Here is a 44748-nt window from a genome sequence, read left to right on the forward strand (position 1 = left end):
CCGGCCGTGGACGCCTTCCTGGCGGCGCACGACGCCGACGTACCGCTGGCCCGGCCCGTCACCGCCCTACCGGCCGCGCCGTATCCGGCGGGCCCCCGGGGCGGGTGGTGACGGTGCGGTCCACAACGGGGCCGATGGCGGAGCAGCCGCCCACGGGACCGGCGGCAGCGGAACGACCGGTACCGGAGCAGCCGCCCCCCGGACGGCCGCCCGAGGCGCAGCCGGGGCCGGCCCGGGGCGGGGAACCCGTCCGCTTCGTCGCGCTCGGGGACTCGCTGACCGAGGGGCTGGGCGATCCCGGTCCGGGCGGGGGCTGGCGCGGCTGGGCGGTGCTGCTCGCCGCGGCGCTGGGGGAGCGGCCGGAGAGCGTGCAGCTGGTGAACCTGGCGGTCAGCGGGGCGCTGGCGGCGGACGTGGCCGAGCGGCAGCTGCCCGCCGCGCGGGCGCACCGGCCGCACTTCGCGTCGCTGGTCGTCGGCGCGAACGACACCCTGCGCGCCGCGTTCGCCATCGAGCGGGTCGCGGCCGCACTGGACCGGGCGTACGGCGCGCTGAGCGGCGACGGGACCGTGGTCCTGACGGCCTGCCTGCCCGATCCGGGCCGGATGCTGGGGCTGCCCGCGCCGCTGGCCCGGCCGCTGGCCCGCCGGATGCGCGCGGTCAACACCGTCGTCCACGCGCTCGCCGCCCGCCACGGGGGCGTCCATCTGCACCTGGCCGAGCACCCCTGGGTCACCGAACGCGCCTCCTGGAGCGTGGACCGGCTGCACCCCGGCGAACGCGGGCACCGGCTGCTGGCCCGCGGATTCCACACGCAGCTGGCCGCCGCCGGCCTGCCCGTGGGCCCGCCGCCCGCGCTCACCCTCGACGGGCCGCCGCCGACCCGTACCGGCTCCGCCCTGTGGATGGCCACCAGGGGCACCCGCTGGGTCGTCGCCCGCTGTACGGATCTGCTGCCCGGGCTGCTCGCCCTCGCGGTCCGGGAGTGCCGGCACGGACTCGCGGGCACCGGGCGCGTCCTGGACGCCGCGGCCGACCGGACCACGCGCGCCGCCCTGGCCGCCCTCCCCGGGCCGAAAGCCGTCGCCTGCGCCCAGGGCGCTGCGACAATGACGGGATGACGACCGGACGCTGGGAGTTCTGGATCGACCGCGGCGGCACGTTCACGGACGTCGTCGGCAGACGCCCGGACGGGCGGCTGGTCACCGGCAAGCTGCTCTCGCACCGCCCCGAGCGGTACCGGGACGCCGCGGTGGCCGGCATCCGGACGATGCTCGGTCTCGGCCTGGAGGAACCGGTGCCCGCCGAGCGGGTCTCGGTCGTCAAGATGGGCACCACCGTCGCCACCAACGCCCTCCTGGAACGCAAGGGCGAACCGACCGTGCTGCTCATCACCGAGGGCTTCCGCGACGCGCTGCGGATCGCCTACCAGAACCGCCCGCGGATCTTCGACCGCCGGATCGTGCTGCCCGAGGCGCTCTACGACCGGGTGATCGAGGTGCCGGAGCGGATCGGCGCCCACGGCGAGGTGGTCCGGCCGCTGGACACCGACCGGGTCCGCGAGGCGCTGCGCCGGGCCCACGCCGACGGGCTGCGCAGCGCCGCCGTCGTCCTGCTGCACGGCTACCGCCACCCCGGCCACGAGCAGGCCGTCGCCGAGCTGGCCAGGGAGGCCGGCTTCACCCAGGTCAGCTGCTCGCACGAGGTCAGCCCGCTGATGAAGCTGGTGCCGCGTGGCGACACCACCGTCGTCGACGCCTACCTCTCGCCGATCCTGGCCCGTTACGTCGACGAGGTCGCCGCCCAGCTCCCGGGCATCCGGCTGATGTTCATGCAGTCCAACGGCGGGCTGCGCCAGGCCGAACACTTCCGAGGGAAGGACGCGGTGCTCTCCGGCCCCGCGGGCGGCGTGGTCGGTATGGTCCGTACGGCCGCCGAGGCCGGTGACGGCCACGACCGGGTGATCGGCTTCGACATGGGCGGCACCTCCACCGACGTCTCGCACTACGCCGGTGAGTTCGAGCGGGTCTTCGGCAACGAGGTCGCCGGCGTCCGGATGCGCGCCCCGATGATGAACATCCACACCGTCGCGGCCGGCGGCGGCTCCGTCCTGCACTTCGACGGCCGCCGCTACCGGGTCGGCCCCGACTCCGCCGGCGCCGACCCGGGACCGGCCTGCTACCGCCGCGGCGGCCCGCTGACCGTCACCGACGCCAATGTGATGCTCGGCCGCATCCAGCCGGCCCACTTCCCCGCGGTGTTCGGACCCGAAGGCGACCAGCCGCTGGACGACGAGGCGGTCCGGGAGCGCTTCGCGGAGCTGGCGGCCCGGGCCGCCGCCGAGACCGGCGACGGCCGCGGCCCCGAGGAGGTCGCCGCCGGGTTCCTGGACATCGCGGTGCTCAACATGGCCAACGCGGTCAAGAAGATCTCCGTCCAGCGCGGCCGCGACATCACCCGCTACGCCCTCACCAGCTTCGGCGGCGCCGGCGGCCAGCACGCCTGCGCGGTCGCCGACGCCCTGGGCGTCAACACCGTCCTCGTGCCGCCGCTGGCCGGGGTGCTCTCGGCGTACGGCATCGGCGTCGCGGACGCCACCGCGATGCGCGAACAGGCCGTCGAGGCGGAGTTCTCCGACCCCGCGGCGCTCGACCACGTCCACGAGGAGTGCGCCGCGCTCGCCGACCAGACCCGCCGCGAACTCCTCGACGACGGCGTCCCGGACGCGTCGATCTCCACCCGCGCCCGGGTGCTGGTCCGCTACGCCGGGACCGACTCCACCCTCGGTGTACCGCTCGGCGACGCCACGGCGATGGCCGAGGAGTTCGTCCGGATGCACCGCGAGCGGTACGGCTTCACCATGGACAAGCCGCTGGTCGCCGAGGCGGTGTCGGTCGAGGCCCGCGGGGAGTCCGGCGGCGCCCGCGGCTACGAGGCGCAAACCGGCGGCCGGGAAGGGGAGTTGGCCCCCGCCGCGACGGTGCGGATGTACGCGGGCGGGCGCTGGCGGGACACCGGGCTGTACCGGCGGACCGACCTGCGGCCCGGTGACGTCCTCACCGGCCCGGCGATCATCGCGGAGGCCGACGCGACCACCGTCGTCGACCCCGACTGGCAGGCGGAGACGGGCGACCGCGGGCACCTGGTGCTGACCCGCACCCGCCCGCGCGGCGACCGGGCCGCGGTCGGCACCGAGGCCGACCCGGTGATGCTGGAGGTCTTCAACAGCCTCTTCATGGCGATCGCCGAGCAGATGGGCGTCCGGCTGGAGAACACCGCGCACTCCGTCAACATCAAGGAGCGGCTGGACTTCTCCTGCGCGCTGTTCGACGCCGCGGGCAATCTGATCGCCAACGCCCCGCACATCCCCGTGCACCTGGGATCGATGGGGGAATCCATCAAGGAGGTGCTGCGCCGGCGCCGCGGCGACCTGCGGCCGGGCGACGTCTACGCGATCAACGACCCGTACCACGGCGGCACCCACCTCCCGGACGTCACGGTCGTCACGCCCGTGTTCGACCCGGACGGCGACGAGCTGCTGTTCCTGGTCGCGTCCCGCGGCCACCACGCCGAGATCGGCGGCATCACCCCCGGCTCGATGCCCGCGTTCAGCACCACCATCCAGGAGGAGGGCATCCTCTTCGACAACTGGCTGCTGGTGCGGGACGGCGCGCTGCGCGAGCGCGAGACCCGTGAACTGCTCACCTCCGGGCCGTACCCGTCCCGTTCGCCGGACGCCAACCTCGCCGATCTGCGCGCCCAGATCGCCGCCAACGAGAAGGGCATCCAGGAACTCCGCAGGATGACCGACCAGTTCGGGCTGGACGTCGTACGGGCCTATATGGGCCACGTCCAGGACAACGCCGAGGAGTCGGTCCGCCGGATCATCGCGGGGCTGTCGGACGGCAGCTACCGCTACGAGACCGACGGCGGCGCGGAGATCCGGGTCGCGCTGACCGTCGACCGCGATGCCCGCAGCGCCGTCCTGGACTTCGCCGGCACCTCGCCCCAGCAGCCCGGCAACGCCAACGCGCCCACCTCGGTGGTGATGGCCGCCGTGCTGTACGTCTTCCGCACCCTGGTCGCCGAGGACATCCCGCTCAACAGCGGCTGCCTCAAGCCCGTCGAGGTCCGCATCCCCGAGGGCTCGATGCTGGCCCCGGTCTTCCCGGCGGCCACCGTCGCGGGCAACGTGGAGACCTCCCAGGCGGTCACCGGCGCGCTCTACGCCGCGCTCGGCGTCCAGGCCGAGGGCTCCGGCACGATGAACAACCTCACCTTCGGCAACGACCGGGTCCAGTACTACGAGACCGTGGCCAGCGGTTCCGGCGCCGGAGACGGCTTCCACGGTGCGGACGCCGTGCAGACCCACATGACCAACTCCCGGCTGACCGACCCCGAGGTCCTGGAATGGCGCTACCCGGTCCGTGTCGACGCCTTCGCGATCCGCGGCGGCAGCGGCGGCCGCGGACGCTGGCACGGCGGCTGCGGCGTCGAGCGCCGGCTGCGCTTCCTGGAACCGGTGACCCTCGCCCTGCTCACCAACCACCGCCGCGTCCCGCCGTACGGCATGGCGGGCGGCGCCCCGGGCGCGCTGGGCGCCAACCTCATCGAACGCGCCGACGGCTCCTGCGAGGAGCTCCGGGGCTGTGACGCGGCGGACGCCGGGGTGGACGACGTGCTGGTGCTGCGGACGCCCGGCGGCGGGGGCTACGGGGAGCCGGACGGCGGCTGACCGGCCCGTTGCCGGGGCAGCCGGACGAACCGGACCGGAGTGCCCGGCACCGCCTGCGCCGCGGGCGCCAGGAAACGCTCGGGCACCACACCGACGACCGGGTAGCCGCCGGTCGTGGGGTGGTCGTGCAGGAAGAGCACCGGCAGGCCGTTCGGCGGGACCTGCAGGGCGCCCAACGGCATGCCCTCGCTGGGGAGTTCACCGGTGCGGGCGCGTTCCAGCGGCGGGCCCTCGGTGCGCAGCCCGATGCGGTTGCTGGCCGCGGAGACCGCGAAGCGGCCGGTGGTCAGGGTGCGCAGCCCGGCCGCGGTGAACCAGTCGTCCCGCGGCCCGGGCAGGAACGGCAGGCGCAGCTCGGTCACCGGTCCCGGGTGAGGTACCGCGTCCGCGGCGGCGGGCGGGCCGTATGGGTCGCCCAGCGGCAGCACCGCGCCGTCGGTGAGCGGATCGGGGCCGAGCCCGGAGAGCAGATCGGCGGCGCGGCTGCCGAGCACCTCCTCGGTGCCGATCCCGCCCGCGAAGGCGAGGTGGGAGCGCAGCCCGTGCACGGGCGTTCCGGCGTCCAGGACGGCGCCCGCCGGGACGTGCACCGGGGCGCCCCAGGGGGCGGGGCGCCCGTCGACGGTCACCGGGCAGGGCGCGCCGGTGACCGCGACCGTGGTGGCCGTCCGCACCCGTACGGCACAGCCGGTCAGTGTCGTCTCCAGGGTGGCGGCCGTTTCGGGGTTGCCCACCAGGCGGTTGGCGAGGCGGTGCGCGGGTTCGTCCAGGGCGCCGGCCCGCGGCACCCCGAGATGGGCGTGCCCGGGACGGCCGAGGTCCTGCACGGTGGTGAGCGCACCGGCCCGGACCACCGCGAGGGCGCGGTCGGTCATCGGGCGGTCTCCAGGGGGACGAAGCGGACGCGGGTGCCGGGCGTGAGCAGCGCGGCCGGTTCCCGGCGCGGGTCCCACAGCACGGCGTCGGTGGTGCCGATCAGCTGCCAGCCGCCGGGGGAGGAGCGCGGATAGACCCCGGTGTACGGGCCGGCCAGCGCGACCGAGCCGACCGGGACCTTGGTCCGGGGGGTGTCCCGGCGCGGCACGTGCAGCGGCTCGGGCAGCCCGGTCAGATAGCCGAAGCCGGGCGCGAAGCCGCAGAAGGCGACGTGGAAGGTGGTGCCGGAGTGCCGGCGGACGACCTCCTCGGGGGTGGTGTCCCACAGGGCGGCGACGTCGGCGAGGTCGGGGCCGTCGTAGCGGACCGGGATCTCCACGGCCGGCCGGTCGTCGGCGGGGCGCGGGGGAACGTCCCAGGTGGCGAGTTCGGCGATCAGCCCGCGGGGGTCGGCCAGGCCGTCCAGGAAGACCGTGCGGGCGGCCGGCACGATCTCCCCGACCGGCGGCAGGGTGCCGTCGGCGGACCGGCGCAGCAGCTCGGCGTGGAGCGCCCCGACCTCCTCGGCGCTGTCCAGCTCGATCAGCAGCCCGTGTTCGCCGACCGGCAGCGGCCTCATACGAAGCTCCGGATGCGCACCCCGGCCGCGGTCAGCTCGGACCGTACGCGCCGGGCCAGGCCGGCCGCGCCCGGGGTGTCGCCGTGCAGGCACAGCGAACGGGCGGTGATCTCCACCCGGCGGCCGTCGCGTGAGGTGACCGCGCGGTCCCGGGCCATGCCCAGGGCGCGCTTGACGACCTCGTCGGGGTCGTGCACGACCGCGCCCGGCTCGCGGCGCGGTACGAGGGTGCCCGCGGCGGTGTAGGCGCGGTCGGCGAACGCCTCGCCGACCACCGGCAGTCCGGCCTGCCGGGCCGCCTCGTGCAGCTGGGAGCCGGGCAGCCCGAGGACCGGCAGCCCGCCGCCCGCGGTCCGGATGCCGGCGACGACCGCGCCGGCCTGCTCCGCGTCGTGGACGCAGCGGTTGTAGAGCGCGCCGTGCGGTTTGACGTAGCCGACCCGGGCGCCGGCGGCCCGGGCGAAGACGTCCAGGGCGCCGATCTGGTAGGCGATCTCGTCGGCGAGTTCGTCCGGCGGTACGTCCATCGCGCGGCGGCCGAAGCCGGCCAGGTCGCGGTAGGAGACCTGGGCGCCGACGACCACCCCGCGCTCGGCGGCCAGTGCGCAGACCCGGCGCATCGTGGCCGGGTCGCCGGCGTGGAAGCCGCAGGCGACGTTGGCGCTGGTCACCACGGAGAGCAGGGCCTCGTCGTCGGTGAGCTGCCAGCGGCCGAAGCCCTCGCCGAGGTCGGCGTTGAGGTCGATGACGGGGGCGTCGCCCAGGGAGTCCACCGCGTCGCTCATGTCGCTCCGTTCCAGGGTGCTCGGTGCCGGCCGGGCGGGCCGGGCGGGCCGGGGCAGGGCGTCACGGCCCGGTTGCGGGCGGGGGAGGTGACGGCAGGCGCGAACCGGCCGGCCCGTATCCGTAGTGACTCTCCCCCGAGGGCACCCGAGCCGACCGGCGTTGGGGGATAACGTAGAGGATCGTTGAACGATCCGACAAGAGGTGTGCGGGCTCCGGGAAGGGTTCCGTTGTCTTGTCCCCGGATCTGGGATTGACTTCCGTCCACACGACGCCCGGACGGCCCGGACGGCCGCCGGGCACGGCACGAGAGCGGGGAGCCAGATGGCCGGCCAAGCGGCGAAGAACGACCAGCGGCGGCTCGCCGAGGTCGCGGGACTGGAACGGGACCGGGCCCTGCTGGGCCGCGCCAGCACGGCGGAGCGGGTCGCCGACATCCTGCGCGACCGGATCACCGAGGGCTACTTCCCGCCCGGCGCCCGGCTGTCGGAGGAGAGCATCGGCGGGGCGCTGGGCGTCTCCCGCAACACCCTGCGCGAGGCCTTCCGGCTGCTGACGCACGAGCGGCTGCTGGTGCACGAGCTCAACCGCGGGGTGTTCGTGCGGATCGTGACGGTCGAGGACCTGGACGACATCTACCGGGTCCGCACGCTCGTCGAGTGCGCGGCCGTACGCAGTCTGGGCCAGGGGCCCTACGACGACCCGACGACCGAGGCCATCGCGGCCGTCGAGGCGGCCGTGCAGGCCGGTGAGGCCGCCTCCCGCGACCGGGCCTGGCAGGACCTGTCGACCGCCAACATCCGCTTCCACCAGGGCATCGTGGCGCTGGCCGGCAGCCCGCGCACCGACGAGCTGATGCGCGGCGTGCTGGCCGAACTGCGGCTGGTCTTCCACGTCATGGCCGATCCCCGGCGGTTCCACGCGCCCTATCTGACCCGGAACCGGCAGATCGTGGAAGCCCTGCAGGCCGGCGACGCGGCCGAGGCCGAACGGCTGCTGCTGTCCTACCTGGAGGACTCGCGCACCCAGTTGTCGGGCGCCTACGCGCAGCACATCGCCCGGGACTGACACGCGGTCCGAGGTTCGCCCCTGCAGACCCCTTGTCGGATCGTTGAACAATCGCCTAGCCTCCGCTGCAATCTCTTCACCCCTCTCCCCGACCCCCTGCGGTCCCGTACGCGGAAGGCGGATCCATGATCGTGCTCCTCGGCGTGCTCGTGGTCGTGATCGGCTTCGCCACGAAACGCAATCCGCTCCTGGTCGTCGCGGTGGCCGGCATCGCCACCGGCCTCCTGGGCGGACTGTCCCCCGGCAAGGTCCTCGCCGCCTTCGGCGAGGGCTTCGCCGGCAGCCGGGCGGTGACCATCTTCGCCATCACCCTCCCGGTCATCGGCCTCCTGGAGCGCTACGGCCTCCAGGAACGCGCCCGCACCCTCATCGCCCGCTTCGGCAGGCTCACCACCGGCCGGTTCCTCGCGCTCTACCTGGGCCTGCGGCAGATCGGCGCCGCGGTCGGGCTGACCAACGTCTTCGGGCACGCCCAGACCGTCCGCCCGCTCGCCGTCCCGATGGCCGAGGGCGCCGCCGAGCGGAAATACGGCGGGCTGCCCGAACGGACCCGGGAGAAGATCCGGTCCTTCTCCGCCAGCGCGGACAACGTCGGCCTGTTCTTCGGCGAGGACGTCTTCCTCGCCGTCGGCTCGATCCTGCTGATCACCGGCTTCGTCAACACCACCTACGGCACCCACCTCGAACCGCTGCACCTCGCGCTGTGGGCCATCCCCACCGCCGTGTGCGCCTTCCTGGTCCACGGTTGGCGACTGCTGCGCCTGGACCGCCAGTTGGAGCGCGAACTCCGCGCCGCCCCCGTCCCGTCCGGCACCGCAGTGGAGGCAGCCCAGTGATCAAGGCGGAGTGGTTCTACTGGCTGGTCGGCCTCAGCTTCCTGGTGATGGCCGCCCAGATGCTCACCGACCGCAGCAACCCCAAGCGCTACGGCACCGGCGCCTTCTGGGGCCTGATCGGCGCCGGCTTCGTCTACAGCAGCTGGGTCGTCACCAAGCAGGCGCCCGCCGAGCCGCTCGGCGTCGCCGTCCTCGTCATGGCCTGCCTGGCCGGCTTCGGCTTCACCGGCCGCGGCACCCCGCGCACCACCACCCCCGAGGAGCGCACGGCCAGCGCGGCCCGGCTCGGCAACAAGCTGTTCGTCCCCGCGCTCACCATCCCGGCCGTCGCCATGGCCTGCGCCGTCGGCGTCAAACACCTCTCCATAGGCGGCGAACCGGTCCTCCAGGAGGGCAGCGAAACCATCCTGGGCCTGGGCATCGGCGCCGTCGCCGCCCTCGTCGTCGGCATGGTCATGCTCCGCGAGAAGCGGATCGCGGTGCCCGTCCAGGCCGGCCGCTCCATGCTGGAGGCGATGGGCTGGGCGATGCTGCTGCCGCAGATGCTGGCCACACTGGGCGCCATCTTCCAGGTCTCCGGCGTCGGCGACCAGGTCGGGAAACTGACCACCTCCGTCCTGCCCAAGGACTCCCTGTACCTCGCCATCGCCCTGTACTGCGTGGGCATGTTCGCCTTCACCATCATCATGGGCAACGCCTTCGCCGCCTTCCCCGTGATGACCGCCGCCGTCGGCTGGCCCGTCCTCATCGGGCACTTCCACGGCAACCCCGCCGCCGTCCTGGCCGTCGGCATGCTCGCCGGATTCTGCGGCACCCTCGTGACGCCGATGGCCGCCAACTTCAACATCGTCCCGGCCGCCCTGCTGGAACTGAAGGACCAGTACGGGCCCATCAAGGCCCAACTGCCCACCGCCGGCGTCCTGCTCGGCTGCAACATCGTGATCATGGCGCTGTTCGCCTTCTGAACCGGCCCGCCCCCGCCGCGGCACGGCGCCCCACCGCCGTGCCCGCGCCGTTCCCTCCCTTGACCCCGCGCACCGAGGACGACCGTATGACCCGGGTACTGTTCACCGGATTCGCCCCCTTCGAAGGAGAGGCCGTCAACCCCTCCTGGCAGGCGGTACGCGCCGCCGCGGCCGAACCGCCGCCCGGAATCGAAGCCTCCGCCGTCGAACTGCCCTGCGTCTACGGGGCGTCGGTGGCCGTACTGCGCGCCGCGATCGACGAGACCCGCCCCGAGATCGTCATCTGTGCCGGCCAGGCCGGCGGCCGCCCCGACATCACCGTCGAACGCGTCGCCCTCAACGTCGACGACGCCCGCATCCCCGACGCCACGGGCGCCGAACCCGTCGACGAACCGGTCGTGCCCGGCGGCCCCGCCGCCTACTTCTCCACCCTGCCCATCAAGGCCTGCGTGGCCGCGATACGCGCCGCCGGCCTGCCCGCCTCGGTCTCCAACACCGCCGGCACCTACGTCTGCAACCACGTCTTCTACGGCCTCGCCCACCTCATCGCCACCGAACTCACCGGCCTGCGCGGCGGATTCGTCCACGTCCCCTACGCCCCCGAGCAGGTCACCGACCGCGCCCAGCCGTCCCTCCCGGTCGACGCGGCCGCCCGGGCACTGCGGGAGATCGCCGCCACCACGGCCCGCACCCGCACCGACCTCCGCATCGCCGGCGGAGCCACCCATTGAGCACCGCCACCGGCGCCCACGCCACCGAACTCGCCGCCCACGCCGAGCGGTTCGCCACCCTGGCGCGCGCCAACGTGACCCGCGCCTACCCGTACGCCCCGATGCACCTGCTCGCCGGCCCCGAGGACCTGGTGCCGCCCCGCACCCACCACCCCGCCTTCCACGGCTCGTACGACTGGCACTCCGCGGTCCACATGCACTGGCTGCTGGTCCGGCTGCTGCGCCGCTGCCCCCGGCGCATCCCCCACGAGGCGGTGACCGCCGTCCTCGACGCCCACCTCACCCCCGACCACCTCGCCGCGGAGGCCGCCTACCTGCGCGCCCACCCGTCCTTCGAGCGGCCCTACGGCTGGGCCTGGCTGCTGGCGCTCACCGCCGAGTGCCGCGCTCTCGGCGGCGCCGCGGGGGAGCGCTGGGCCGCCGCCCTGGCGCCCGCCGCCGAGGCCGTCGACGCCCTGCTGCGCGCCTGGCTGCCGCGCGCCACCTACCCCGTCCGCCACGGCACCCACACCAACAGCGCCTTCGCCCTCGGCCTGGTCCTCGACAGCGCCGCCGCGGCCGGCCGCCCCACGCTGGCCGGACCGGTCGCCCGTACGCTGCGCCGCTGGTTCACCGACGACCACACCGCGCCCGCCCACTGGGAACCCTCCGGCCAGGACTTCCTCTCCCCGGCGCTGAGCGAGGCCGAGGCGATGGCACGCATACTGCCGCGCCCGGAGTTCGCCGCCTGGCTGGACCGCTTCCTGCCCGGCCTCGACCGGCGCGCCCCGGCCGCCCTGCTCGCCCCGCCCACCGTCTCCGACCCCGCCGACCCGCAGATCTGCCACCTCCTCGGGCTCTCGCTGAGCCGGGCGGCCGCACTGCGCCGGATCGCCGCCGCGCTGCCCCACGGTGACGCGCGCGCCCCGGTCCTCACCGCAGCCGCCCGCGACCACCTGGTCGCCGCCCTCCCGCACACCGTCTCCGGGGACTTCACCGCCGACCACTGGCTCGCCACCTTCGCCGTGCTCGCCCTGGACGGACCGCCGGCCGGCGACGGCCCCTCCGGGGCGTGACCGGAAGCGGACCTGGCGGCCGGCCGCGGCCGGCCACGCCGTAAACTGGCCGACCGGCCGAAGCGCCGCCCGCCAGCGGCCCGTCAAGGGATCCGGCGGCCGTTCCACCCGCGAGCGGATCCGCGCCGTTTCGTCCGTTGTCAGTGCGAGCGCCTACTCTGTGCGACGTGACTTTTCCCGCCCAGGGGCCCGCTGCGCCCCAGCTCAACGGGGTCAACCGCCCCGCGCCGGGCCCGGCCGCCGACGAAGGCCTGGCCCGCCGGCTGCGTGCCCTGGCCTGCACCGCGCCGCTGCACGACCTCGACGCGCGCAAGGCCAACCTCGCGGGCGAGTACGGCGTCTACGCCATGGCGGAGGTGGCGCTCGCCGTCATCGACCTGGTCACCCTCAACATGGACTTCGACACCGGCGCCGACCACGAGGAAATAGTGGCCAAGGTGCTCCCCCGGGTCGCCGCCCAGACCCCCGGCCGCCCCACCGCCGAACACGAGCGGGTGGCCCGCTGGGTGCTGGAGAACCTCATCAACGTCGGCAGCGTCGACCGCGGCTTCCGCGCCGTCTACGGCACCTTCACCACCGACGGCGAGTACGTCCGCCGCGACTACGACTTCAAGCTCATCGAAGAGGTCCCCGGCGCCGGCGGCAGCGTCTACCTCCGCGCCACCGACGAAGCGGTCAACGTCCTGGTCGGCGCGCTCGACACGGACGTCACCAGCGCCCAGATCGCCGCCGAGGTCAAGCTGGAGGTGCTGATCAGCCGCGGCCGGCTGGCCGACGCCCAGCTCGCCGCCGAACAGGCCCGCTACCGCACCGTCCAGTACGCCGAGACGCTCCGCCGGACCCTGGACGCCACCCGGCGCAACGTCCGCGCGGTCGACTGGCTGGAAACCGTCCCCGACATGATCAACGAGGCGCTCGACCACGTCGCGGACCGCTACCGCCACGAGAACGCCATCCTCACCAACATCCGCAAGGCCCGCGACGAGACCGAGGAGCCCGAGCACAAGCGCCGCGCCGCCGAGCTCGTCGACATCGTCAAGGACTGCATCCGCCGCCACACCCAGCTCCAGTCGCGGCTGCTGGAGGCCGGCCCGCTCTTCCGCGCCGAACAGGACCGGCAGGCCTTCGCCGCCCCCGCCGCCCGGGCCGGACTCGACCTCTACGGCCAGCTCGTCGCCCCCGTCCTGCCGCTCCCCGTCGAGCAGGCCACCCGGGTCACCGACGCCTTCTTCGCGCGCGGCACGGGCCTGCGCACCCCCGCGGCCGTCCGCGTCGGCGACCTCGTCGAGGTGCTGCTCACCCCGCCCGTCGAACGCGAGCACCTCGGCGCCGAGATGCCCGAGCCCGACCTGGTGGCCACCCCCGACGACAGCCGCTTCAGCGAGGCCCAGCTCGACGCCGCGATGGCCCTGCTCGACCTGCCGCCCGACGCGCCCCGCCGGCTCTCCGGCCTGCTCGCCGAGGCCCGCCGCAGCGACCCCGAGCTCCCCTACCTCGTCGCCCTGCTGGCGGTGCACGCCGCCAGCCCCCCGGTCGGCACCGCCTACCGCCAGGGCGAACAGCAGCTGCTGTTCGCCGTCGACGACGGCACCGAGCTGACCGACCCCGAGTTCGGCGGCGCCGACCTCATCGTCGGCACCGCCCTGCTGGACGCCGCGGGCATGGCCGCCGACCGCTCGGAGGTCGCCTGATGACGCCCGCGACCCCGCCCGCACCGCACCCGACCGTCCCCCGCAAGGAGCCAGCCCCGTGACCCCGTACGACGCCGACGAGACGCCGCAGCCGGACCTGGCGTCCCCGCCCGGCGCACCGGACCGGGGCGCGCCCGCCGCCGACGGCGCACCGGCCGCCGGACAGCCCTCCGGCCCCACCCCCGTCACCCCCGCCGACGCCGCGGACGCCGCGCGGCTGGTCTCCTTCGGACTCCAGCCCAAACTGCTGCCCGCCCGCGACGCCGACTACGGCGAACTCCTGCGCCGCTACCGCGACGACCCCGCCTTCGCCCGGCTCGCCGACGCCGTCGCCACCGGCCTGGGCCTGGTCGTCCTGGAGGTCTCCACCCGCGCCGGCATGGCCGTCACCGCCGCCGAGGACTCCGTCTTCGCGGTCCGCATGGGCGACTACGCCCGCCGCGCCTCCGCCGACTCCGCCGACCGCTTCCTGCACGGCCTGGCCCACCTCGCCGTCGCCGCGCTCGCCTTCCCGCGCCCCGAGGACCTCGCCGACGACGGCTACATCGGCCGGATCACCGTCAACGGCGTCGACGCCTTCGTCCGGCAGGCCTGCCGCCGCCTGGAGGAGCGCGCCGAGCAGCAGGGCGAGAACACCGACCCGGCCACCGACGCCCCCGGCCTGGAATCCGCCTGGCGGATCTACGCGCGGCGCAGCGCCACCGGCGCCACCAAGGACGCCCGGCGGCTGGCCGGTTCGACCACCGGCATCATCGCCAAGGCCGTCACCTTCCTCGTCGACTCCGGCTTCTTGCAGCGCACCGGCGACGACGCCGGCGGCGCCTACCGCACCACCGCCCGCTACCAGCTCCAGGTCCGCGACATGGCCGGCAGCGCCGCCATGGCCGAGCTCCTGGACCTCGGCATCGTCCCGGTCGCCGACGGCAGCGCCTCACTGCTGCCCGGCGACGACACCGACGCCCTCGACCTGGTCGCGGACGCCGGACTGCCCTTCCACTCCGGCTGACCGACCGCCCCGCCCGCCCGCCGCCTCCCGCCACGACAACGAAAGTCCGCCATGTACGAGCTGTCCCGGGTCCGTCTCTACTCCATCGGGCCCGCCGGTGCGCGCTACGCCGACACCGTGCTGGACCTGCGCGGAGTCGGCGCGCCCGTGCCCCGACCGGCCCCGGCCCAGGCGGACTTCTTCGAGGACGAACCGGTCGGCCCGCCGCGCCGGCCGGCCCCCGCGGGCGTGCTCTTCCTGGAGAACGGCGGCGGCAAGTCCGTCCTGCTCAAGCTGATCTTCTCGGTGATGCTGCCCGGTCACCGCAACACCCTCGGCGGCGCCAGCTCCGGCGTGCTGCGCAAGTTCCTGCTCGCCGACGACTGCGGCCATGTCGCCCTGGAGTGGCAGCACGTCCTCACCGGCGAGTCCGTCGTCGTCGGCAAGGTCAGCGAATGGCGCGGCCGGCAGGTCTCCAACGACCCCCGCAAGTTCGCCGAGGCGTGGTACAGCTTCCGGCCCGGCCCCGGGATGAGCCTGGACTCGCTGCCGGTCGCCGAGGCCACCGTCGTCCGGCCCCGCCAGGAGGGCGCCGAGGGCAGCTCCGGCGCCCACGGCCGCCGCCGCACGATGAAGGGCTTCCGCGACGTCCTCACCGAGGCCGGGAAGAACTACCCCAATCTGGACGTGATCTGGGAGGAGGTCCACGAACGCTGGAACGAACACCTCGGCGAGCTGGGCCTGGACCCGGAACTCTTCCGCTACCAGCGCGAGATGAACGCCGACGAGGGCGAGGCGGCCGGCCTCTTCGCGGTGAAGAACGACTCCGACTTCACCGACCTGCTGCTGCGCGCCGTCACCGACACCCGGGACACCGACGGCCTCGCCGACCTCGTGCACGGCTTCGCGCACAAGCTCGGCCGTCGCGCCGAGCTCACCGCCGAACGCGACTTCACCGCCGGCTCCCTCGACCTCCTCTCCCGCATCGCGGACGCCGCCGAACAGCGCGAGCGGGCTCGCGAGGTGCACGCCGGCGCCGAGCGCCGCACCCGCGCCCTGGCCCAGCGGCTGCACGCCCGCGGCACCGAGGAGCGCGGCCGCGCCGCCGAGCTGGCCGAACGCGTCGCCACCGCGGCCCACCGCGTCACCGACGCCGAGCGGGTCCGCGAGCGCCGCGCCCTGGTCTCCGCCGAACTCGCCTACCGGCACGCCTCGCTGGCGCTGGCCGCCGCCGAGAAGGGCGCCGCCGCCCAGCGCCGCGAGCTCAACGACGCCCGGACCCTGCACAGCGCCTGGCAGGCCGCCGAGATCGCGCTGCGGCACCGCGCGGCCGCCGACCGCTCCGCGCGGGTCGCCGCCGCCATCCGCGAGGCCGAGCGGGACGCCGCACCCGCACTCGCCGCCCGCGCCACCGCCGCCGCCGACCTCGTCCGCGCCCTGCACGCGGCGGCCGAGGCCGGGGAGCGGGTCGCCAACGAGGAGGAGGAGCGTTCCGCCGCCCTCCAGGAGGCCGGCGAGTCCGCGCACCGCGACGCCACCACCGCCGCCACCCACGCCCAGCGGGCCCGCAGCGAGGCCGACCACCTGCGGCAGCGGCTCGCCGAGGTCGCCCAGGAGACCGAGGAGGCCGTCCGGGCCGGCTGGCTGGACGACACGGCGCCGGACGCCGACCCGGCCCGCGCCGCGCTCGCCGCCTCGGACGCCGAGAAGGCCGCCGTCGAGTCCTGGGACGTGGCCCGTGAGGCGGCGCGACAGGCCACCGACCGGGCCCGCGAGGCGACCGCCCGGCACTCCGCAGCCGAACTCGCCGCGGCCCGCGCCGAGGACGCCGCCGAGGCCGCCGAGCGCGCCTTCGACGCCGAGCGCCGGGCCGCCGAGTCGATCGGCGCCGAACCGCGACTGGCCGACCTCCTCGGACTCCCCGCCGCCGAGGGCCGCACCCTCGGAGTGCCCGGGCCCCGTACGGCCGGTGGCGCCGAGCCGGGCACCCCGCGCCGCCCGGCCGGTGCTGGCCCGCTGACCGCCGAGGAACTGGACCGCAACGCCGACGCGCTCCAGGAACTGCTGGAGGACGGCGTGGCCGCCGCCGAGCGGCAGCTGTTCGAGCTGCGCACCGCCGCCGCCGACGACGCCCGGATCCTCGGCGCCCTCGGTGACGGCGGCCTGCTGCCGCCCGGACCGGACGTCCTGGCCACCGTCGAGTACCTCGGCGAACACGGCGTGCCCGCGCTGCCCGGCTGGCGCTACCTCGCCCAGGCCGTCGACCCGGCCGACCACGCCCGGGTGCTGGCCGCCCGCCCCGAGCTCGTCGACGGCGTGATCATCACCGACCCGGACTCGCACGCCCGGGCCCGCGAGGTGCTCGGCCAGGCCGCGCTGCTGCCCCGTTCCGCCGTCGCGGTCGGCACCGCCGCCGCGCTGCTCGCCCCCACCCCCGCCGACGACGAGCGGGACCCGGCCGTCTTCCTTGTCCCGCCGAACCCGGCGATGCACGACGAATCCGCCGCCGACGAGGAGCGGCAGGCGCTGCGGGCCCGCGCCATAGAGCGCGACGAGGAGATCCGTGCGCTGGCCGCCCGGCTCGCCGCCGACCGTGCGCTGGCCGCCCGGCTCGGCTCCTGGCGCACCGGCTGCCCGGCCGGCCGGCTCGCCGAACTCGCCGCCGCCGCGGAGCAGACCCGTACGGCCGCCGAGGAGGCCGCCGCCGAGCTGGCCGAGGCCCGGGGCGCCCGGGCCGAGGCCGACGAGACGGCCGCCGAGGCCACCCGGGTGCGCGACGAGCGGCAGGAGGCCGCGCAGCGCGCCCGCCGCGCCGCCGATCTGCTGGCCGGGCTCGCCCACCGGCTGCGCGAGCGCGCCTCCTGGCAGTCCCGGCTGCGCGAACTCGCCGACGAGGCCGCCGAGTTCGAGGCCCGCGCCGAGGAGTGCGTGGACCGCGCCCGGGCCGCCGACGAGGACCGCCGGGCCGCCCAGCGGGCCGCCGACGACGCCCGCCGCACGGCCCGCGCACTGCGCGCCGAACGCGCCGAGATCGCCGGCGTACCGGACGACCTGGGCGAGGCGCCCGAGGCCCCGAGCGCCTCGCTGCCCGCGCTGCGCGAGGCCTACCGCGCCGCCTCCCAGCTCTACGAGAAGGTCGGCGTCGGCGCGGACCTGCGCGCCGAGCAGGCCCGCGCCGAGGGCGACGAATCCGCCGCGTTGGCCGAGCTGAACCGCCTCACCAACAAGGTCCGCACCCGCGCCGAGGCGCTCCTGGAGAGCCCGGACGCCGCCGACGGCCCGTCCCGGCAGGCCGCCGCGGCCCGCGCCGAATCGTTGGTGCAGATGCTGGAGAGCCGCGCCTCGGCCGCCAGCGAGCAGCTCGGCCGGCTGCGCGGCGAGGCCGAACGGCTCGCGCCGACGGACGGCGAGGCGCACACCGAACTCCCCGACGAGCTGGTGCCCGCCGACGCCGACCGCGCCAAGGAGCTGCTGCGCACCGCGTCCGGCGAACTGGCCACCGCCACCGAGGCGCTGGCCGCCGCCCGGACCGAGCACGAGGAGCTGCTGCGCGCCCACCGCGCCGCCGAGGACGCCGCCGGCGGCTTCGACGAGACCGCCGCCCTGCTGCGCGATCTGCTGCGGGACCACCACGACACCGAGGAGGGGGCACCGGCGCCGATCGAGCCGTACGCCGGCTCCCTCGACGCCGCCCGGCAGGCCGCCGCCGAGTCCCGCCGCTCGCTGCGCGGCTGCGCCGCCGATCTGTCCGCCGCGGAGTCCGCGGTCCGCGAGGCCTCCGACATCCTCGTCCGGCACGCCAACTCCACCCGCTACGAACACGTCCGCACCCCGGCCCGGCAGCAGATCCGCGAACTGCCCGCCGCCGCCCTGCCGGACCACGCCGCCAAGTGGGCGGAGGCCTTCGCGCCCCGGCTGCGGGTGCTCACCGACGAGCTGGCCCAGCTGGAGCGCAACCGCGACTCCATCGTCGACCGGCTGCGCGGGCTGGTGGAGTCCTCGCTCACCACGCTCCGTTCGGCCCAGCGGCTGTCCCGGCTCCCCGAGGGGCTGGGGGAGTGGTCTGGCCAGGAGTTCCTGCGGATCCGCTTCGAGGACCCCGACCAGGCCACCCTCACCGAGCGGCTGGGCGAGGTCATCGACGAGGCGACCCGCGCGGCGGTGAAGAAGAACAGCGACCTGCGCCGGGACGGGATGTCCCTGCTGCTGCGCGGGGTGCACGCCGCACTGCAGCCGCGCGGGGTCGCGGTGGAGATCCTCAAGCCGGACGCGGTGCTGCGCGCCGAGCGGGTGCCGGTCGGGCAGATGGGCGACGTCTTCTCCGGCGGCCAGCTGCTGACCGCCGCCATCGCCCTGTACTGCACGATGGCGGCGCTGCGCAGCAACGACCGGGGCCGGGACAAGCAGCGGCACGCCGGCACGCTGTTCCTGGACAACCCCATCGGCCGCGCCAACGCCACTTATCTGCTGGAGCTCCAGCGGGCGGTCGCCGACGCCCTGGGCGTCCAGCTCCTCTACACCACCGGCCTGTTCGACACCACCGCGCTCGCCGAGTTCCCGCTGGTCATCCGGTTGCGCAACGACGCGGACCTGCGGGCGGGGCTGAAGTACATCAGCGTCGAGGAGCATCTGCGGCCGGGTCTGCCGCAGCCCGATCCGTCGGGCGAGGCGGTGCACGGCCAGATCACGGCGACGCGGATGTACCGCCGTCCGGAGGAGCCGACGGCCGGAGAGGGCCCCGACGCGGGGTGACCTCGCAGTGCCGCGCTTTGCGGTGCCGCGCATTGCGGTGCCTCCCACGTTGTCGGCCGTCCCGCCGCGGGGGTTGCTCGCGGTTGCGCGCTGTGCGGCGCCGCGCACGTAGCTGGCTTTCCCGCCGTGGGGGTTGCTCGTCGGCGCGCTTTGCGCCGCCGCAGACAAGTACGTACGCGGCCCCGCAAGCGCAGCTTCAGCCCGCGTAGCCCATGCGGCGGGAGAGTTCGACGGCCGCCTTCACGGACCGTTCGGCCAGCTCCGGCAGCAGCCCGCGGGCCATGCGGTAGGCCGGCCCGGAGACGCCGATCGCGCCGATCACCGCGCCGTCGTGCGCCCGCACCGGCGCCGCCACCGCGTTCAGCCCGATCTCCAACTCCTCGCCGGTGCAGGCGTATCCGTCCTCCAGCGCGGCCGTCAGTTGTGCGCGCAGGGCGGCCGCGGTGGTGAGCGTGTGCGCGGTGAAGCGCGGCAGCTTCCGGGTGACCAGGCTCTCCCGGCGCTCCCGCGGCAGATGCGCCAGCAGCACCTTGCCGCTCGCGGTGGCGTGCAGCGGGGTGCGCCGGCCCAGCCAGTTGTACGCGGTGACCGCGGCCGCGCCCCTGGCCTGCATGATGTTGACCGCCGCATCGCCGTCCAGCACCGCGATGTTGGCGGTCTCCCCGGTGTCGTCGGCCAGCGCGCGGCACACCGGCTGGCCCTCCTGCGAGATGTCCAGCCGGATCGCCGCGGCGCCGGCCAGTCGCAGCACCCCGGCCCCGAGGTAGTACTTGCCGCGCTCGTTCTCCTGCTCGACCAGTCCGCGGCCCTCCAGCACCCCGAGGATCCGGAAGGCGGTCGACTTGTGGACGCCCAGTTCCTCGGAGATCTCGGTGACCCCGGCCTCGCCCAGCCTGGCCAGGATCTCCAGCACGCTCACCGCACGGTCCACGGACTGGACGGATCCCGCCCCGCCGCGCCGCTCCTCGGACCGGTCGTCCGCGGTCCCGCTCGTATTCGACATGGGTCTTCGTTCACCGCCCGGTGGCCCCCGAGGGGCCGTGCGGGGGCCTCTTCGAAGAAGCCCTTGACGGCCCGCTCCACGCCTTGGATTCTGTTGCGCATCGCGCTCTGCGATGCGTTATTCAGAACACATGATACCGATCAGCGCGAGGGGGGCCAGATGATTCCCGTCTGCCGCATCGAGGACCTGCCCGAGGGCGGATCCGTACGGATCGAGATCGACGAGACCACGCCGGCCATCGCGGTCTTCCACACCGAGGACGGTCTCTACGCCGTCGACGACACCTGCAGCCACCAGGACGCGTCGCTCTCCGAGGGCTGGGCCGAGGGCGCCTACGTCGAATGCCCGCTGCACGCCGCCCTGTTCGACCTGCGTACCGGCGCCCCGGCCTGCCTGCCGGCCCGCCGCGCGGTCCGCACCCATGAGGTCGGCATCATCGACGGGATGGTCCACGTCCGGCCCGCAGCCGGGGAAGAGGCGGTGGCGTAACCGCCGTGGGCGTAACCGCCGTGGGCGTGGCGGCCGTGGGCGTAACGGCCGTGGCGTAACGGTCCCGGCGCGCCGGCCGGGCCGCGTGGTCGTTCAGGCGGCCGCGCGATCCGCCGGTGCGGGCCGCCCCCGGGAGTCCCTCCGCTGCTGCCGGCGCGCCTGCCGCCGCTCGCGCCGCAGCTCCCGGGCCGTACTGCTCGGCTGCGACTGCACGCCGTGGCGCTGCACCCAGACCTGCCGGGTCACCCAGACGTCCAGCACCGCCCAGGTGGCGACCACCGTGCCGGCGACCGTGCCGAGCACCGCGGGGAACGCCAGCCAGGACCCCGCCAGCGTGCACAGGAACGCCACCATGGCCTGGATCAGGGTGACCGCCACGATGATGACGGCGCGTACCGCGGCGGTCCGCACCGGCTCCGCCAGCCGGGGCCGGGCCGCCGGATCCTCCTGCCACAACGGCCGTCTGCCGGTGTCCATGACCGTGTCACACTCCCCGCATTCTCCCCGCGCGTCCGCTCCTTGCCCAGTGCCCGTTTTCACCGGAAGGATTCCCCGCCAACGCACGCGTCCACCCTCATGGTGCACGCACGGAAGCAGCGCGGGGTTCCCAGGGGTAGAGCAGAACCGGCCAACCGTCCCACCGCGCCCTCCGGTGCAGCCGGGTGCTGCCGGCTCACAAATACGGGTGGGTTGTCCGGGAATCGGCGGACAACTCGGGACGAGCCCGCCGGGGACCGCGGCAGCGGGGCCCCGAGAGCCCTTCGGGTTGGTCCCCCGGGAGTAGTAGGCTCGCGCCGTTTGTTGACGGAACACCACCCCCGTGCGCCGGGGTTGTCGTAGGGGAGGCCATGCGCTTTCGCGGGAAGTCGGTCCGCCGGAAGATCGTGGCGTTGCTGCTCGTACCGCTGGTGTCCCTGACGACGATGTGGGCGGTCACCACCTATGTCACCGGCCGCTCGGCCAACCGGCTGCTGGACGTCGGCAACGTCGTGAAGAACCTGGGCTACCCCGTCGAGGACGTCATCCAGGCCCTGCAGCGCGAGCGCCGCCAGAGCCTGCTCTACCTCGCCGACCGCCGCGGCGCCAACGCGCTCAGTGAGCTGCACGCCCGGACCCGGGTCACCGACGACCTGGTCGCCCGGCTGCGCGCCGACGCCGCCGGCCGCGACGTCCGCGAAGACCTCGACGCGGGCGTCGGCGACCGGATGACGACCCTCCTCAAGGGCCTGTCCTCGCTCCGCTCGCTGCGCACCCAGGTCGAGGACAACACCCTCACCCGCGACGAGGCCCTGGAGTCCTACGACGGCCTGATCGACCCCGGTTACGACTTCCTCTCCGCGGTGCACGCCCTGGACAACGTCGAGATGGACAAACAGGGCCGCGCCCTGGTCAACGTCACCCGCGCCCGCGAGGCCCTGGCCCGCGAGGACGCCCTGATGTCCGCGGTGCTCGCCTCCGGCAGCATGAGCCGGCGCGATGTGCGCGAGCTGTCCGACCGGGTCGCCGAGCGCCGGGTCCTCTACGGCACCAGCCTGCCCCTGCTGCCCGCCAGGGACCGCGGCCTCTACCAGGACTACTGGCACTCCGCCACCGCCCGCGAACTCACCTCCTACGAGGACCGGGTGATCGCCGCCGGCGACCGGACCGGACCGCAGGCGGTCAACCCCGAACGCTGGAACACCACCGCCGAGAAGGTCCTCGCCGACCTCGCCAGGATGGGCAAGGAAGCCGGCGAGCGCTACCAGGAGCGGGTCGCGCCGGCCGCCACCAGCATCGTGCTCAAGGCCGTCGCCGCCGGCGTCCTCGGCTTCATCGCCCTGCTGGTCTCGGTCATCGTCTCCTTCCGCATCGGCCGCCGGCACGTCCGGGACCTGACCCGGCTGCGCAAGACCGCCCACGAGGTCTCCGGCGTGCGGCTGCCGAGCGTGATGCGCCGGCTGGCCGCCGGGGAGCAGGTCGACGTGGAGACCGAGGCGCCCCGGCTGGAATTCGGCCCGGACGAAACGGGCCAGGTCGGACAGGCGCTCAACACCCTCCAGCGGGCCGCCATCGAGGCCGCCGTCAAACAGGCCGAGATGCGCCGCGGGGTCTCCGAGGTGTTCGTCAACCTCGCCCGCCGCAGCCAGGTGCTGCTGCACCGCCAGCTGACACTGCTGGACGCGATGGAGCGGCGCACCGAGGACACCGACGAGCTCGCCGACCTCTTCCGGCTCGACCACCTCACCACCCGTATGCGACGGCACGCCGAGGGCCTGGTCATCCTCTCCGGCGCGGCGCCCTCCCGGCAGTGGCGCAAACCGATCCAGCTGATGGACGTGGTGCGCGCGGCGGTCGCCGAGGTGGAGGACTACGAGCGCATCGAGGTGCGCCGGCTGCCGCGGCTCGCGGTGGACGGCCCGGCCGTCTCCGACCTCACCCACCTGATAGCCGAACTCCTGGAGAACGCCACCGTCTTCTCGCCGCCGCACACCGCTGTCCAGGTGCTCGGCGAGCGGGTGGCCAACGGCTACACCCTGGAGATCCACGACCGCGGTCTGGGCATGCCCCCCGACCAGCTGCTGCAGGCCAACCTCCGGCTCGCCGAGACCCCCGAGTTCGAGCTCTCCGACACCGACCGGCTCGGCCTGTTCGTGGTCAGCCGGCTCGCCCAGCGCCAGGGCGTCCGGGTCACCCTGCAGCCCTCGCCGTACGGCGGCACCACGGCCGTGGTCTTCCTCCCCGGCGTGATCCTCACGGAGACCGGGGAGACCGCGGACGCCGGCCGGGAGGCCGGCGGGACGCCGGCCGGTGCCCCGTTGGACGACGAACTCGACCACGCGGCGGGGAAGCTGGCCGCCCTGTCGCAGGTGCCGGTGCCGCTCCCCCCGAGGGACGGGCGGGGCGTCGTCGACGGGCCGGTCGAACTGGAACCACCGCTGGGCCCGGACGAGGTCGGCCCGCTGGACGGCGAGGACGCCCTGTTCGGCGGCGCGCGCCGGGGCCGCGGCCGGGACCGCGCACCGCGCCCCGGGATCGCCTCCGTGCCGCCCGTCCCGGACGGCGAGCAGCACCAGCAGACCCGCGACCAGGCACCCGGCGGCGGGCTCGCCCCGCTTCCGCGCCGGCCCCGCCCGCCGGTGCTGGTCTCCGACCACGGCAGGACGGTCGACGACCGGGAACGGGACCGGGACCGGCAGCGGGAGCGGGACCGCGACGGGGACCGTCACCGCGACCGGGACCGGGACGAGCGGTCCGCCGCCAGGGGTTCCGCCGAGGAATCCGCGGACGGCCCCGACGCCGCCGCCCCGCCCCGCGAGGGCCCCCCGGCCGACGCGGCCACCACGTCCACCGGGCTGCCCCGCCGGGTGCGGCAGGCCAGCCTCGCCCCGCAGCTCAAGGCCGACGCGGACGGCCGGCCCGGACCGGAGCGGCCGGCCACGCCGTCCGCGGGCGACGACCGCGACGCCGAAGCGGTGCGCGCCCGGATGGCCTCGTTCCAGCGCGGCTGGCAGCGCGGCCGTCGCCACAACGGCGAGGACGAGGCCCGCGCGGACCGCACACCTCCGGACGCGCACGACCGCGGGACACCGGCCGCCGCGGACACCACAGACCCGGATGCCCCGGACGGCGCCACGCAGGACGGCACCGGCCAGGGCGCCGCAGCACCACCAGGAACCACATCGGGAGGGGACGGTCGATGACCGAACCGCAGGCAGCAGCGTTCACCACACCGGGCTCGGCGAAGGGATCCGGCGAGCTGAACTGGCTCCTGGACGACCTCGTCGAGCGGGTCGGCGCGATCCGCAAGGCACTCGTCCTCTCCAGCGACGGGCTCGCCACCGGTGCCTCGAAGGACCTCACGCGGGAGGACGGCGAGCACCTGGCCGCGGTGGCCTCCGGCTTCCACAGCCTCGCCAAGGGCGTCGGCCGGCACTTCGGCGCCGGACACGTCCGGCAGACCATGGTCGAGCTGGACGAGGCGTTCCTGTTCGTCAGCGCGGCCGGCGACGGCAGCTGTCTGGCCGTCCTGGCCGATGCGGACTCCGACGTCGGGCTGATCGCCTACGAGATGACCCTGCTGGTCAAGCGCGTGGGTACGCACCTGGGCACCGCGCCCCGGTCCGGTCCGGTCAGCTGAGGCAGACGACGGTGACACCATGAGCGATCAGGACGGCCGGGCGGCGCGCGACCGGGAGGCGGCCCGCTGGTTCGACGACGAGGCGGGTCCCGTCGTCCGGCCGTACGCCATGACCCGCGGGCGCACCCGGACCGCCGCGGAGGGGCGCCTCGACCTGATCGCGCAGGTGATCGCCGAGAGCCGGGCGGCGGAGACGGTCGAGGACCAGACGCTGTCGCCGGAGCACGTGGAGATTGTCGAGCGGTGCCGGGACGCGCCGCTGTCGGTCGCCGAACTGGCGGCCGAGCTCGACCTGCCGGTCGGTGTCGTCCGGGTGCTGATCGGCGATCTGCTCGACGACGGCCTGGTCCGGGTCAGCCGGCCGGTGCCGCCGGCCGAACTGCCGGCCGAGCAGGTGCTGCGCGAGGTGATCGACGGCCTGCGCGCGCTGTGACCGGCCGGCGCGTCAGCCGCCGCCGTCGCCCTGCTCCGGGTGGCGCGGCGGCGGCCACTGCTCACCGGTCCGGCCCGGCTCCAGCCGGGCCAGCGCCTCGGTCAGCTGGGCGACCACCTGCTGGATCTGCCGGTGGGTGGTGTGCCGCTCGGTGACGACCGCGGCGAGCAGCAGCGCGGTGAGCGCGGTGATCCCGTTGAACGCCTGCAGGGTGACCATGTTCGTGAACAGGTCGTGGTGCGCGAACGGCCCCGAGCGCTCGGCGGCGGCCACGATCGCCACCGTCGAGACGAGCAGCGCGCACGGCGCCGCGCCGGCCCGCTCGAAGCGGAACGCGGCCCAGATCAGGCACGGCGAGACGAGGAAGAGCAGGTTCATCGGGCTGCTCACGGCGAGTTCGGTGACGGCGAACGTGCAGACCCCGAGCAGCACCCCCTCCACCCACCGGTAGGGGCGGAAACGGTCCACGGGCGGCCACCGGACCGCGCTCACCAGCAGCAGCACCGGCGTGACCACCAGCACCCCCATCGCATCACCGGTCCACCACACCGCCCACGTCGGCCAGAAGCCCGCGCCGGTCAGGGCACCGGACAGGACCAGGACGCCGCTGCCGACGGTGGCGCTCACCAGCATCCCGGTCAGGGCGCCGAGGCCCACCAGTGCCACCGCGTCGCGCAGCCGGTCCATCCGGGTGCGGAAACCCGCCCGGCGCAGCAACCGGTGGGAGAGCAGCGGGCCGAACGTGTTGCCCGCCACGATGGCGCACACGACGAGGAACGACGGCCCCAGCGACACATTGACCAGGAACGCGCCCAGGGCGATGCCCGGCCACACCCGCGGCCCGCACAGCAGCAGCGCGGTCAGGGCGATCCCGGTCGGCGGCCACAGCGGGGTCACCTGGCCGCGGACCAGCTCCTGCAGCAGACCGAGCTGGGCACCGCCGTAGTAGACACCGGCGGTGGCCAGGATCTGCACGGCCGGCGCCCGGTGCCGCAGCACGGCCGCGCGCATCCGCCCGGCCGTGCTGCCGGGTGCGCTCGGTGTCCGCCCGTTCACCGCGTTCGCCTACCCGTAGGGACCGCCGTCGTGACGGAGCACCAGTACGGCCGCGTCGTCGGTGTGTCCGGTCAGATCGGCGACCGCGACCACCTGGGCGGCGAGGTCCTCGGCCGCGGTCTCGTACGCCGCCCCGACGATGCCCACCACCCGGGCCAGCCCCTGCTCGATCGGGAAGCCGGGGCCCTCCACCACCCCGTCGGTGAGCAGGACGAACGCCCCGGCCCGGTCCAGCCGGCGGCGGGTGACCGGATAGCGCTGGTCGGGGAAGACCCCCAGCGGCAGTCCGCCCGGGTCGGTGAGCACCTCCGTCCCGGCGGCGGTGCCCCAGACCGCGGGCGGGTGCCCGGCCCGGGCACCGGCGAGCTCACCGCACGCCGGATCGAACCGCAGGAAGGTACAGGTCGCCAGGAGGTCGGAGCTCATCGACAGCAGCAGGTTGTTGGCCCGTTCCAGGACGTCGCCCGGGTCGGTGGTGGCGCCCGCGACGGCGCGCAGGCCGGTGCGGACCTGGCCCATGAAGGCGGCGGCCTCCACGTCATGGCCCTGAACGTCGCCGATGACGAAGCCGAGCGAGCCGTCCGGCAGGGCGAAGGCGTCGTACCAGTCCCCGCCGATGTCCAGCCCGGTCTGGGCCGGGACGTAGCGGGCCGCGGTGGTCAGCCCCGGCAGGCCGGGGAGCTCCGGGGGGAGCATGTGCCGCTGCAGCTCCTCGGCCAGTGCCACCCGGGCCTGCTGCAGTTTGATCCGTTCCATGACCTGGCCGGTGAGCCGGCCGAGGAGCCCCAGCAGTTCCTCGGGCGACGGTCCGGCGGCGCCGCGGCGTCGGTTCATCGCGCACTCCGCTCCGCATGCGGCTCGCGTCCGCCTCTCACCCTACGTCCGGCCCCTCGGGCGCCGCTCGCCCTTGTTGAGCAACGTTCAACAGCGGGTTAGGCTCGCTGATCAGTTGTCACCGCAGCCGCGCCCGGCCGCCACCCGCAGCCGGGCCGCCACCGGACGAGAGGCATCGCCATGGCCCCCGACGCCACCCCGGCCCCGGCCCCCTTCGAGCGCCTGGAGATCCAGGTCGGCCCGCACACCCACGACGCCCTGGCCTGCGGGCCCGCCGACGGGGACCTCGTCCTGCTGCTGCACGGCTGGCCGGAGTTCGCCGACTCCTGGAGCGAGGTGCTGCCCGCCCTCGGCGCGGCCGGCTACCGCGCCGTCGCCGTCGACCAGCGCGGCTACGCCCCCGGCGCCCGCCCGCCCCGGATCGCCGACTACGCCGTCCCCGAACTCGTCGCCGACGCCCTGGCCTTCGCCGACTCCTTCGGCGCCGACCGCTTCCACCTGGTCTCCCACGACTGGGGCGGCATGGTCGCCTGGGCGCTGGCCGGCGCCCACCCCGAGCGGCTGAAGTCCCTGAGCGTGCTCGCCACCCCGCACCCGGAGGCCCTCAACCGGGCCGCCGCCGAGGACCCGACCCAGCACCACCGGCTCGACTACGTCCGCTTCTTCCGCCGGGACGACGGCGCCGCGGAGGCCGCCCTGCTCGCCGACGACGCGGCCCGGCTGCGTGCCGTCTACGGCGGCAAGGTCCCCGAGCCGCTCGTCGACGGCAACGTCCGCCGGCTCTCCGCACCGGGCGCGCTCACCGCCACCCTCAACTGGTACCGCGCCCCCGCGTCCGTCATCTCGGTGCCGGCCGGCCGGATCGCCGTGCCCACCCTCTTCCTGTGGGGCAGCGAGGACGTCGCCCTGGGCCGGGGCGCCGCCGAGTCGACGGGGGAGTGGGTGGACGGCCCGTACCGCTTCGAGGCCCTTGAGGGCGCCAGCCACTGGCTCCCCGAGGAGGTCCCCGGTCTCGTCACGCCCCCGATCCTGGACCACCTCGCGCGGCACGCCTGACGTCCGGCCGGGCCGCGACGGGCTCCCGGTCCCGGCCCGGCACCGCCGTACACTGCGGGCATGTCCGGCAAGCGAGGCACCCGACTCACCCCCGACCAGCGCCGGGAGCAACTGGTCGGCATCGGGCTGGAGATGCTCGCCGACCGTGCCCTGGACGAACTGTCCACCGACGAGGTCGCCCGGCGCGCCGGCATCTCCCGCGGGCTGCTCTTCCACTACTTCGACTCCAAGCGCGACTTCTACCGCGCCGTGGTCCGCGCCGAGTGCGACCGCTTCACCGCCGCCACCGAACCGGACGCCGAACTGGAGCCGGTCGCCTGGATGCGCGCCTTCATCGCCGGTTTCGTGGCCTACGTCCTGGAACACCGCCAGGTGTACCTCGCCCTCGTACGCGGCGCCGCGGGCAGCCACCCCGCGGTCGCCGACCTCGTCGACGGCACCCGCGCCACGGTCGCCCGACGGGTCCGCGACGGTCAGCGGCGGCTCGGCGTGCGCCAGGCCCCGCGGCTGGAGGTCGCCACCCGCGCCTGGATGGCGTTCGCCGAAGAAGCCGCCATCACCTGGCAGATGGCGGAGCACGGCAGCCAGGAGGAGCTCTGCGCCTTCATCGAGGCCAGCCATGAGAGTCTGCTGGGCCTCCTCGACCGGCCGCAGCCCCTCACCGCGCGCTGAACGGCCGCCCGGCCGGCCGTGTCCCAAGCGTGACGGATCTCAAGTGGGCGCCGCGCCGAGCACGTTGTACGGTGCCCTAGGCCCTGCCCGCAGGGCCGGCGCCTGCTGCCCGCTCCCCACCACGCCCGGGGGCACAGACGTGAGCACCGCCCGCACACCCGGCAACACAGGAGAAGATACCCATGGTCTTCGGGCGTTCCGTTCGTCGTCAGCAGACCGCCGCCGCCGACCCGGTGACGCTCAAGATCCTGGTGGCGGGCGGCTTCGGGGTCGGCAAGACCACGCTGGTCGGCGCGGTCAGCGAGATCAAACCGCTGCGCACCGAGGAGCGGCTGACCGAGGCCGGCCGCCCGGTCGACGACCTCCACGGCGTGGAGACCAAGAGCACCACCACCGTCGCCATGGACTTCGGACGGATCACCGTCAACGACGGCCTGGTCCTCTACCTCTTCGGCACCCCCGGCCAGGACCGCTTCTGGTTCCTCTGGGACGAACTCGCCCGCGGCGCACTGGGCGCCGTGGTGCTCGCCGACACCCGCCGGCTCGCCGACAGCTTCTCCGCGATCGACTACTTCGAGCGCCGCGGACTGCCCTTCACCGTCGCCGTCAACTGCTTCGACGGCGCCGACCGCTACCCGCCCGAGGCGGTCCGCGACGCCCTGGACCTCGATCCCGAGGTGCCGGTGATGCTGTGCGACGCCCGGGTGCGGGACTCGGCCCGGGACGTGCTGGTCGCCGTCGTCGAGCACGCGATGCGGACCGGCGGCCGGCGCCCGGAGCCGGCACTGTCCTGACCGGGGGAGCAGCCGTACGGGTACGGCCCGCGCCCCGCCGTCCGGGGTACGGGCCGTACGTCCGCCGCCCGCCGCTACGAAGCCGCCGAGCCGTCCTCGGTCAGCCAGCCGAAGCTCCGCTCCACCGCCCGCCGCCAGTTGGCGTACTCACGGTCCCGGACCGCACCGTCCATCCGCGGCACCCACTCGGTGTCCCGCTTCCAGTGGCTGCGCAGCTCGTCCAGGTCCTGCCAGACACCGGTGGCCAGGCCCGCCGCGTACGCCGCGCCCAGACAGGTGGTCTCCGAGATGACCGGACGGATCACCGGCACGCCCAGCACATCCGCCTGATGCTGCATCAGCAGCTTGTTGGCCGTCATCCCGCCGTCCACCTTCAGCTGGGTGATCCGCACCCCGGAGTCCTGGAACATCGCGTCCACCACCTCCCGGGTCTGCCAGCTGGTCGCCTCCAGGACGGCGCGGGCCAGATGCGCCTTGGTCACGTAACGGGTCAGACCGGTGATCACCCCGCGGGCGTCGGAGCGCCAGTACGGCGCGAAGAGGCCGGAGAACGCCGGCACGATGTACGCCCCGCCGTTGTCCGGGACGCTCGCCGCCAGCGGCTCGATCTCCTCGGCCGAGGAGATGATGCCGAGCTGGTCGCGGAACCACTGCACCAGCGCACCCGTGATGGCGATGGAACCCTCCAGGCAGTAGACCGGGGCCTCGCCGCCCAGCTGGTAGCCCATGGTCGTCAGCAGCCCGCTCTTGGACGCCACCGGGCGGTTGCCGGTGTTCAGCAGCAGGAACGAGCCGGTGCCGTAGGTGTTCTTGGCCTCGCCCACGCCGTAACAGGTCTGCCCGAAGACCGCCGCCTGCTGGTCGCCCAGCGCGGACGCCACCGGCACCCCCTGGAGCTGGCCCACCGCGGAGCCGTACACCTCCGCCGACGACCGGATCTCCGGCAGCATCGCGGCGGGCACGTTCATCGCCGACAGGATCGCCGGGTCCCACTGCAGCGTCCCGAGGTTCATCAGCATCGTGCGGCCCGCGTTGGTGACGTCCGTGACGTGCACCCCGCCGTCGACGCCGCCGGTCAGGTTCCAGATCAGCCAGGAGTCGATGGTGCCGAACGCGATCTCACCGCGCTCGGCACGCTCCCGCAGGCCCGGCACCTCGTCCAGCAGCCAGGCCGCCTTCGGCCCGGAGAAGTAACTCGCCAGCGGCAGACCGGTGGCCTCGCGGAAGCGGTCCTGGCCGTCGGTGCCGCCCAGTTCCGCGCACAGCTGCGAGGTCCGGGTGTCCTGCCAGACGATCGCGTGATGCACCGGCCGGCCGGTGGCCCGGTCCCACAGCACCGTGGTCTCCCGCTGGTTGGTGATGCCCAGCGCGCTGAGCTGGTCGGCGCGCAGCCCCGCCTTGGTGAGCGCACCCGCCACCACGGACTGCACCTTCGTCCAGATCTCCGCCGCGTCGTGCTCCACCCAGCCGGGCCGGGGGAAGATCTGTTGGTGCTCGCGCTGGTCCACGGCGACGATCGACCCGTCGTGGTCGAAGATGATGCAGCGGCTCGACGTGGTGCCCTGATCGATCGCGGCGACGTACTTCTCGGTGTGCTGGTTCATGCCGTCAGGCCTCCTGGCTCCGAGTGGGTACCCGGGTCGCACCCGTGGTGCGCCCGCCTTCGTGCGGCCGCACCGGTCAGAATGCCGCCTGGTGGACCAGTCCGGAGAGCACCGCGCCGATCAGCGGCCCGACCACCGGTATCCAGGCGTAACGCCAGTCCGACGACCCCTTGTTGGGGATCGGCAGCAGGGCGTGCACCACCCGCGGGCCGAGGTCCCGGGCCGGGTTGATCGCGTAACCGGTGGGCCCGCCCAGCGACAGCCCGATGCCGACCACCAGCAGCGCGACCAGCAGCACGTTGATGCCCGAGCCGTAGACCCCGGCCCGCTCGCCGGGCACCTGGCCGATGCCGATGCCCTTGTTCTCGCCGAAGAACAGCAGCGGCAGGACCAGACCGACGGTGGCGACGACCTCGGTGACGAGGTTGGCCACCGGCTTGCGGATCTCCGGGGCGGTGGCGAAGACCCCCAGCGTCGGCTGCGCCTTGTCCCGGTCGGCGTTCGCGGCGAACTGGGCGTAGTACAGCGCCCAGGCCAGCACCGCGCCGATCGCCGCGCCCACCATCTGCGCCAGCACGTACAGCGGCACCGTCGACCACGGCGTCCCGCCCGCGACCGCCGAACCGACCGTCACCGCCGGGTTGAGGTGCCCGCCCGACAGCGGCGCCGCGGTGTACGCCCCGGCCAGTACGCCCATGCCCCAGCCGAAGGCGATCACCACCCAGCCGGCGCCGCGCGCCTTGGAGTGGTGCAGGGTGACCGCGGCGCACACCCCCGCGCCGAAGAGAATCAGGATCGCGGTACCGATCACTTCACCGACGATGATGTCCCCATGGGAATACATGGCGGCTCCTTGTCCCTGGCCCGGGGACGTCCCCCGGTCCTCCGTGCAGGGTGCGTGCCACCGGCGGGCAGCGGGCGGCCGCTGCCACCCGGCCGGGGTGCCCGAGTGCGGCGGTGCCGACTGGCACGGGGAAGTGTTCACCCGGGCTGAGGGGTCGTCAAGGTCGCCCACGGCAGGGCGTGTTGGTGACCGGCGGCGGTCCCCGTGACCGACGTCAGCCCCGCGCCCGCGACCCCTCCGGCCCCGCCGGATCCGGCACCCGGACCGCCGCCCCCCGGCGCACCTCCGTACCCGCCGAGCCCGGCCGGCCCACCACCCAGCTCGCCCCCGGCAGCGCCTTGGCCTCCTTCTTCAGGGGGGCGAGCGCCGTCGCGGCCTCGTGGTGCCCGCCGACGCTGCCGGGCGGGCACACCACCGTCGCCAGCGACAGCGTCACCGGCAGCCCGCCCGCTTCCCAGGACACGTCCAGCAGCGCGGCAGCGAACGGACCCAGCCCGGCCGGTTCCGTCAGCACCAGGAAGTCGTCACCGCCGATATGACCCACCCGGCAGGACGGCTCGTCCGCCGCGACCCCGGCCAGCGCCCGCCCCACCGAACGGATCAGCTCATCGCCCGCCGCGAACCCGGCACCGTCGTTGACCTGCTTGAAACCGTCCACGTCCAGCCAGCTCAGGGCGAACGCCCGCCCCTCGGCGATCCGCCGGTCCACCTCCGCGTTGACCTCGTCCGAACCGGGCAGCCGGGTCAGCGGATTGAGCCGGGCCGCCTCCTCCACCCGGCTCTCCGCCAACGCCCGCAGGATGTCGGCGGGATGCACCACGCCCATGCACCGGCCCCGCTCGTCCACCACCGCCACGTCGTCCCCGGTACGGGCCCGGTCGCCCTCCGCGATCACGTCGAGCACCTCCCAGGCGGTGGCGTCCGCCCCCACCGTCCGCGGCCGGTCCGCCAGCCGCAGCGCCGGCCGGTCCGCGTACAGCGCGTGCCCGTACCGCCCGGACAGCGACAGCAGGAACCGGTCCCGGCCGATCGCCCGGACCGGCACCCCGTCGGCGTCCACCAACAGCACCCCCGACACGTCGGGGAAGCAGGTGAGATGGCTGTGCACCGCGCCCGCCGACGCCGTCATCGGCAACAGCGCGGCCGGCTGCAGGAACTGCGCCACCGGCGGCCCGGCAGGCGGACGGTACGGCGCCGCGGCCGGCCCGCTCACCACCGGCGGCACCGGGGGCGGCAGATACACGTCGGTGGCCGGCCGCCGCGCCGGCGGGGCGAACAGATGGCCCTGCGCCAGCTGCACCCCGGCGTCCCGGACCGCCGCGTACTGCCGCTCGGTCTCCACCCCCTCGACGGCCAGCAGCCCGCCGGTCCGCTCGCACAGCTCCCGCATCGCGGCCACCACCGCCTGCCGCCCCCGGTCGGCGTCGAGCCCCGCGCACAGCGACGCATCGAGCTTGACCAGGTCCGGTGCGAGCGCGCCGAGCAGCCGCAGCGGCAGATCACCGTCCCCGACCCCGTCCGCGCAGATCCGGAAGCCCTCGTCGCGCAGCACCGCCACCGACTCCAGCAGCGCCGCACCCGGAACGTGGGTGAACGGCCCGCCGATGTCCAGGGTGACCTCCCAGGGCCGTCGGCCCACCTCGTGCACGGCCTTGGTCAGCGACGTCAGCCGGGGCAGCTCGGCGAGCGTGCCGGCGAAGACGTTGACGTGCAGCGGCAGCAGGGTCTCCTGGTGCGTCGCCGCCCGCACCGCGAGCGCGGCCAGGTCGGCGTCCAGGTCCGGGCGGCGCCGCGCGGACGTCAGGACGTCGACCGCGCCCGGCTCGGGGCGGGCGAGTATCTCCATCGCCGCGACCGAACCGGTCGAGAGGTTCACCACGGGCTGGAAGGCGAAGCGAAGCTGGTCCGTCCACGCAGGCACGGGCAGCAGCATGCCCCTCCGCGCCCCACCACGGTGGGTGATTAACGCACTGTTCACGCATCCTTCCGGAGCGTACGGAGGTCCGCCCCCGCGATGCACACACGGCGTTCGACGGGGTTTCCCGCGGGGGTGAACTGGACCGAGTCCGCGGCCGGTTGCTATGTTGTTCTCGCTCCGAGAAAGACTCAAGGTGAGAACAACCGGTGATCGCGGGGGAGGGGACGGCCATGACCGGAAAGGGCCCGCACGCCAAGGGAGTCGGCGCGCAGGACGGTGACGACGGTGCCTTCCTCGCCGCCTACGACCCCCGCGACTTCCCCGCCATCGCCGTGACCGTCGACATCGTCGCGCTCACCCTGCGCGGCGGCGCGCTGCACGCCCTGCTCGTCGAACGCGGCGGCCGCCCCTTCCGCGGCGCCTGGGCCCTGCCCGGCGGCTTCGTCCGCGCCGGCCGGGAGTCCCTCGACGAGGCCGCGGCCCGCGAACTCGCCGAGGAAACCGGCCTGGACGCCGCCCACCTGGAACGCGTCCACCTCGAACAGCTCGGCTCGTACGGCGAGCCGGCACGCGATCCGCGGATGCCGGTCGTCACCGTCGCCTACCTCGCCTTCGCCCCCGACCTCCCCGAGGCCCGGGGCGGCGGCGACGCGACCGCCGCGGCCTGGATCCCGGTCTCCCGGCTCGACCTCGGCACGCGCCGGGACGACCGTACGGACCGGACGCCGGCCCGGGGGAGCGCGGCCGAGCACCGGGACCGTACGGGACGGACTTCCGGCGAACCGGACGCGGCCCGCCCGCGTCCCTCAGAGCAGGGTCCGGGGCACGGGATCGACGGGGGTGATTCCGTGCCCCGGACCCCGGACGGCGCCGCGCCGGACCCGGACGCACCGGACCCGCTGCCGCTCGCCTTCGACCACGCCCGGATCGTCGCCGACGGCCTGGACCGGGCCCGCGCCAAGATCGAGTACACCCCGCTGGCCACCGCCTTCCTCGGCGAGGAATTCACCATCGCCGAACTCCGCGGCGTCTACGAGTCCGTCTGGGGCAGCCCCCTGCACGCCGGGAACTTCCACCGCAAGGTGCTCTCGGTGCCCGGATTCGTCGAGCCCACCGGCACCACCGCGGCCCGCGGGGGAGCCCGCGGCGGCCCGCGGGCCCGCCTCTACCGCGCGGGCGACGCCGCCCTGCTGCACCCGGCGCTGCTGCGCCCGGGCCGGGACGGTTCCTGAAACCCGGCCCCGCCCACGACCTTGCCGGTCAGCCGCGCGGCCGGTGCCCGGTCCCGGTCAGCGACCGGCGGGACACCGGGAAGTCGAAGTAGGTGTCCGGGAACGTCTCCGGCCGGAAGGTGTAGTGCCACCACTCGGCCGCGTAGTTGACGAACCCCGCCCGCTCCAGGCCGTCCTTCAGCAGCAGCCGGTTCGTCCGCTGCACGCCCGTGATCCGCGGGTCGAGGGTGTGCGCCAGGGTGTCGAAGCAGTCGAACCCGGTCCCCATGTCCAGCGAGTTGTCCGGGAAGCGGGCCTCCCGCGGCCCGTAACAGGGCGTCAGCGGCTCGCCCGGCAGATACGGACGGGTCGGCAGCGCGGGCAGCCGCACCAGCGTCAGATCGACGGTGCTGCCCCGGCTGTGGCCGGACTTCTCGGCGATGTAGCCGTCCCGGAACAGTGTCGACTTGTCGACCCGCGGATAGAACTCGCCCTTCATCCGCTGGTCGCCGAGGTCCTTCGCCCAGGTCACGAAGTGGTTCACGGCGCGCTGCGGCCGGTAGCAGTCGTACACCTTCAGGGAGTAGCCGCGGCGCAGGAACGAGCGCTGCGCCCGGTGCAGCGCCCGCGCCGCGTCCCTGGTCAGCAGGCAGATCGGCGCCCGGTAGCCGGTCACCGCAACGCCCATGAAGTTGTGCGGGGTGACGTAGCGCATCTCCTGGAGAATGGTCGGATCGACGTCCCGCAGGGCGACGAACTCCTCGGGTGCCCGGGGCTCGTGCGCCGGCGCCGCCGGCGTCGCCGGCGTCGACGTGGTCGCCAGCGGAGCGGGCCGGGCGGCCGGGGCCGCCGCGGCGGGGGAGAGCGCGGTGACGGTCAGCAGGGTGGCGGCAGCGGCGACGGTGGCCGCGCCGCGCAGCGCGGCAGCGCGTATCGATCTCGGCATGGCCCCCGTCTACCAGGCGCGGCGCCCCCACGGAAGACCCCGCCCACCGCCCGCAGCCCCGGTGGCGAACCCCAAGTCCCCGTCGCCCGTTACCCGTTCGCCTCCTCCGGAACCTCCTCCTCCAGCCCCCGCACCCGCACGCGATAGCCCACCGCGCCCCCGTCCCGGCGCTCCACGACCACCCGGCCGTCCGCCTCCCGCCGCGTCACGAAGCGCTCCACCGTGGGCCGTTGCCAGCCGTCCCCGGCGTCCGGCACCACCAGCCCGCCGCCCTCCCGGCCGGCCGCCGGCGCCCACACCTCCAGCTCCGTCCCCCCGTCCCCGTCCGCCACCGGCAGTACCGCACCCGCCCGGGCCAGCACCGGGATCCGCGACAGCGGCGCGTCCACCCACACCTGCCCGGGGCCCTCGTACGCCCGCCCGGTCGCGGTGTCGTACCACCGCCCGCGCGGCAGCCGCACCGCCCGCCGGGTCACCCCCGGCTGCATCACCGGCGCCACCAGCAGCGCGTCCCCCAGCAGAAACGCGTTCCCGCAGTCCCGCAGTGCCCGGTCCCGCGGCGAACTCCACCACACCGGGCGCACATACGGCGCCCCCGTCAGCCGCGCCAGCTGACCCAGCGTGACGAAGTACGGCAGCAGCCGCTGCCGCTCCCGCAGCGCCGTCCGGGCGTGCCCGAGCACGGCTGTGCCGAACTCCCACGGCTCCCTGCGGCCCGCCCGGACCGCCGAACGCGTCCGGAACAGCGGCAAGCAGGAGCCCAGTTGGAACCAGCGCAGATACAGCTCCGGCGACGGCGCCCCGGAGGACCCGCCGACGTCCGGCCCGCTGTACGGCACCCCGCACAGCCCCAGCCCCAGCACGAGCGACAGCGAGGCCCGCAGCCCCTCCCAGCCCGTCGCGACATCCCCCGACCAGGTGCCCCCGTACCTCTGGAGCCCCGCCCAGCCGGCCCGCGAGAACAGGAACGGCCGCTCTTCCGGCCGCAGTTCACACAGCCCGTCGAAACCCGCCCGGGCCATCGCCAGCCCGTAGACGTTGTGCGCCTCCCGGTGGTCCCCGCCCCGTCCCTCCAGCGCGTGCCGGGTCGAACGCGGCAGCGTCTGCTCCCCGAACGGCGCGAAGGACACCGGCTCGTTCATGTCGTGCCAGAACCCCGAGAACCCCTGCGCCAGCCGCTCCGCGTACAGCCCTCCCCACCACTTGCGCACCCGCGCATCGGTGAAGTCCGGGTACACCGACTCACCCGGCCACACCACCCCGCGCACCTCCCGCCCCCGCACGTCCCGTACGAAGGCATCGGCCGTCGCCCCGCCCTCGTAGACCGCGTCCCCCGGCTCCGCCTTCACCGCCGGGCCCACGACCGACACCAGCCGCACCCCCTCGGCCCGCAACTCCCGCGCCAGCCCCGGCAGATCGGGATAGCGCCCACGGTCCACGGTGAAGACCCGGTGCCGGTCGAAGTGGTCGATGTCCAGATGGACGGCCGAGAGCGGAAGCTCCCGCTCCTTGTAGCCGGCCACGACCCGGCGCACCTCGTCCTGACCGCCGAACCCCCACCGGGCGTGCTGGTACCCCAGCGCCCACCGGGGCGGCAGCGCGGGCGCACCGGTCAGCGCCGTCCACATCTGCAGCACCCGGGCCGGGGTCCCGGCCAGCACCCAGTAGCGCAGCGGCCCGCCGTCCATCCGCAGCTCACACGTGCCCGGCCGGTCGTGCCCGGAACCGGCACCCTCCGCCCCCTCGCGCAGCACCACCCGGCCGTCCCACGAATTGTCGTGGAACACCAGATGTGTTCCGGCGTCCGCCACCACCAACTGCACCGGCATCGTCAGCGACAGCGGATCGTCCCCCGGCACGAACGCGCCGCCGGGACCGGTGTTCCACAACCGGTGGACGCCGTCCCGCAGCCGCGGCCCGTGCGCCCGGCCGCCCAGCCCGAAGAACCGGGCGTCGGCCCCCACCTCCGAACGCTGCACCCACCGCGACGCGTCGCCGCCCTCCGGCCGCCCGGCCCGCTCGCCCGCCCCGTCCGGCCCCGCCGTACGGTCCCACCAACGCGGCGGCAGCTCCCGCCGCAGCACCGCACCGCCCGGCGTACGCACCTCCACCGCGCCGTGCCGGGACACCGTCACCAGCACCCGCTCCGACACCACCCGCCAGCCGCCCTCCGTATCGGGCTCCAGCACCGCCCGCGCGTCCACCTCGGGACACGCCCCGGCCAGCGCGTACGACGGCTCCGGCCCGGCACCGTCCCAGCCGCAGAACACCGCACCACCGGTCGCCACCCGCACCCGCAGTGACGACCGCGCGAAGTGGATCACCCCGCCGCCCGGCTGCGGGTCCGCCCCCGTGGCAGCCCCCGGCACCCGGGCCCGCTCCGGCGCGCGCGCCGGCTGTGCCACCGCATCCGCCCGCCGCGCCCGCCACGCCGCGCGCACGGAGCGGAGCCCCTGCGCCGGCCCGACCGCCCTGACCACCCGTACCGATCGCACCAGATCACGCCCGTCCATGCCGGTCAGCCTGCCATTGACGCCCGGGTGGGCGGGCATCGTTCAACTGCCGTTCACCTGCGCGGGGTCACGCTCGGCCACGCCCGGGCCCGGGGCCGGACACCCGGTGGCCGGAAACCGCCCGCGGGCCCCGGGCCGCCCGGCCAACGGTCCCGCACCACATCCGCCACCCCCCGAATATGGGCGGCCGGCCCTGGTGCACCGGACGATCACATGGCATCGTCCAGACAAGCCGTGTCACGCGCACACGTCAGGCCGGGAGACCCCCACCATGGTGCGCGCCCGGCGCACACACCGCGTACCACCCGGGAGCCGCCTCATGACCACCGCACCGCACTCCGCCCACCGTCCGGAACCCCTCTGGCAACCGGGCCCGGACCGGATCGCCGGCGCGCAGGTCACCCGCTTCCACACCTGGGCCGCCGCCCACCACGGCGCCCCCGCCCCCACCCCCGACGACCCCGCCGCGAGCTACGCCGACCTGCACCGCTGGTCCGTCGACGACCTCCCCGCCTTCTGGCGCGCCGTCGCCGCCTGGTTCGACGTCCGCTTCACCGCCCCGTACGAGACCGTGCTCGCCGACCGCGCGATGCCCGGCGCCCGCTGGTTCCCCGGCGCCACCCTCAACTACGCCGAACACGCGCTGCGCGCCGGTGAGGACCCGGCCCGCGCCGACGAGCCCGCGCTGCTGTACGTCGACGAGAGCCACCAGCCCACCCCCGTCACCTGGCGGCAGCTGCGCGCCCAGGTCGGCTCGCTGGCCGCCGAACTCCGCCGCCTCGGCGTCCGCCCCGGCGACCGCGTCAGCGGCTATCTCCCCAACGTCCCCCAAGCCGTCGTCGCCCTGCTCGCCACCGCGGCGGTCGGCGGCGTCTGGACGTCCTGCGCCCCCGACTTCGGCGCCCGCAGCGTCCTGGACCGCTTCCAGCAGATCGAACCGGTCGTCCTGTTCACCGTCGACGGCTACCGCTACGGCGGCAAGGAACACGACCGCCGCGACACCGTCACCGAACTCCGCGCCGAACTCCCCACCCTGCGCGCCGTCGTCCACATCCCCCTGCTCGGCACCCCCGCCCCCGAAGGCGCCCTCACCTGGTCGGACCTGACCGGAAACGACACCGAACCGGTCTACGAACAGGTCCCCTTCGACCATCCCCTCTGGGTGCTGTACTCCTCCGGCACCACCGGCCTGCCCAAGGCCATCGTCCAGTCCCAGGGCGGCATCCTCCTCGAACACCTCAAACAGACCGGCCTGCACTGCGACCTCGGCCCCGACGACCGGTTCTTCTGGTACACCTCCACCGGCTGGATGATGTGGAACTTCCTCGTCGCCGGCCTCCTGGTGGGCTCCACGATCGTCCTCTACGACGGCAGCCCCGGCCACCCCGACATCGCCGCCCAGTGGCGGGTCGCCGAGGCCACCCGCGCCACCGTCTTCGGCACCTCCGCCGCGTACGTCATGGCCTGCCGCAAGGCCGGCATCCACCCCGCCCGCGACCTCGACCTCTCCGCCGTCACCTGCGTCGCCACCACCGGCTCCCCGCTCCCCCCGGACGGCTTCCGCTGGCTGCACGACTCCTTCGCGGAGAGCGGCGCCGACCTGTGGACCGCCTCCGTCAGCGGCGGCACCGACGTCTGCAGCTGCTTCGCTGGCGCCGTCCCCACCCTCCCGGTCCACATCGGCGAACTCCAGGCCCCCTGCCTCGGCACCGACCTGCAGGCCTGGGACGCCCAGGGCAAACCCGTCATCGACGAGGTCGGCGAACTCGTCGTCACCCACCCCATGCCGTCCATGCCCACCCGCTTCTGGAACGACCCCGACGGCACCCGCTACCACGACAGCTACTTCGACATGTACCCCGGCGTCTGGCGGCACGGCGACTGGATCACCGTCACCTCCCGCGGCAGCGTCATCATCCACGGACGCTCCGACTCCACCCTCAACCGCCAGGGCGTGCGGATGGGCTCCGCCGACATCTACGAAGCCGTCGAACGCCTCCCCGAGATCCGCGAATCCCTCGTCATCGGCCTGGAACTCCCCGACGGCGGTTACTGGATGCCGCTCTTCGTCCACCTCGCCCCGGGCGCCACCCTCGACGACGCCCTCCGCGACCGCATCAAGCGCACCATCCGCGAACAGCTCTCCCCGCGCCACGTCCCCGACGACATCATCGAGGCCCCCGGCGTCCCGCACACCCTCACCGGCAAGCGCATCGAGGTCCCCGTCAAACGCCTCCTCCAGGGCACCCCGCTCGACAAGGCCGTCAACCCCGGCTCGGTCGACAACCTCGAACTCCTCCGCTTCTACGAGCAGGTGGCCCGCGACCGCACCCGGTAGCCCCCCGGTCAGCGCCGGCCCCGGGACCGCCGACCCGGCCCGGGACCGGCGCGGGACCGCCGTTGTCAGACCCCCCGATTACTCTCGGTGACGAGTGTGTGTCAGGCCGTGCATCCGCCCGGCCGACGCCCGCTGTGCACACCGAGACCACCCAGGGGGAACCATGACCACCACATCCCGGCCCACCGGCCCGTCCGCCGCCCGCCGCAGCCTGCGCCGCGAAATCCCCAGCGCCGCCGCCGTCCTCGCCGACGAACGCGACTTCACCGCCATGCGCCGGTACGCCAGCTTCCCGTTCGACGACCACGCCGGCTACCTCCACCAGATGGAGATCCTGCTGCGCACTCTCGCCGCCCAGGGCGTGCTCACCACCGTCGGCCTCTTCGACCCGGCCGCCTACGCGCAGTACTGCGCCGACCGCTGTCTGGACCCCGACCGGCCCGACAGCCGCAGCCGCTACACCGCCGAAGTGGCCCGCACCGGCGCCACCGTCACCTACGACGGCGAGCCGCTGACCCAGCTCCTCCCCCTACTCGTCGCCGAGGCCGACCGCCGGGCGAACTGGGACCACGCCACCGCCCTCCTCACCCGCGCCGGCCGCTGCGAGACCTGCGGCGCCGACCTCGCCCACGCCGCCTTCACCCGCGCCGGACAGGCCCTCCAAAGCCTCCTCGACGCCCTCGGCGACGGCACCCACCACCTCGTCTGCTCCCTCGCCGCCGGCGCACCACCCCTGCTCGCCGTCCTGCACGCCGACTGCCGCCCCGGCGCCCGCCCCCGACTCGCCGAACACGACGCCCTGGTCTTCTGCACGGTCCTGGCCGCCGGCCTCGCCCTGCGCACCCCCGGCGGCATCGTCTCCCGCACCACGCCCCACCCCGACGACCCGACCACCGACCCGGCCCGAGGCACACCCCGCGACACCGTCCGCGGCTGGTCCCTGCGCAACGCCTGGCCGCACGCCCTCAGCGCCGGCGAGGTCTTCACCGCCTACTGCACCGACGCCGACAGCGGCGAACCGGTACCACCCGAACCAGGCGTCAGCTACGCCCCCGGCCTGCCCGTGACACCCCCGCCCGACCACCCCTGCCACCCCTGACCGGCCACCGGCACCGGCACCGGACCACGCGAACGGCCGCCCCGCCACGAGGGCGGGACGGCCGTCAGGGCCCGTGCGGCGCCACGCGCCGCCCGGCCTCACTCCCCGGAGAGCACCGCCTGCGCGGCCGCCCGCGCATCCTCGGCGGTGTCCGCCGCACGTGCCGCGGCCGCCGCACGCTCGCACTGCGCCAGCGTGTGCTTGGCCAGCGTCGCCCGCACATAAGGAATCGACGCCGCACCCATCGAAAGGCTGGTGACACCGAGCCCCGTCAGCACACACGCCAGCAGCGGATCCGAGGCCGCCTCACCACAGACACCACAGCTCTTGCCCTCGGCCTTCGCCGCCTCGGCCGACAGCGCCACGAGATCCAGCAGCGCCGGCTGCCACGGATCCTGCAGTCGCGACACCGCGCCCACCTGACGGTCGGCCGCGAAGGTGTACTGCGCCAGGTCATTGGTCCCCAGCGAAAGGAACTCCACCTCCTGCAGGATCGACCGCGCCCGCAGAGCCGCCGACGGAATCTCCACCATCGCCCCGAACTTCGCCTGCAGTCCCGCCTCCCGGCAGGCGTCCGCGAACGCCTTGGCGTCGATCCGGTCCGCCACCATCGGCGCCATGACCTCAAGGTAGACCGGCAGCCCCTCGGCAGCCTTCGCCAGCGCCGAGAGCTGCGTCCGCAGCACCTCGGGGTGGTCGAGCAGGGTACGCAGACCCCGCACGCCCAGCGCCGGGTTCGGCTCGTCGGCCGGCGTCAGGAAGTCCAGCGGCTTGTCGGCACCGGCGTCCAGCACGCGCACGACCACGCGCCCCTCCGGGAAGGCCTCCAGCACCTTCCGGTAGGCCTCGACCTGCTTGTCCTCGGACGGCGCCTGCTTGCTGTCGTCCAGGAACAGGAACTCCGTACGGAAGAGCCCGACACCCTCCGCCCCGGCCTCGACCGCGGCGTCCACATCACCGGGGCCGCCGACGTTCGCCAGCAGCGGCACCTTGTGCCCGTCGGACGTGGCACCCGGGCCGGACGACGCGGCCAGCGCCGCCTTCCGCTCCGCCGCGGCACGCTCCAGCTCCGCCCGCTTCGCGGGGCTCGGCTCCACGAAGATCTCCCCGGTGCTGCCGTCGACGGCGATCACCGTGCCCTCGACCAGCTCGCCCGCGCCCGGCAGCGCGACGACGGCCGGCACCCCCAGTGCCCGCGCGAGAATCGCGCTGTGGCTGGTCGGCCCGCCCTCCTCGGTCACGAAACCGAGCACCAGCGACGGGTCGAGCAGCGCGGTGTCGGCCGGCGCCAGATCGCGCGCGATCAGCACGTACGGCTCGTCGCTGTCCGGCACCCCCGGCATCGGCACGCCCAGCAGCCGCGCGACGATACGGTTCCGCACGTCATCGAGGTCGGCCACCCGGCCCGCGAGGTACTCACCGGCACCGGCGAGCAGCGCCCGGTAGGCCGCGAACGCGTCGTAGACCGCCCGCTCCGCGGTGCTGCCCACAGCGATCCGCCGCTCGACGTCCGCCATCAGCTCCGGGTCCTGCGCCATCAGCGCCTGGGCCTCCAGCACGGCCTGCGCCTCACCACCGGCCAGGTTCCCGCGCGCTATCAGGTCGGCGGCCACAGCCTCGACGGCCTGGCGGGCGCGCCCCTGCTCGCGCTCCGCCTCCTCCGCCGGGATCTGCTTGGCCGGCGGCTCCAGCACCGCCGTGCCCATGTGCCGCACCTCGCCTATGGCCACACCGTGGCTCACCCCGACGCCCCGCAGCGTTGTCTCCATTGCACCCGTCTCCGGTTGTGAGCGACGGCCCGGGCCGTCGCGATGAATGTCGTACCTGCCGTCCGCGACGGCGCCCGGCCTACTGCCAGGAGAAGAGCTGGTCGCCGGCTTTCACATCGCCGTCCTCGCGCACGTCACCGAGCGCGTCGGCGGTGGCCTCCAGAGCGACGACCGGGCACACCGGGGACTTGCCGGCCGCCTCGACCGCAGCGGGGTCCCAGCGCACGATCTCCTGGCCGCGGGTCACGTTGTCGCCCTTGTTCACGAGCAGCTCGAAGCCCTCGCCGTTGAGCTGAACGGTGTCGATACCGAGGTGTGTGAGCACGCCGTGGCCCTCGGGGTCCACGACGACGAAGGCGTGCGGGTGCAGAGAGACGACAACACCGTCCACGGGGGAGACGGCGGCGGACGGCTCACGAACGGGGTCGATGGCGGTACCGGGTCCCACCATCGCGCCGGAGAACACCGGGTCGGGCACGGCCGCGAGTCCGATGGCGCGTCCTGCGAGCGGGGACGTCACGGTGGTCATGGGAAGCCTCCCAGGGGTGGAGATTCATCAGGCCGCCGTCACTACCTGTCCTGGACGGCGCACCGTTCAGAGCGTAAGTCATAAGAACTGACGGCTCCCCACGACAGAGGCCGGTCGAACCCGCGAGTCCCGCTGAATCGATTTGCCTCACCCACAGCAGAGCTGTACTGTCTGAGACCTGCCCCGGACAGCCAGCCGCAAAGAACTGCGGCCCGGTTGAGGTGGGCGGCACTCCTCAGCGTCTTGATCGCGACTCAAGAATTGAGCGCTTCTGCATGCTTGCAGAAAAGCGGCGGTTCGAAAGCCCGAAAAGGCCTGATAGAGTGTGAAACACCGAAGGGAAGCGCCCGGAGGAAGCCCGAGAGGGAGTCCAAAGGAAGCGTCCGTTCCTTGAGAACTCAACAGCGTGCCAAAAGTCAACGCCAGA

General features: G+C 74.7%; 35 protein-coding genes (1 of these 35 running past the window's edge). 21 read left to right on the forward strand and 14 right to left on the reverse strand.

Features of this window, described 5'->3' with window-relative positions; all coding sequences use genetic code 11:
- The 3 genes in view from AB0G35_RS14970 to AB0G35_RS14980 are tightly spaced (at most 23 nt apart) and all read left to right on the forward strand, a layout consistent with a single transcriptional unit that may run on beyond the window.
- A protein-coding gene (locus AB0G35_RS14970) for a glycosyltransferase (RefSeq protein ID WP_360948527.1) crosses the window boundary here: on the forward strand, positions 1-111 show its end. The gene continues 1113 nt to the left of window position 1, outside the view; the window shows 111 of its 1224 coding nt (coding positions 1114-1224); the start codon falls outside the window, past its left edge; its stop codon occupies positions 109-111.
- A gap of 23 nt (positions 112-134) precedes the next feature.
- Positions 135-1121, forward strand: coding sequence for an SGNH/GDSL hydrolase family protein (locus tag AB0G35_RS14975; RefSeq protein ID WP_360948529.1), 987 nt, complete (start codon positions 135-137; stop codon positions 1119-1121).
- A complete protein-coding gene (locus tag AB0G35_RS14980) occupies positions 1118-4735 on the forward strand; it encodes a hydantoinase B/oxoprolinase family protein (RefSeq protein WP_360948531.1) in 3618 nt (1205 codons plus the stop codon). Before AB0G35_RS14975 ends, AB0G35_RS14980 begins: the two co-directional genes overlap by 4 nt.
- On the opposite strand, the gene AB0G35_RS14985 is transcribed toward AB0G35_RS14980, so the two are convergent.
- The 3 genes from AB0G35_RS14985 to AB0G35_RS14995 are packed head-to-tail and all read right to left on the reverse strand — an operon-like array spanning position 4711 to position 7015.
- A complete protein-coding gene (locus tag AB0G35_RS14985; RefSeq protein WP_360948533.1) occupies positions 4711-5610 on the reverse strand; it encodes a biotin-dependent carboxyltransferase family protein in 900 nt (299 codons plus the stop codon). The genes AB0G35_RS14980 and AB0G35_RS14985 overlap by 25 nt on opposite strands.
- Positions 5607-6230 carry a 5-oxoprolinase subunit PxpB gene (pxpB, locus tag AB0G35_RS14990; protein WP_360948535.1) on the reverse strand — a complete coding sequence of 208 codons (624 nt, stop codon included), beginning with the start codon at positions 6228-6230 and terminating at the stop codon, positions 5607-5609. The genes AB0G35_RS14985 and pxpB overlap by 4 nt, the downstream gene beginning before the upstream one ends.
- Complete coding sequence (locus AB0G35_RS14995; RefSeq protein WP_360948537.1) at positions 6227-7015, reverse strand: 5-oxoprolinase subunit PxpA; 789 nt, start codon at positions 7013-7015, stop codon at positions 6227-6229. The genes pxpB and AB0G35_RS14995 overlap by 4 nt, the downstream gene beginning before the upstream one ends.
- A gap of 322 nt (positions 7016-7337) precedes the next feature.
- Between AB0G35_RS14995 and AB0G35_RS15000 the strand changes: the two genes are divergently transcribed.
- From AB0G35_RS15000 to AB0G35_RS15035, 8 genes are all read left to right on the forward strand, one after another.
- Entirely contained in the window at positions 7338-8081 is a 744-nt protein-coding gene (locus tag AB0G35_RS15000; RefSeq protein WP_360948539.1) for a GntR family transcriptional regulator, read from the forward strand.
- Positions 8082-8206: 125 nt separating this feature from the next.
- Complete coding sequence (locus AB0G35_RS15005; RefSeq protein WP_360948541.1) at positions 8207-8917, forward strand: DUF969 domain-containing protein; 711 nt, start codon at positions 8207-8209, stop codon at positions 8915-8917.
- Positions 8914-9882: a DUF979 domain-containing protein gene (locus AB0G35_RS15010; protein ID WP_360948543.1), complete on the forward strand. Its 969-nt coding sequence runs from the start codon at positions 8914-8916 to the stop codon at positions 9880-9882. Before AB0G35_RS15005 ends, AB0G35_RS15010 begins: the two co-directional genes overlap by 4 nt.
- Positions 9883-9968: 86 nt before the next feature.
- Complete coding sequence (gene pcp, locus AB0G35_RS15015; protein WP_360948545.1) at positions 9969-10613, forward strand: pyroglutamyl-peptidase I; 645 nt, start codon at positions 9969-9971, stop codon at positions 10611-10613.
- Positions 10610-11668: a DUF2891 domain-containing protein gene (locus tag AB0G35_RS15020; protein WP_360948547.1), complete on the forward strand. Its 1059-nt coding sequence runs from the start codon at positions 10610-10612 to the stop codon at positions 11666-11668. Before pcp ends, AB0G35_RS15020 begins: the two co-directional genes overlap by 4 nt.
- 167 nt (positions 11669-11835) lie before the next feature.
- Complete coding sequence (locus AB0G35_RS15025; RefSeq protein WP_360948549.1) at positions 11836-13359, forward strand: hypothetical protein; 1524 nt, start codon at positions 11836-11838, stop codon at positions 13357-13359.
- Positions 13360-13417: 58 nt separating this feature from the next.
- A complete protein-coding gene (locus AB0G35_RS15030; protein ID WP_360948551.1) occupies positions 13418-14365 on the forward strand; it encodes a hypothetical protein in 948 nt (315 codons plus the stop codon).
- A gap of 51 nt (positions 14366-14416) precedes the next feature.
- Positions 14417-19096 (forward strand): hypothetical protein, encoded by a 4680-nt coding sequence (locus AB0G35_RS15035; RefSeq protein WP_360948553.1) that lies wholly within the window; start codon positions 14417-14419, stop codon positions 19094-19096.
- Positions 19097-19292: 196 nt separating this feature from the next.
- Here AB0G35_RS15035 and AB0G35_RS15040 read toward each other — a convergent pair whose 3' ends face one another.
- Entirely contained in the window at positions 19293-20099 is an 807-nt protein-coding gene (locus AB0G35_RS15040) for an IclR family transcriptional regulator (RefSeq protein WP_360948555.1), read from the reverse strand.
- 159 nt (positions 20100-20258) lie between these two features.
- Between AB0G35_RS15040 and AB0G35_RS15045 the strand changes: the two genes are divergently transcribed.
- The gene (locus tag AB0G35_RS15045; protein ID WP_360948558.1) at positions 20259-20588 is read left to right on the forward strand and encodes a bifunctional 3-phenylpropionate/cinnamic acid dioxygenase ferredoxin subunit; all 330 of its coding nucleotides are present in this window, start codon (positions 20259-20261) and stop codon (positions 20586-20588) included.
- A gap of 93 nt (positions 20589-20681) precedes the next feature.
- Here the strand turns inward: AB0G35_RS15045 and AB0G35_RS15050 are convergent, their stop codons facing one another.
- Complete coding sequence (locus AB0G35_RS15050; RefSeq protein ID WP_360948560.1) at positions 20682-21065, reverse strand: hypothetical protein; 384 nt, start codon at positions 21063-21065, stop codon at positions 20682-20684.
- A gap of 371 nt (positions 21066-21436) precedes the next feature.
- Here AB0G35_RS15050 and AB0G35_RS15055 point away from each other — a divergent pair, with 371 nt between their 5' ends.
- Genes AB0G35_RS15055 through AB0G35_RS15065 form a run of 3 tightly spaced genes read left to right on the forward strand, consistent with a single transcriptional unit; the run spans position 21437 to position 25138 of the window.
- Positions 21437-24268, forward strand: a complete 2832-nt coding sequence (locus AB0G35_RS15055; protein ID WP_360948562.1) for a nitrate- and nitrite sensing domain-containing protein — start codon at positions 21437-21439, stop codon at positions 24266-24268.
- Positions 24265-24705, forward strand: a complete 441-nt coding sequence (locus AB0G35_RS15060) for a roadblock/LC7 domain-containing protein (protein ID WP_360948564.1) — start codon at positions 24265-24267, stop codon at positions 24703-24705. The genes AB0G35_RS15055 and AB0G35_RS15060 overlap by 4 nt, the downstream gene beginning before the upstream one ends.
- A gap of 19 nt (positions 24706-24724) precedes the next feature.
- Complete coding sequence (locus AB0G35_RS15065) at positions 24725-25138, forward strand: DUF742 domain-containing protein (protein ID WP_360948566.1); 414 nt, start codon at positions 24725-24727, stop codon at positions 25136-25138.
- A gap of 12 nt (positions 25139-25150) precedes the next feature.
- Here the strand turns inward: AB0G35_RS15065 and AB0G35_RS15070 are convergent, their stop codons facing one another.
- A complete protein-coding gene (locus tag AB0G35_RS15070; RefSeq protein WP_360948618.1) occupies positions 25151-26149 on the reverse strand; it encodes an MASE1 domain-containing protein in 999 nt (332 codons plus the stop codon).
- A 54-nt stretch (positions 26150-26203) separates the two neighbouring features.
- Positions 26204-27028: a PP2C family protein-serine/threonine phosphatase gene (locus tag AB0G35_RS15075; protein ID WP_360948568.1), complete on the reverse strand. Its 825-nt coding sequence runs from the start codon at positions 27026-27028 to the stop codon at positions 26204-26206.
- 180 nt (positions 27029-27208) lie between these two features.
- Here AB0G35_RS15075 and AB0G35_RS15080 point away from each other — a divergent pair, with 180 nt between their 5' ends.
- The 3 genes from AB0G35_RS15080 to AB0G35_RS15090 all read left to right on the forward strand — a co-directional run bounded on the left by AB0G35_RS15080 (position 27209) and on the right by AB0G35_RS15090 (position 29550).
- A complete protein-coding gene (locus tag AB0G35_RS15080; RefSeq protein ID WP_360948570.1) occupies positions 27209-28084 on the forward strand; it encodes an alpha/beta hydrolase in 876 nt (291 codons plus the stop codon).
- A gap of 60 nt (positions 28085-28144) precedes the next feature.
- Positions 28145-28756, forward strand: a complete 612-nt coding sequence (locus AB0G35_RS15085) for a TetR/AcrR family transcriptional regulator (protein ID WP_360948572.1) — start codon at positions 28145-28147, stop codon at positions 28754-28756.
- A 182-nt stretch (positions 28757-28938) separates the two neighbouring features.
- Positions 28939-29550 carry an ATP/GTP-binding protein gene (locus AB0G35_RS15090; protein WP_360948574.1) on the forward strand — a complete coding sequence of 204 codons (612 nt, stop codon included), beginning with the start codon at positions 28939-28941 and terminating at the stop codon, positions 29548-29550.
- A 74-nt stretch (positions 29551-29624) separates the two neighbouring features.
- On the opposite strand, the gene glpK is transcribed toward AB0G35_RS15090, so the two are convergent.
- From glpK to AB0G35_RS15105, 3 genes are all read right to left on the reverse strand, one after another.
- A complete protein-coding gene (gene glpK / locus AB0G35_RS15095) occupies positions 29625-31154 on the reverse strand; it encodes a glycerol kinase GlpK (protein ID WP_360948576.1) in 1530 nt (509 codons plus the stop codon).
- Positions 31155-31230: 76 nt separating this feature from the next.
- The gene (locus tag AB0G35_RS15100; protein ID WP_360948578.1) at positions 31231-31998 is read right to left on the reverse strand and encodes an MIP/aquaporin family protein; all 768 of its coding nucleotides are present in this window, start codon (positions 31996-31998) and stop codon (positions 31231-31233) included.
- Positions 31999-32212: 214 nt separating this feature from the next.
- Positions 32213-33919, reverse strand: coding sequence for a GGDEF domain-containing protein (locus tag AB0G35_RS15105; protein WP_360948580.1), 1707 nt, complete (start codon positions 33917-33919; stop codon positions 32213-32215).
- A gap of 227 nt (positions 33920-34146) precedes the next feature.
- Between AB0G35_RS15105 and AB0G35_RS15110 the strand changes: the two genes are divergently transcribed.
- Positions 34147-35148, forward strand: coding sequence for an NUDIX domain-containing protein (locus AB0G35_RS15110; protein WP_360948582.1), 1002 nt, complete (start codon positions 34147-34149; stop codon positions 35146-35148).
- 28 nt (positions 35149-35176) lie between these two features.
- Here the strand turns inward: AB0G35_RS15110 and AB0G35_RS15115 are convergent, their stop codons facing one another.
- Positions 35177-36073 (reverse strand): M15 family metallopeptidase, encoded by an 897-nt coding sequence (locus AB0G35_RS15115; RefSeq protein ID WP_360948584.1) that lies wholly within the window; start codon positions 36071-36073, stop codon positions 35177-35179.
- Between the two features lie 89 nt (positions 36074-36162).
- Complete coding sequence (locus AB0G35_RS15120) at positions 36163-38586, reverse strand: glycoside hydrolase family 31 protein (protein WP_360948586.1); 2424 nt, start codon at positions 38584-38586, stop codon at positions 36163-36165.
- A gap of 319 nt (positions 38587-38905) precedes the next feature.
- On the opposite strand from AB0G35_RS15120, the gene AB0G35_RS15125 reads away from it, so the two are divergent.
- Together AB0G35_RS15125 and AB0G35_RS15130 are read left to right on the forward strand one after the other, a co-directional pair.
- Positions 38906-40924: an acetoacetate--CoA ligase gene (locus AB0G35_RS15125; protein ID WP_360948588.1), complete on the forward strand. Its 2019-nt coding sequence runs from the start codon at positions 38906-38908 to the stop codon at positions 40922-40924.
- Positions 40925-41087: 163 nt separating this feature from the next.
- A complete protein-coding gene (locus AB0G35_RS15130) occupies positions 41088-42023 on the forward strand; it encodes a hypothetical protein (RefSeq protein WP_360948590.1) in 936 nt (311 codons plus the stop codon).
- Between the two features lie 98 nt (positions 42024-42121).
- On the opposite strand, the gene ptsP is transcribed toward AB0G35_RS15130, so the two are convergent.
- Positions 42122-43792 carry a phosphoenolpyruvate--protein phosphotransferase gene (gene ptsP, locus AB0G35_RS15135; RefSeq protein WP_360948592.1) on the reverse strand — a complete coding sequence of 557 codons (1671 nt, stop codon included), beginning with the start codon at positions 43790-43792 and terminating at the stop codon, positions 42122-42124.
- A 79-nt stretch (positions 43793-43871) separates the two neighbouring features.
- Positions 43872-44321, reverse strand: coding sequence for a PTS glucose transporter subunit IIA (locus AB0G35_RS15140; protein ID WP_360948594.1), 450 nt, complete (start codon positions 44319-44321; stop codon positions 43872-43874).
- Positions 44322-44748: the final 427 nt, after the last annotated feature.

The sequence above is a fragment of the Streptomyces sp. NPDC021749 genome (assembly GCF_040640655.1).
In the GTDB taxonomy this organism is placed as follows: Bacteria; Actinomycetota; Actinomycetes; order Streptomycetales; family Streptomycetaceae; genus Streptomyces.

Bases quoted from the DNA above. Each gene is read 5' to 3' on its own strand.
- AB0G35_RS15115 (WP_360948584.1), bottom strand. From the start codon at position 36,073: ATGCCGAGATCGATACGCGCTGCCGCGCTGCGCGGCGCGGCCACCGTC.
- AB0G35_RS15140 (WP_360948594.1), bottom strand. From the start codon at position 44,321: ATGACCACCGTGACGTCCCCGCTCGCAGGACGCGCCATCGGACTCGCG.
- AB0G35_RS15060 (WP_360948564.1), top strand. From the start codon at position 24,265: ATGACCGAACCGCAGGCAGCAGCGTTCACCACACCGGGCTCGGCGAAG.
- AB0G35_RS15070 (WP_360948618.1), bottom strand. From the start codon at position 26,149: ATGCGCGCGGCCGTGCTGCGGCACCGGGCGCCGGCCGTGCAGATCCTG.
- AB0G35_RS15120 (WP_360948586.1), bottom strand. From the start codon at position 38,586: ATGGACGGGCGTGATCTGGTGCGATCGGTACGGGTGGTCAGGGCGGTC.
- AB0G35_RS14995 (WP_360948537.1), bottom strand. From the start codon at position 7,015: ATGAGCGACGCGGTGGACTCCCTGGGCGACGCCCCCGTCATCGACCTC.
- AB0G35_RS15055 (WP_360948562.1), top strand. From the start codon at position 21,437: ATGCGCTTTCGCGGGAAGTCGGTCCGCCGGAAGATCGTGGCGTTGCTG.
- AB0G35_RS15085 (WP_360948572.1), top strand. From the start codon at position 28,145: ATGTCCGGCAAGCGAGGCACCCGACTCACCCCCGACCAGCGCCGGGAG.
- AB0G35_RS15000 (WP_360948539.1), top strand. From the start codon at position 7,338: ATGGCCGGCCAAGCGGCGAAGAACGACCAGCGGCGGCTCGCCGAGGTC.
- glpK (WP_360948576.1), bottom strand. From the start codon at position 31,154: ATGAACCAGCACACCGAGAAGTACGTCGCCGCGATCGATCAGGGCACC.
- AB0G35_RS15005 (WP_360948541.1), top strand. From the start codon at position 8,207: ATGATCGTGCTCCTCGGCGTGCTCGTGGTCGTGATCGGCTTCGCCACG.
- AB0G35_RS15050 (WP_360948560.1), bottom strand. From the start codon at position 21,065: ATGGACACCGGCAGACGGCCGTTGTGGCAGGAGGATCCGGCGGCCCGG.
- AB0G35_RS15045 (WP_360948558.1), top strand. From the start codon at position 20,259: ATGATTCCCGTCTGCCGCATCGAGGACCTGCCCGAGGGCGGATCCGTA.
- AB0G35_RS15040 (WP_360948555.1), bottom strand. From the start codon at position 20,099: ATGTCGAATACGAGCGGGACCGCGGACGACCGGTCCGAGGAGCGGCGC.
- pxpB (WP_360948535.1), bottom strand. From the start codon at position 6,230: ATGAGGCCGCTGCCGGTCGGCGAACACGGGCTGCTGATCGAGCTGGAC.
- AB0G35_RS15125 (WP_360948588.1), top strand. From the start codon at position 38,906: ATGACCACCGCACCGCACTCCGCCCACCGTCCGGAACCCCTCTGGCAA.
- AB0G35_RS14985 (WP_360948533.1), bottom strand. From the start codon at position 5,610: ATGACCGACCGCGCCCTCGCGGTGGTCCGGGCCGGTGCGCTCACCACC.
- pcp (WP_360948545.1), top strand. From the start codon at position 9,969: ATGACCCGGGTACTGTTCACCGGATTCGCCCCCTTCGAAGGAGAGGCC.
- AB0G35_RS15100 (WP_360948578.1), bottom strand. From the start codon at position 31,998: ATGTATTCCCATGGGGACATCATCGTCGGTGAAGTGATCGGTACCGCG.
- AB0G35_RS15110 (WP_360948582.1), top strand. From the start codon at position 34,147: ATGACCGGAAAGGGCCCGCACGCCAAGGGAGTCGGCGCGCAGGACGGT.
- AB0G35_RS15080 (WP_360948570.1), top strand. From the start codon at position 27,209: ATGGCCCCCGACGCCACCCCGGCCCCGGCCCCCTTCGAGCGCCTGGAG.
- AB0G35_RS14975 (WP_360948529.1), top strand. From the start codon at position 135: ATGGCGGAGCAGCCGCCCACGGGACCGGCGGCAGCGGAACGACCGGTA.
- AB0G35_RS15035 (WP_360948553.1), top strand. From the start codon at position 14,417: ATGTACGAGCTGTCCCGGGTCCGTCTCTACTCCATCGGGCCCGCCGGT.
- AB0G35_RS15090 (WP_360948574.1), top strand. From the start codon at position 28,939: ATGGTCTTCGGGCGTTCCGTTCGTCGTCAGCAGACCGCCGCCGCCGAC.
- AB0G35_RS14980 (WP_360948531.1), top strand. From the start codon at position 1,118: ATGACGACCGGACGCTGGGAGTTCTGGATCGACCGCGGCGGCACGTTC.
- AB0G35_RS15065 (WP_360948566.1), top strand. From the start codon at position 24,725: ATGAGCGATCAGGACGGCCGGGCGGCGCGCGACCGGGAGGCGGCCCGC.
- ptsP (WP_360948592.1), bottom strand. From the start codon at position 43,792: ATGGAGACAACGCTGCGGGGCGTCGGGGTGAGCCACGGTGTGGCCATA.
- AB0G35_RS15130 (WP_360948590.1), top strand. From the start codon at position 41,088: ATGACCACCACATCCCGGCCCACCGGCCCGTCCGCCGCCCGCCGCAGC.
- AB0G35_RS15075 (WP_360948568.1), bottom strand. From the start codon at position 27,028: ATGAACCGACGCCGCGGCGCCGCCGGACCGTCGCCCGAGGAACTGCTG.